This is a genomic window from Aeromonas simiae (assembly GCF_000820125.1).
In the GTDB taxonomy this organism is placed as follows: Bacteria; Pseudomonadota; Gammaproteobacteria; order Enterobacterales; family Aeromonadaceae; genus Aeromonas; species Aeromonas simiae.
Genome location: NZ_CDBY01000030.1, coordinates 1 through 54,242, shown reverse-complemented (window position 1 = coordinate 54,242; position 54,242 = coordinate 1). Strand labels below are relative to the sequence as shown.

General features: G+C 63.2%; 58 protein-coding genes (1 of these 58 running past the window's edge). 27 read left to right on the top strand and 31 right to left on the bottom strand.

Translation table 11 applies throughout. The features are described from left to right. The 7 genes in view from mlaF to murA are tightly spaced (at most 19 nt apart) and all read left to right on the top strand, a layout consistent with a single transcriptional unit that may run on beyond the window. Positions 1 to 320 carry the end of a phospholipid ABC transporter ATP-binding protein MlaF gene (mlaF, locus tag BN1134_RS04305; protein ID WP_042045424.1) on the top strand. The gene continues 481 nt to the left of window position 1, outside the view, so only the last 320 of its 801 coding nucleotides appear in the window; the start codon falls outside the window, past its left edge; it ends in the stop codon at positions 318 to 320. Further along, positions 320 to 1,099: a lipid asymmetry maintenance ABC transporter permease subunit MlaE gene (mlaE, locus tag BN1134_RS04300; protein ID WP_042045423.1), complete on the top strand. Its 780-nt coding sequence runs from the start codon at positions 320 to 322 to the stop codon at positions 1,097 to 1,099. The genes mlaF and mlaE overlap by 1 nt, the downstream gene beginning before the upstream one ends. A gap of 7 nt (positions 1,100 to 1,106) precedes the next feature. Continuing rightward, positions 1,107 to 1,595, top strand: coding sequence for an outer membrane lipid asymmetry maintenance protein MlaD (mlaD, locus tag BN1134_RS04295; protein WP_042045422.1), 489 nt, complete (start codon positions 1,107 to 1,109; stop codon positions 1,593 to 1,595). Positions 1,596 to 1,600: 5 nt separating this feature from the next. Then, a complete protein-coding gene (mlaC, locus tag BN1134_RS04290; protein ID WP_042045421.1) occupies positions 1,601 to 2,233 on the top strand; it encodes a phospholipid-binding protein MlaC in 633 nt (210 codons plus the stop codon). Next, positions 2,230 to 2,490: an STAS domain-containing protein gene (locus tag BN1134_RS04285; RefSeq protein ID WP_042045420.1), complete on the top strand. Its 261-nt coding sequence runs from the start codon at positions 2,230 to 2,232 to the stop codon at positions 2,488 to 2,490. Before mlaC ends, BN1134_RS04285 begins: the two co-directional genes overlap by 4 nt. A gap of 2 nt (positions 2,491 to 2,492) precedes the next feature. Next, positions 2,493 to 2,750 carry a BolA family iron metabolism protein IbaG gene (gene ibaG / locus BN1134_RS04280; RefSeq protein WP_042045419.1) on the top strand — a complete coding sequence of 86 codons (258 nt, stop codon included), beginning with the start codon at positions 2,493 to 2,495 and terminating at the stop codon, positions 2,748 to 2,750. Between the two features lie 19 nt (positions 2,751 to 2,769). Further along, on the top strand, positions 2,770 to 4,026 hold the full coding sequence (murA, locus tag BN1134_RS04275; RefSeq protein ID WP_042045418.1) for a UDP-N-acetylglucosamine 1-carboxyvinyltransferase: 1,257 nt from the start codon (positions 2,770 to 2,772) through the stop codon (positions 4,024 to 4,026). Between the two features lie 60 nt (positions 4,027 to 4,086). Here the strand turns inward: murA and pmbA are convergent, their stop codons facing one another. Then, positions 4,087 to 5,430: a metalloprotease PmbA gene (gene pmbA / locus BN1134_RS04270; RefSeq protein WP_042045417.1), complete on the bottom strand. Its 1,344-nt coding sequence runs from the start codon at positions 5,428 to 5,430 to the stop codon at positions 4,087 to 4,089. Between the two features lie 114 nt (positions 5,431 to 5,544). Between pmbA and yjgA the strand changes: the two genes are divergently transcribed. Continuing rightward, entirely contained in the window at positions 5,545 to 6,075 is a 531-nt protein-coding gene (gene yjgA, locus BN1134_RS04265) for a ribosome biogenesis factor YjgA (protein WP_042045416.1), read from the top strand. A 62-nt stretch (positions 6,076 to 6,137) separates the two neighbouring features. On the opposite strand, the gene BN1134_RS04260 is transcribed toward yjgA, so the two are convergent. Further along, positions 6,138 to 6,800, bottom strand: a complete 663-nt coding sequence (locus BN1134_RS04260) for a Dph6-related ATP pyrophosphatase (RefSeq protein ID WP_042045415.1) — start codon at positions 6,798 to 6,800, stop codon at positions 6,138 to 6,140. Positions 6,801 to 6,942: 142 nt separating this feature from the next. Between BN1134_RS04260 and BN1134_RS04255 the strand changes: the two genes are divergently transcribed. After that, positions 6,943 to 8,238, top strand: a complete 1,296-nt coding sequence (locus BN1134_RS04255) for an MFS transporter (protein WP_084214705.1) — start codon at positions 6,943 to 6,945, stop codon at positions 8,236 to 8,238. A 94-nt stretch (positions 8,239 to 8,332) separates the two neighbouring features. Further along, the gene (locus BN1134_RS04250; protein ID WP_042045413.1) at positions 8,333 to 8,893 is read left to right on the top strand and encodes a gamma carbonic anhydrase family protein; all 561 of its coding nucleotides are present in this window, start codon (positions 8,333 to 8,335) and stop codon (positions 8,891 to 8,893) included. A 48-nt stretch (positions 8,894 to 8,941) separates the two neighbouring features. Here BN1134_RS04250 and BN1134_RS04245 read toward each other — a convergent pair whose 3' ends face one another. The 4 genes from BN1134_RS04245 to rpsF all read right to left on the bottom strand — a co-directional run bounded on the left by BN1134_RS04245 (position 8,942) and on the right by rpsF (position 10,950). Further along, complete coding sequence (locus BN1134_RS04245; protein WP_042045412.1) at positions 8,942 to 9,685, bottom strand: ferredoxin--NADP reductase; 744 nt, start codon at positions 9,683 to 9,685, stop codon at positions 8,942 to 8,944. A 100-nt stretch (positions 9,686 to 9,785) separates the two neighbouring features. Beyond that, on the bottom strand, positions 9,786 to 10,235 hold the full coding sequence (gene rplI, locus BN1134_RS04240; RefSeq protein ID WP_042045411.1) for a 50S ribosomal protein L9: 450 nt from the start codon (positions 10,233 to 10,235) through the stop codon (positions 9,786 to 9,788). 52 nt (positions 10,236 to 10,287) lie between these two features. Then, on the bottom strand, positions 10,288 to 10,518 hold the full coding sequence (gene rpsR / locus BN1134_RS04235; RefSeq protein WP_005308890.1) for a 30S ribosomal protein S18: 231 nt from the start codon (positions 10,516 to 10,518) through the stop codon (positions 10,288 to 10,290). A gap of 30 nt (positions 10,519 to 10,548) precedes the next feature. Continuing rightward, on the bottom strand, positions 10,549 to 10,950 hold the full coding sequence (rpsF, locus tag BN1134_RS04230) for a 30S ribosomal protein S6 (protein ID WP_042045410.1): 402 nt from the start codon (positions 10,948 to 10,950) through the stop codon (positions 10,549 to 10,551). Between the two features lie 226 nt (positions 10,951 to 11,176). Here rpsF and BN1134_RS04225 point away from each other — a divergent pair, with 226 nt between their 5' ends. Then, complete coding sequence (locus BN1134_RS04225) at positions 11,177 to 12,400, top strand: Nramp family divalent metal transporter (RefSeq protein ID WP_042045409.1); 1,224 nt, start codon at positions 11,177 to 11,179, stop codon at positions 12,398 to 12,400. A gap of 86 nt (positions 12,401 to 12,486) precedes the next feature. Continuing rightward, the gene (locus BN1134_RS04220; protein ID WP_042045407.1) at positions 12,487 to 13,338 is read left to right on the top strand and encodes an alanyl-tRNA editing protein; all 852 of its coding nucleotides are present in this window, start codon (positions 12,487 to 12,489) and stop codon (positions 13,336 to 13,338) included. Between the two features lie 51 nt (positions 13,339 to 13,389). Here the strand turns inward: BN1134_RS04220 and BN1134_RS20280 are convergent, their stop codons facing one another. Further along, entirely contained in the window at positions 13,390 to 13,839 is a 450-nt protein-coding gene (locus BN1134_RS20280; protein ID WP_269746952.1) for a type I secretion C-terminal target domain-containing protein, read from the bottom strand. Further along, the gene (locus tag BN1134_RS20275; RefSeq protein WP_052449419.1) at positions 13,737 to 17,423 is read right to left on the bottom strand and encodes a retention module-containing protein; all 3,687 of its coding nucleotides are present in this window, start codon (positions 17,421 to 17,423) and stop codon (positions 13,737 to 13,739) included. Before BN1134_RS20275 ends, BN1134_RS20280 begins: the two co-directional genes overlap by 103 nt. Positions 17,424 to 17,687: 264 nt before the next feature. Between BN1134_RS20275 and BN1134_RS04210 the strand changes: the two genes are divergently transcribed. Continuing rightward, a complete protein-coding gene (locus BN1134_RS04210) occupies positions 17,688 to 17,924 on the top strand; it encodes a hypothetical protein (RefSeq protein ID WP_042045406.1) in 237 nt (78 codons plus the stop codon). Between the two features lie 28 nt (positions 17,925 to 17,952). Here BN1134_RS04210 and BN1134_RS04205 read toward each other — a convergent pair whose 3' ends face one another. The 5 genes from BN1134_RS04205 to BN1134_RS04185 form a co-directional block, all read right to left on the bottom strand. After that, entirely contained in the window at positions 17,953 to 18,402 is a 450-nt protein-coding gene (locus BN1134_RS04205; RefSeq protein WP_042045405.1) for a GNAT family N-acetyltransferase, read from the bottom strand. Between the two features lie 57 nt (positions 18,403 to 18,459). Further along, entirely contained in the window at positions 18,460 to 19,014 is a 555-nt protein-coding gene (locus BN1134_RS04200; protein WP_042045404.1) for a Crp/Fnr family transcriptional regulator, read from the bottom strand. 9 nt (positions 19,015 to 19,023) lie between these two features. Beyond that, complete coding sequence (gene rlmB / locus BN1134_RS04195; protein WP_042045403.1) at positions 19,024 to 19,773, bottom strand: 23S rRNA (guanosine(2251)-2'-O)-methyltransferase RlmB; 750 nt, start codon at positions 19,771 to 19,773, stop codon at positions 19,024 to 19,026. Positions 19,774 to 19,942: 169 nt separating this feature from the next. Beyond that, on the bottom strand, positions 19,943 to 22,315 hold the full coding sequence (gene rnr / locus BN1134_RS04190; RefSeq protein WP_042045402.1) for a ribonuclease R: 2,373 nt from the start codon (positions 22,313 to 22,315) through the stop codon (positions 19,943 to 19,945). 167 nt (positions 22,316 to 22,482) lie between these two features. Next, positions 22,483 to 23,460 (bottom strand): alpha/beta hydrolase, encoded by a 978-nt coding sequence (locus BN1134_RS04185; protein WP_042045401.1) that lies wholly within the window; start codon positions 23,458 to 23,460, stop codon positions 22,483 to 22,485. Positions 23,461 to 23,788: 328 nt separating this feature from the next. Here BN1134_RS04185 and BN1134_RS04180 point away from each other — a divergent pair, with 328 nt between their 5' ends. Continuing rightward, positions 23,789 to 24,811, top strand: a complete 1,023-nt coding sequence (locus BN1134_RS04180) for a GGDEF domain-containing protein (protein WP_042045400.1) — start codon at positions 23,789 to 23,791, stop codon at positions 24,809 to 24,811. A 56-nt stretch (positions 24,812 to 24,867) separates the two neighbouring features. Here BN1134_RS04180 and luxS read toward each other — a convergent pair whose 3' ends face one another. The 7 genes from luxS to BN1134_RS04145 all read right to left on the bottom strand — a co-directional run bounded on the left by luxS (position 24,868) and on the right by BN1134_RS04145 (position 30,422). Continuing rightward, entirely contained in the window at positions 24,868 to 25,377 is a 510-nt protein-coding gene (gene luxS / locus BN1134_RS04175; protein WP_042045399.1) for an S-ribosylhomocysteine lyase, read from the bottom strand. 20 nt (positions 25,378 to 25,397) lie between these two features. Beyond that, positions 25,398 to 25,994: a transglycosylase SLT domain-containing protein gene (locus BN1134_RS04170; protein ID WP_042045398.1), complete on the bottom strand. Its 597-nt coding sequence runs from the start codon at positions 25,992 to 25,994 to the stop codon at positions 25,398 to 25,400. Next, entirely contained in the window at positions 25,994 to 26,332 is a 339-nt protein-coding gene (glnB, locus tag BN1134_RS04165) for a nitrogen regulatory protein P-II (protein WP_042045397.1), read from the bottom strand. Before glnB ends, BN1134_RS04170 begins: the two co-directional genes overlap by 1 nt. 9 nt (positions 26,333 to 26,341) lie before the next feature. Continuing rightward, entirely contained in the window at positions 26,342 to 27,964 is a 1,623-nt protein-coding gene (locus BN1134_RS04160) for an NAD+ synthase (protein WP_042045395.1), read from the bottom strand. Between the two features lie 95 nt (positions 27,965 to 28,059). Beyond that, entirely contained in the window at positions 28,060 to 29,409 is a 1,350-nt protein-coding gene (locus tag BN1134_RS04155; protein WP_042045394.1) for an ATP-binding protein, read from the bottom strand. Further along, positions 29,406 to 30,062 (bottom strand): AHA_4052 family stress response regulator transcription factor, encoded by a 657-nt coding sequence (locus BN1134_RS04150; protein ID WP_042045393.1) that lies wholly within the window; start codon positions 30,060 to 30,062, stop codon positions 29,406 to 29,408. The genes BN1134_RS04155 and BN1134_RS04150 overlap by 4 nt, the downstream gene beginning before the upstream one ends. 21 nt (positions 30,063 to 30,083) lie before the next feature. Beyond that, positions 30,084 to 30,422: a PepSY domain-containing protein gene (locus tag BN1134_RS04145; protein ID WP_042045392.1), complete on the bottom strand. Its 339-nt coding sequence runs from the start codon at positions 30,420 to 30,422 to the stop codon at positions 30,084 to 30,086. Between the two features lie 63 nt (positions 30,423 to 30,485). Between BN1134_RS04145 and BN1134_RS19145 the strand changes: the two genes are divergently transcribed. Then, positions 30,486 to 30,803: a PepSY domain-containing protein gene (locus BN1134_RS19145; protein WP_084214703.1), complete on the top strand. Its 318-nt coding sequence runs from the start codon at positions 30,486 to 30,488 to the stop codon at positions 30,801 to 30,803. On the opposite strand, the gene BN1134_RS04135 is transcribed toward BN1134_RS19145, so the two are convergent. Then, complete coding sequence (locus tag BN1134_RS04135) at positions 30,730 to 31,335, bottom strand: protein-methionine-sulfoxide reductase heme-binding subunit MsrQ (protein WP_042045390.1); 606 nt, start codon at positions 31,333 to 31,335, stop codon at positions 30,730 to 30,732. The two genes, BN1134_RS19145 and BN1134_RS04135, sit on opposite strands and share 74 nt — an antisense overlap. Continuing rightward, on the bottom strand, positions 31,326 to 32,297 hold the full coding sequence (gene msrP, locus BN1134_RS04130; protein WP_042045389.1) for a protein-methionine-sulfoxide reductase catalytic subunit MsrP: 972 nt from the start codon (positions 32,295 to 32,297) through the stop codon (positions 31,326 to 31,328). Before msrP ends, BN1134_RS04135 begins: the two co-directional genes overlap by 10 nt. A 338-nt stretch (positions 32,298 to 32,635) precedes the next feature. Between msrP and BN1134_RS04125 the strand changes: the two genes are divergently transcribed. Continuing rightward, positions 32,636 to 33,109 carry a DUF1097 domain-containing protein gene (locus tag BN1134_RS04125; protein ID WP_042045388.1) on the top strand — a complete coding sequence of 158 codons (474 nt, stop codon included), beginning with the start codon at positions 32,636 to 32,638 and terminating at the stop codon, positions 33,107 to 33,109. A gap of 47 nt (positions 33,110 to 33,156) precedes the next feature. On the opposite strand, the gene BN1134_RS04120 is transcribed toward BN1134_RS04125, so the two are convergent. From BN1134_RS04120 to BN1134_RS04110, 3 genes are read right to left on the bottom strand one after another with little or no spacing between them, the layout of a single operon-like run. Then, positions 33,157 to 34,443, bottom strand: coding sequence for a sigma 54-interacting transcriptional regulator (locus tag BN1134_RS04120; protein ID WP_042045387.1), 1,287 nt, complete (start codon positions 34,441 to 34,443; stop codon positions 33,157 to 33,159). A gap of 10 nt (positions 34,444 to 34,453) precedes the next feature. Then, complete coding sequence (locus BN1134_RS04115) at positions 34,454 to 34,957, bottom strand: hypothetical protein (RefSeq protein ID WP_042045386.1); 504 nt, start codon at positions 34,955 to 34,957, stop codon at positions 34,454 to 34,456. 7 nt (positions 34,958 to 34,964) lie between these two features. Next, positions 34,965 to 36,380 carry a sensor histidine kinase gene (locus BN1134_RS04110; RefSeq protein ID WP_042045485.1) on the bottom strand — a complete coding sequence of 472 codons (1,416 nt, stop codon included), beginning with the start codon at positions 36,378 to 36,380 and terminating at the stop codon, positions 34,965 to 34,967. Between the two features lie 191 nt (positions 36,381 to 36,571). Between BN1134_RS04110 and BN1134_RS04105 the strand changes: the two genes are divergently transcribed. Next, the gene (locus tag BN1134_RS04105) at positions 36,572 to 37,030 is read left to right on the top strand and encodes a 2-amino-4-hydroxy-6-hydroxymethyldihydropteridine diphosphokinase (protein ID WP_042045385.1); all 459 of its coding nucleotides are present in this window, start codon (positions 36,572 to 36,574) and stop codon (positions 37,028 to 37,030) included. Positions 37,031 to 37,032: 2 nt separating this feature from the next. On the opposite strand, the gene BN1134_RS04100 is transcribed toward BN1134_RS04105, so the two are convergent. Beyond that, the gene (locus BN1134_RS04100) at positions 37,033 to 37,734 is read right to left on the bottom strand and encodes an SDR family oxidoreductase (protein WP_042045384.1); all 702 of its coding nucleotides are present in this window, start codon (positions 37,732 to 37,734) and stop codon (positions 37,033 to 37,035) included. On the opposite strand from BN1134_RS04100, the gene BN1134_RS19585 reads away from it, so the two are divergent. Continuing rightward, positions 37,733 to 37,960, top strand: a complete 228-nt coding sequence (locus BN1134_RS19585) for a hypothetical protein (RefSeq protein ID WP_156991652.1) — start codon at positions 37,733 to 37,735, stop codon at positions 37,958 to 37,960. The two genes, BN1134_RS04100 and BN1134_RS19585, sit on opposite strands and share 2 nt — an antisense overlap. 2 nt (positions 37,961 to 37,962) lie before the next feature. Here BN1134_RS19585 and BN1134_RS04095 read toward each other — a convergent pair whose 3' ends face one another. Further along, positions 37,963 to 38,253, bottom strand: a complete 291-nt coding sequence (locus BN1134_RS04095) for a hypothetical protein (RefSeq protein ID WP_042045382.1) — start codon at positions 38,251 to 38,253, stop codon at positions 37,963 to 37,965. 187 nt (positions 38,254 to 38,440) lie between these two features. Between BN1134_RS04095 and BN1134_RS04090 the strand changes: the two genes are divergently transcribed. Further along, the gene (locus BN1134_RS04090) at positions 38,441 to 40,573 is read left to right on the top strand and encodes an AsmA family protein (RefSeq protein WP_042045381.1); all 2,133 of its coding nucleotides are present in this window, start codon (positions 38,441 to 38,443) and stop codon (positions 40,571 to 40,573) included. Positions 40,574 to 40,694: 121 nt separating this feature from the next. On the opposite strand, the gene BN1134_RS04085 is transcribed toward BN1134_RS04090, so the two are convergent. Then, entirely contained in the window at positions 40,695 to 41,576 is an 882-nt protein-coding gene (locus BN1134_RS04085; protein ID WP_042045483.1) for a helix-turn-helix transcriptional regulator, read from the bottom strand. A 74-nt stretch (positions 41,577 to 41,650) separates the two neighbouring features. Here BN1134_RS04085 and BN1134_RS04080 point away from each other — a divergent pair, with 74 nt between their 5' ends. Continuing rightward, on the top strand, positions 41,651 to 42,031 hold the full coding sequence (locus BN1134_RS04080) for a VOC family protein (RefSeq protein ID WP_042045379.1): 381 nt from the start codon (positions 41,651 to 41,653) through the stop codon (positions 42,029 to 42,031). Between the two features lie 50 nt (positions 42,032 to 42,081). Here the strand turns inward: BN1134_RS04080 and BN1134_RS04075 are convergent, their stop codons facing one another. Continuing rightward, complete coding sequence (locus tag BN1134_RS04075) at positions 42,082 to 42,984, bottom strand: LysR substrate-binding domain-containing protein (protein ID WP_042045377.1); 903 nt, start codon at positions 42,982 to 42,984, stop codon at positions 42,082 to 42,084. Between the two features lie 143 nt (positions 42,985 to 43,127). On the opposite strand from BN1134_RS04075, the gene BN1134_RS04070 reads away from it, so the two are divergent. The 5 genes from BN1134_RS04070 to BN1134_RS04050 are packed head-to-tail and all read left to right on the top strand — an operon-like array spanning position 43,128 to position 48,611. Continuing rightward, positions 43,128 to 43,772, top strand: coding sequence for a hydrolase (locus BN1134_RS04070; protein WP_042045374.1), 645 nt, complete (start codon positions 43,128 to 43,130; stop codon positions 43,770 to 43,772). A gap of 50 nt (positions 43,773 to 43,822) precedes the next feature. Then, positions 43,823 to 44,371, top strand: a complete 549-nt coding sequence (locus BN1134_RS04065) for an antibiotic biosynthesis monooxygenase (protein ID WP_042045373.1) — start codon at positions 43,823 to 43,825, stop codon at positions 44,369 to 44,371. 11 nt (positions 44,372 to 44,382) lie between these two features. Continuing rightward, positions 44,383 to 46,251, top strand: a complete 1,869-nt coding sequence (locus tag BN1134_RS04060; RefSeq protein WP_042045372.1) for an amidohydrolase — start codon at positions 44,383 to 44,385, stop codon at positions 46,249 to 46,251. Between the two features lie 49 nt (positions 46,252 to 46,300). Then, the gene (locus BN1134_RS04055) at positions 46,301 to 47,053 is read left to right on the top strand and encodes a pirin family protein (RefSeq protein WP_042045371.1); all 753 of its coding nucleotides are present in this window, start codon (positions 46,301 to 46,303) and stop codon (positions 47,051 to 47,053) included. Continuing rightward, positions 47,034 to 48,611 (top strand): MFS transporter, encoded by a 1,578-nt coding sequence (locus tag BN1134_RS04050; RefSeq protein ID WP_052449418.1) that lies wholly within the window; start codon positions 47,034 to 47,036, stop codon positions 48,609 to 48,611. The genes BN1134_RS04055 and BN1134_RS04050 overlap by 20 nt, the downstream gene beginning before the upstream one ends. A gap of 64 nt (positions 48,612 to 48,675) precedes the next feature. On the opposite strand, the gene BN1134_RS04045 is transcribed toward BN1134_RS04050, so the two are convergent. Both BN1134_RS04045 and BN1134_RS04040 read right to left on the bottom strand, forming a co-directional pair. Beyond that, entirely contained in the window at positions 48,676 to 49,977 is a 1,302-nt protein-coding gene (locus BN1134_RS04045; RefSeq protein ID WP_042045369.1) for a HAMP domain-containing sensor histidine kinase, read from the bottom strand. Beyond that, positions 49,968 to 50,651 carry a response regulator transcription factor gene (locus BN1134_RS04040; RefSeq protein WP_042045368.1) on the bottom strand — a complete coding sequence of 228 codons (684 nt, stop codon included), beginning with the start codon at positions 50,649 to 50,651 and terminating at the stop codon, positions 49,968 to 49,970. Before BN1134_RS04040 ends, BN1134_RS04045 begins: the two co-directional genes overlap by 10 nt. Before the next feature lie 148 nt (positions 50,652 to 50,799). Between BN1134_RS04040 and BN1134_RS04035 the strand changes: the two genes are divergently transcribed. Together BN1134_RS04035 and BN1134_RS04030 are read left to right on the top strand one after the other, a co-directional pair. Continuing rightward, on the top strand, positions 50,800 to 51,981 hold the full coding sequence (locus BN1134_RS04035; protein WP_042045367.1) for an efflux RND transporter periplasmic adaptor subunit: 1,182 nt from the start codon (positions 50,800 to 50,802) through the stop codon (positions 51,979 to 51,981). A 1-nt stretch (position 51,982) separates the two neighbouring features. Then, a complete protein-coding gene (locus BN1134_RS04030; RefSeq protein ID WP_042045366.1) occupies positions 51,983 to 53,917 on the top strand; it encodes a MacB family efflux pump subunit in 1,935 nt (644 codons plus the stop codon). The last annotated feature ends 325 nt before the right edge of the window (positions 53,918 to 54,242 follow it).

Here is a 54,242-nt window from a genome sequence, read left to right as displayed (position 1 = left end):
CCCTCGATCCGGATCTCATCATGTATGACGAGCCGTTTGTCGGACAGGACCCCATCACCATGGGAGTGCTGGTGAAGCTCATCCGCGATCTCAACGATGCGCTCGGCATCACCTCGGTCATCGTCACCCATGACGTCACCGAAGTGATGACCATCGCCGACTACGCCTACATCATCGCCAACCGCAAGGTGGTAGCCGAAGGGACTCCCGACCAGCTGCGTCGTGAGAATAACCCCGAGGTGGCGCAGTTCCTCAACGGCCTGCCGGATGGCCCTGTGCCGTTCCACTTCCCGGCCGGCGCACTGCTACAGGATCTCTGATGCTGATTGACTTCATCGGCCAAACCGGCCAGCGCGGCGTTCGCTTCATCACCTCGGTCGGACGGGCCAGCATCATGCTGTTCCACGCCCTGGCGGGCAAGCCGGCACCGCGCAAACACTTTCCGCTGCTGATCCAGCAGCTCTACGTGGTGGGCGTGCAATCGGTCGCCATCATTTTGGTCTCTGGCCTGTTCATCGGCATGGTGCTCTCGTTGCAGGGCTATAACGTGCTCAAGGACTTCGGCGCCGAAGGCAGCCTGGGCCCGCTGGTCTCTCTCTCGCTGCTGCGTGAGCTGGGTCCCGTGGTCACCGCCCTGCTGTTTGCCGGGCGGGCGGGCTCGGCACTGACCGCCGAGATCGGCCTGATGAAGGCCACCGAGCAGCTCTCCAGCCTCGAGATGATGGCCGTCGATCCCCTGCGCCGGGTGGTTGCCCCGCGCTTCTGGGCCGGCGTCATCAGCATGCCGCTGCTCGCCTTCATGTTCAGCCTGATCGGCATCTTTGGCGGCAAGCTGGTCGGGGTCGACTGGCTCGGCGTGGACGAAGGGGGCTTCTGGTCAGCAATGCAGGCCTCGGTCGACTGGCATGAGGACATCATGCAAGGCGCCATCAAGAGCCTGATCTTCGCCATGGTGGTCACCTGGATCGCCCTGTTTAACGGTTATGACGCCAAGCCGACCTCGGCTGGCATCAGCCAAGCTACAACCCGCACCGTGGTGCATTCGTCCCTGGCCGTGCTCGGCCTGGATTTCGTACTCACTGCAGTCATGTTCGGATAAGGTCAATATGAAATTCAGCAAAATAGAATTCCTGGTCGGCGCCTTTATGCTGGCCGGCATCGCCGCCATCCTGGCCCTGGCACTTCAGATCGCGGGGATCAGCTTCAAGAGTGAAGGGGAGACCTATACGATCTACGCCCATTTCGATAATATCGGCGGCCTGAAAGTGCGCTCCCCGGTCAAGGTCGGTGGCGTGGTCGTTGGCCGGGTCACCGATATCGGTCTCGATGCCAAGAGCCAGGTGCCCCTGGTCACCATGCAGATGCAAAAATCGGCCGGTGAGTTCTCCGATACCAGCACCCTCTCCATCCTGACCTCCGGCCTGCTCGGCGAACAGTATGTCGGCCTGGTGCCGGGCTTTACCGACGCCGAGATGGGGACGCAGGAGCTCAAGGATGGCGACACGCTGGAAGACACCAAATCGGCCATCGTACTCGAAGATCTGATCGGTAAATTCCTCTACAGCAAGTCCGACGACTCAACCGCTAAGGAGTAACAACAATGATGAAGAAAATTCTGCTGGCCGTCGGCATGATGGCCACCCTGCTGTTCTCCCTGACCGCTCGAGCCAGCTATCCTGCCGATCCCTACACCCTGGTTCAGGTGGCGGCCGACAAGACCTTTGCCCGTCTCAAGTCGGATCAGCCCCAGATCAAGGCCAGCCCGGATCACCTGCGGGTCATCATCCGTGAAGAGCTGCTGCCTTACATCGACAACCGTTTCGCGGCCTACAAGGTGCTCGGCAATCAGATCAAGCAGACCACCCCGGCCCAGCGCGACGCCTTCGTCAACGCCTTTACCGAGTACATGATCAGCTCCTACGCCGATGCCCTGGCCCACTACGACAAGCAGACGGTCAAGGTAGAGCAGCCCAAGGCGCTCGACGGAAAAGAGATCACCGCCGTCAACCTGAACGTGCTGGAAGCGGGCAAGCCGGACATCAACCTTGAGTTCAAGCTGCGCAAGAACAACAAGACCGGCGAGTGGAAAGCCTTCGACATGGTGGCCGAGGGGATCAGCCTGCTCTCCGCCAAGCAGAGCGAGTTAGGTGGCCTCATCCGCCAGAACGGCATCGACGCCGTCATCAAGCAGCTTGAAGATCACAACGCCAAGCCGCTGGTACTCAAGAAATGAAACTGAGCGGTAACCTGCAAGGGGAGCAGGTCAAGCGCCTGTGGGAGATCCGCCAGCAATGGTGGCAAGACGAGAGCATGGACTTGTGTGAAGTGCTCACCCTAGACTCCGCCGGTATCGCTCTCATGGTCAAGTGGGGCAAGGCGGTGCGCGAGCGCGGCGCCATCCCCCTGCTGACCTCGGTTCCCGATGATTTCACCAAGTTGGCCACCCTCTATGGCGTGGCCGACCTGTTTTCTATCGAATCCCAAGGATGACTATGCAAGTCTCTGAAATCGAAGCGCTGCTGCTGGCCGCACTGCCCCTGACCGAGGTGCACGTGAAGGGCGACGGCAGTCACTTCCAGGTGATTGCCGTCGGCGACATGTTCGACGGCATGAGCCGAGTCAAGAAACAACAGGCCATCTATGCCCCGCTGATGGACAAGATTGCCACCAACGCGATCCACGCGCTCTCCATCAAGGCCTTCACCCCGGCCGAGTGGAGCCGCGAACGCAAATTTTTGCTGCCCTCCTGATCAGGTAAAGAAAACGTAAATGGACAAATTCAAGATCACCGGCCCCTGCACTCTCTCCGGTGAAGTGACCATCTCCGGTGCCAAGAACGCCGCCCTGCCCATCCTGTTCGCCACCTTGCTGTGTGACGAAGAGGTACAACTCTCCAACGTGCCGCGCCTCAAAGACGTGGCCACGACGGTCAAGCTCCTGGAGATGCTGGGCGCCTCCACCAAGGTCAACGGTAACGTCACCGTGCTGACCGGGGCGGTCAACAACCACGTTGCCCCTTACGAGCTGGTGAAGACCATGCGCGCCTCGATCCTGGCGCTCGGCCCCCTGGCTGCCCGCTACGGCGCGGCCGACGTCTCCCTGCCCGGCGGCTGCGCCATCGGGGCGCGTCCGGTCAACCTGCACGTGCACGGCCTGGAGCTGATGGGTGCCAAGATCACCATCGAAGAGGGTTATATCAAGGCCCGCGTCGACGGTCGTCTCAAGGGCGCCCACATCCTGATGGACATGGTCTCCGTCACCGGTACCGAAAACCTGATGATGGCGGCCGTACTGGCCGATGGTCGCACCGTGATTGAGAACGCGGCCCGCGAGCCGGAAGTGGTCGATCTGGCTCACTTCCTCAACACCCTGGGCGCCAAGATCCAGGGGGCAGGCACCGACACCCTGACCATCGACGGGGTCGAGCGTCTGCATGGCGGCAGCTACCGCGTGCAGCCGGATCGCATCGAGACCGGCACCTTCCTGGTCGGCGCCGCCGTGACCGGTGGCAAGATTGTCTGCCGCAACACCGACCCGAGCCTGCTCGAGGCGGTGCTGGTCAAGCTGGAAGAGGCCGGTGCGCTGGTCGACAAGGGCGAAGACTGGATCAGCCTGGACATGACCGGCCGCACCCTCAAGCCGGTGACCATCAAGACCGCCCCCTACCCGGCCTTCCCGACCGACATGCAGGCCCAGTTCACCGTGCTCAACACGGTGGCCAAAGGCACCGGCATGCTGACCGAGACCATCTTCGAGAACCGCTTCATGCACGTGCCGGAGCTGGTGCGGATGGGTGCCGACATCGAGCTGCAGGGCAATGTGGCCATCTGCCGCGACGCCGAGCACCTCAAGGGTGCCCAGGTGATGGCGACCGATCTGCGCGCCTCCGCCAGCCTGGTGCTGGCCGGTTTCGTGGCCGAAGGCACCACCATCGTCGATCGCATCTATCACATCGACCGTGGCTACGAGAACATCGAGCAGAAGCTGCAAGGCCTTGGCGGCTGCATCGAGCGCATCAAGGAGTAATCCTGATCGCCCATAAAAAAACGGCGCCGCAAGGCGCCGTTTTTATTTGTCAGCCCGCACTCAGTGGCCGGCCAGCTTCATGTTCTCGATGAGCACAGAGCCGGTCTTGAGGCTGGAGCGCTCGTCGGCGTCGCTGCCCACCGCCACGATGTGGCGGTACATGTCGCTCAGGTTGCCGGCGATGGTGATCTCCTCGACCGGGTAGGCTATCTCCCCATTCTCGACCCAAAAGCCGGCAGCGCCGCGGGAGTAATCGCCGTTGACGATGTTGACCCCCTGCCCCATCAGCTCGGTCACCAGCAGGCCCGTGCCCATCTCCTTGAGCAGCGCCTGAAAATCCTGACCACTGTGGGAGACCTGCCAGTTGTGGATGCCGCCGGCATGCCCCGTGGAGGTGAGCCCCAGCTTGCGCGCCGAGTAGGAGGTGAGCAGCCAGGTCATCAGGCGGCCATCGCGGATAATGTCGAGATCGCGGGTGCGTACCCCTTCACCATCGAACGGCGCGCTGGCCAGCGCCCCCTTGAGGTGCGGGTGCTCGGTGATGGAGAGCCACTCGGGCAGGATGATCTCCCCACGCTTTTCTTGCAGGAAGCTCGACTTGCGATAGAGGTTGCCACCGCTGATCCCCATCACCAGATGGCCCCACAGGCCGGAGGCGGTGTCGGGGTGAAACAGCACGGGGGCCTGGCGGGTCTCAATTTTGCGTCCGCCAAGGCGGGAGACGGTGCGCTCCACCGCCTCGTCGGCGATGCGCTGCGGGCTCCACAGCCCCTCCATGCGGCGGTGGCAGCTCCAGCCGTAGTCGCGCTGCATGTCGCCATCCTGCTCGCCGATCAGCACGCAGCTCAAGGAGTGGCGCGATGCGGCGTAGCCCTTCACAAAGCCGTGGCTGTTGCCATACACCTTGACCCCGAGATGGCTGGTAAAGCCGGCGCCATCCGAATGCTTGATGCGCGGATCGCGTCCCAGGGCCAGTCGCTCGCACTCCAGCGCCAACGCCGTGCCCTCGGCCGGATCGAGCGAGACCGGATGACAGAGCTCGAGATCCGGTGCCTCCCAGGCGAGCAGCTCGGGATCGGCCAGACCCGCCGCCTCGTCGCGCGAGGTGTGGCGGGCAATCTCGATGGCGGCCTCGACACAGGCGCGGATGGCGCTGCGGCCGAGATCCGTGGTGGAAGAGGAGCCCTTGCAACCATCCCGATAGACGGCGATCCCCAAGGCTCCATCCTTGTTGAATTCAATGCTCTCCAGCTCGCCACCGCGGGTGTTGACCGACAGCCCGGTCTGCTTGCTGATGGACACCTCGGCCAGCGAGGCACCGAGCTCCTTGGCAATATCGAGGGCCTCGGCCACCGCGGCCTCGAGCTGGGCCTGCTCCTGACGGATTTGCGCTTGCTGATCCATACATCCAGTCTGATTGAGGGAAAGGGCCTAGCATAACAGAGCCCAGCAAAGGGCGGGAGAAGCTGGTAACATATCGGCCAACCCGTGCGAATAAAATCACAGGATCCGAGACCAATGAGTCATTTCAACGACGACCAGCACGACGAGTGGGAAGACTGGGGCCCCAGCAAGAGCCAGCTCAAGCGCGACGCCGAAGCGTTGCAGACAATGGGTGAGGAGATAGTCGACCTCAAGCCGAGCGAGCTGGAGAAGATCCCCCTCGACGAAGAGCTGGCTGACGCCGTGTCCTTGGCCCACAAGCTCAAGCCCAAGAAGAACGAGGCCTACCGCCGCCACTTGCAGTTTATCGGCCGTCTGATGCGCAGCCGTGACGTGGAGCCCATCGCCGAGGCGCTCTCCATCATCAAAAACCGTCATGCCACCGCCAACGCCCGCCAGCACCGGCTGGAGCAGTGGCGCGAGCGCCTGATCGATGAAGGGGATGTCGCCATCAACGAGCTGCTCGGACAGTTCCACGAGCTCGATCGCCAGAAGCTGCGCCAGCTGCTGCGCTCGGTGCAAAAGGAGCGCGAGCACAACAAGCCGCCCGTCGCCTACCGCGAACTGTTCCAGTACCTGCGCAGCGAGATTGAAGATCTGCTGTAACCCAGGCTGGGACACACGAAAAGGGATGCCATCGGCATCCCTTTTTTTCTGGCCAGCCGCCATCACGCCGGGAGCAAGTCGGTGTAGAGAAACCCCTCCCGCTCCACCGTTTCGCCGGTGCGGCACATCACTGGGTGGAAAAACATGGGGCCATCCCAGGCGAAGGTATGAAACTCACCGTGCTCGCCACACGGGTCCACATCCTTGGGGAGCAGAGCCAGCAGATCGGCATCGAATGGGTGGCCAGCCACCTGGCGCGGCACCCGGGCCGGATCGCAGGCGCTCACGGTCGCCTTGAGACCGCCCGCCAGCATCTCGCCGACCAACACATCGGTCGGAATGCCCCACAGCGGAAAGAGCGGGGTGATGCCACACCCGGCTAGCTTCTCCTCCCGATAGCGGCGCACATCGGCGAGAAACAGATCGCCAAATGCGAAGTGATCGATCCCCATGGCATGGCAACGGGTGACGAACGCCCCCATGCGCGCCTCGTAATCGGCATTACTGCACGGCCACGGCAGCGGGATAAGGTGCAAAGGCAGCCCGATCGCCTCGGCCTGGGCATGCAGCAACGCATTGCGCACCCCGTGGATAGCCACTCGCTCGAACGCCTCGTTGGTGGTGGTAAACAGCCCCACCACCTCGATATCAGGCTGCTGACGCAGCCGGTGCAGCACCCAGGCGCTGTCTTTGCCACTGCTCCATGAGAGCAGAACCCTTCTCATCGACGACTCCTCACCCGGCCGGGAAACGCAAGACTGTGTTGCGGATTGCGCGATTTACAGCCGCTACCGGCGCATCTTACCCTCGACGCAGGGTGCCGCCCAGCACCACTCCATCAGGATGATAACCACAACAGGGACTGACATGAGCACACACACCCGCCCCCTCTCCCGGCAGGACTACAAGACGCTGGGGCTGGCCGCCCTCGGTGGCGCGCTGGAATTTTACGACTTCATCATCTTCGTCTTCTTCGCCGTGGTGATCGGTGAGCTGTTCTTCCCGCCCGATATCCCCGAGTGGCTGCGCCAGTTCCAGACCTTCGGCATCTTCGCCGCCGGCTACCTGGCGCGCCCGCTCGGCGGCATCATCATGGCCCACTTCGGTGATCTGGTCGGCCGCAAGCGGATGTTCACCTTGAGCATCATCCTGATGGCGTTGCCGACCCTGCTCATCGGCTTGCTGCCGACCCACGCCACCCTCGGCATCCTTGCCCCACTGCTGCTGCTGTTGCTGCGCATTCTGCAAGGGGCCGCCATCGGCGGCGAGGTGCCGGGCGCCTGGGTCTTCGTGGCTGAACACGTCCCCGCCAAACGGGTGGGGGTCGCCTGCGGCGTGCTGACCGGCGGCCTGACCGCCGGCATTCTGCTCGGCTCTCTGGTCGCCACCGCCATCAACAAGGGGATGAGCCCGAGCGAGGTGAGCCAATGGGGCTGGCGTCTGGCCTTCGTGCTCGGCGGGGTGTTCGGCATCTTCGCCATGTACCTGCGCCGCTGGCTGCACGAAACCCCGGTGTTTGCCGAGTTGCAGGCCAGCAAGACGCTGGCCGAGGAGCTGCCGCTGCGCACCGTGCTGCGCGAGCACAGGGGCAGTGTGGTCATCTCCATGCTGCTCACCTGGCTGCTCTCGGCCGGGATCGTGGTGGTGATCCTGATGACCCCGACCTACCTGCAAAAGGTGCATGCCATCGCCCCCGCCGATGCCCTGCAAGCCAACTCGCTGGCGATCCTGGCGCTCACCCTGGGCTGCATCGTCTATGGCCGCCTCTGCGACGCCATCGGCAGCGGCCGCACCTTCCTGCTCGGCTCGGTGCTGCTGGCCGCCACGGTCAACCTCTTCTATCGCGGTCTGCTCGGCGGTAGTGACGCCCTCTATGCCCACTACGCCCTGGCCGGCTTCGCCGTCGGACTAGTGGGGGCCGTCCCCCACGTCATGGTGCATGCCTTCCCGCCTGCGGTGCGCTTTAGCGGGCTGTCGTTCTCCTACAACGTCGCCTACGCCATTTTTGGTGGCCTCACCCCCATGTTGGTCACCCTGTGGATGAAAGAGGATGTGCTGGCCCCCTCCCACTATGTCACCGCCATCAGCGCCGTCGGCTTTGGTGTCGGTCTGCTGCTGTGGCTGCAACAGAGGAGGGCCGCCCGGATCGCGCAACCGGCCTAAGGCGTTGGCCAGACCAGTTTCGAGTTTCACCTGTTATCAAGGTGGCGTAAGCTGGCTGGCCTGCAAGGAGTGAATTTCAACCACGGGAAGCAGCATGATCCGCAAGAACCCCTCCGGCCACCTGCCGGTCATTCACGAATCCGCTTACATCGACAAGACCGCCATCATCTGCGGCAAGGTGATCATCCACGAGAACGTCTTCGTCGGCCCCTATGCGGTGATCCGTGCCGACGAGGTCGACGAACTCGGTGACATGGAGCCCATCGTCATCGGCGCCAACTCCAACATTCAGGATGGGGTGGTGATCCACTCAAAATCGGGCGCCGCCGTCACCATCGGCGAGTCCAGCTCCATCGCCCACCGCAGCATAGTGCATGGCCCCTGTAGCGTGGGGAACCGGGTCTTCATCGGTTTCAACAGCGTGCTCTTTAACTGCCACATCGGCGATGGCTGCGTGGTGCGCCACAACTCGGTGGTAGACGGCTGCGACCTGCCTCCCGAGTTCTACGTCCCTTCCACCACCCACATCAGCCAGCAGAGCGATCTCGAGCGCATTCCCAAGGTCACGGTCGATGCGACCGAGTTCTCGGAAGACGTGGTGCACGCCAATATCGATCTGGTGAAGGGCTACAAGGCGCTCTCCAACGAGTTCTGATCCTGCATTGACCCGCATTAAAGAGGGGGCCATGGGCCCCCTCTGTGTTTACCAATAGTTCTCGGCGCTGATCTGGCCTGGCTTGCGCCTGAGGTTCTTGACCAGCCCTCGCTCGAGCAGCACCCCTTGGGTGTCGCGCACCATCTCGGGGTTGCCGCAAATCATCACCTGGCTCTGGCTTGGGGTGATCCCAAGACCGACCCGCCGCTCCAGCGCACCGTTGCCGATCGCCGCCGGAATACGACCGGGCAGCGCGGTTTGCCACGGCTCGCGGCTGACCATGGGCACATAGTTGAAACGCTCCCCATAACGCTCGGCCAGTTGGCGCAGCAGCGGCTGGTAGGTCAGCTCGCGGCCAAAGCGCACCCCGTGCACCAGCACCAGGTTGTCAAAACGCATCGCCACCTCACCGTCGGCGAGGATCGAGAGAAACGGACCGATGGCGGTGCCGGTGGAGAGCATCCAGAGATCGCGTCCGGCGGGGATCTCGTCGAGGGTGAGAAAACCGGTCGGGTTGGCCGCGACCAGCACGGCATCGCCCGGTTGCAGGCTGCCGAGGCGAGGGGTCAGTTGCCCGTTTGGGATCTCGACGATATAGAACTCGTGCCAAGGCGCGCTGGGAGGATTGACGAACGAATAGGCGCGCTGCACCTTCTGCTCGCCGTCGACGAGGGCCAGCTTGGTGAATTGGCCAGCCTTGTAGGGGGGCAGGTTCGCTTGAACCCGCAATGAGAAGTGAGTATCGGTCCAGTCGGTGCGCTCAAGCACGCGGCCTTCCACCCAGTCAGCCATGGAACGCCTCCTCTGCGGTTGACGATCTCCACTCTACCCCGGCGGCAGGTAATAAAAAACCCGCGCATTGCGCGGGTTTTTTTACCAGATGAACTGTCGATTACTCGCCAGCAACAACCTGGATTTGTACGGTCGCCTTCACGTCAGCGTGCAGCTGAACGGAAACTTCGTACTCGCCGGTGGAACGCAGAACGTTGCCCATGCGAACTTCGCTCTTGGACACGGCTACGCCAGCAGCGGTGATGGCATCAGCCACGTCGCGGGTACCGATGGAGCCGAACAGCTTACCTTCGTCACCGGCCTTGGAGGCGATAACGACGGCAGCCAGTTCACCCAGCTTGGCAGCGCGCTCTTGAGCGGCAACCAGGGTGGCTTCCAGCTTGGCTTCCAGCTCGGCACGACGAGCGTCGAAAGAAGCGATGTTGGCCTTGGTCGCCATCACAGCCTTGCCTTGCGGGATCAGGAAGTTACGGGCAAAACCAGGCTTAACATTAACTTGGTCACCCAGACCGCCCAGCTTGGCGATCTTATCGAGCAGGATAACTTGCATTACCTTTCCTCTATAAATTTCGTTGAGTTAGGCGTAAGCGCCGGACCGATTCTTACTTGTTGTGCAGATCGGTGTACGGCAGCAGAGCCAGGTAACGGGCGCGCTTGATGGCGCGAGCCAGCTGACGCTGATACTTGGCACGGGTACCGGTGATACGGCTCGGTACGATCTTGCCAGATTCAGTGATGTAGTTCTTCAGGGTAACGATATCTTTGTAGTCGATCTCGGTTACGTTCTCGGCGGTGAAGCGGCAGAACTTGCGACGACGGAAATAACGTGCCATTGCCTTTATCCTCTAGTCTGTGATCCGGAATTACTCTTCTGCGGAAGCTTCAGTGGTAGCTTCGGCAGACTCTTCGCTGCGAACGTCGTCACGACGGAAAGAAGAACGCTCTTCCTTGGCCTTGGCCATCGGAGAAACTTCAGTCACGGCGTGCTTGGTGCGCATGATCATGTTGCGGATAACGGCATCGTTGAAGCGGAAGTTAGTTTCCAGTTCGTCGATAACAGCCTGCTCGGCTTCCACGTTCAGCAGAACGTAGTGCGCCTTGTGCAGCTTCTCGATCGGGTAAGCCAGTTGACGGCGGCCCCAGTCTTCCAGGCGATGAATCTTACCACCGGCAGTGGTGATGGCGCCGGTGTAGCGCTCGATCATGCCAGGAACTTGCTCGCTCTGGTCCGGATGAACCATGAAGACGATTTCGTAATGACGCATTATCAGCTCCTTACGGGTTAATCAGCCTCCGCCCGGGTGCAGCCAAACCTCGGAGGCAAGGAACGTGTGTGTGTTGACGCTGCTTTCTAGGGCGGCGTATTGTACGAAATCCCTCCGGAGGAAGCAACGGGTGTGCAGAAAATCGATGACGGCCATCCGCACAATCAATTGATAACAATTCTCAATTGCATGTATGCTCGATACATCCCGTTATGGAGGTCACATCATGCAACCCGCCTCGCTCTCCTTGCCACGCCAACGCAAGCTCAGACTGAGCCTGCTCGGGCCCGCCTTCATCGCCGCCATCGGTTACATCGATCCGGGTAACTTCGCCACCAACATCCAGGCCGGCTCCCAATTTGGCTATCAACTGCTGTGGGTGGTGGTCTGGGCCAACCTGATGGCCATGCTGGTGCAGGGGCTGTCGGCAAAGCTGGGCATCGTCACCGGCAAGAACCTGGCCGAGCATATCCGCGACCGGCTGCCAAGGCCCGCCGTCTGGGCCTACTGGGTACAGGCGGAGATCATCGCCATGGCCACCGATCTGGCCGAATTCATCGGCGCCGCGGTGGGATTTCAGCTGCTGCTTGGCGTCACCCTGCTGGAGGGCGCGGGCCTGACGGCCATCGTCAGTTGGGGCATCCTCTCACTGCAAAGCCGGGGCCAGAAGCCACTCGAGCTGGTGGTGGGCGGTTTGCTGCTGTTTGTGGCGCTGGCCTATGTGGTGGAGCTGCTGTTTTCACGTCCCCACCTGCCGAGCCTGGTCGAAGGCGTCCTGCTGCCGGGACTGCCCAACAATGAGGCCATCTATCTGGCCGCCGGGGTGCTGGGGGCCACCGTCATGCCCCATGTCATCTACCTGCACTCGGCCCTGACCCAGAGCGCCGACCCGCACCGCGGTATTCCCCAGCGACTGCGGGGCGCCCGCACCGACGTGGCGATCGCCATGACCATAGCCGGGTTCGTCAATCTGGCCATGATGGCGATGGCGGCGGCCGCCTTTCACGCTAACGGCCATCACGATGTCGCAGGCATCGAGAGTGCCCATGCCACCCTGACCCCGTTACTGGGACAGGCCGCCGCCACCCTGTTCGGCCTGTCGCTGGTGGCCTCGGGCGTCAGCTCGACCGTGGTCGGCACCCTGGCCGGCCAGGTGGTGATGCAGGGGTTTGTGCAGTTTCGCATCCCGCTCTGGTTGCGCCGGGCCATCACCATGGCGCCCGCCTTCGTGGTGATCGCCATGGGGCTCAACACCACCGAGATCCTGGTGATGAGCCAGGTGGTGCTGAGCTTTGGCATCGCACTGGCACTCATTCCACTGCTGCTGCTCACCGGGGATCGCACCCTGATGGGAGAATACCGCAACCGGCCGCTGACCCGGGCGCTCGGGCGGGTCATCGTCGCCCTGGTGATCGCCCTTAACGCCTATCTGCTGGCCTCGCTGCTTTAACACCGGGAAACGGGCGGCCCATAACGCCGATGAGCCGCCCGCCTCTTTTGCGGTATCCTCCCCTCCATCGTTCGAAGGAGGATCTCATGGAACACACCCGCGTCAGCTTCGTGCTGGGTCACCTCGAGGAGCAGGCCCGTGTCCTGCTCACCCAACCCGCAACCGACTCCACCCTGATCGTGACCGACCTCTCCCCCTTTCACCCGCAAAGCCATCTCTGGCCCGATCAGCCCGGCGACAGTGGCACCCTGCTCTGGGAGGGCGGTCAGGCCAGAGTCTCCCCCTGCTGCATGGGCGCCATCAGCCCGCAGGGAGCCCTGTTTGTCGATGCTGATATTCCCGTCAAACGCGGCGAGCCCGGCTGGGCCTTCGTGGTGGTGCATCCGCTGGCGGGCCCTTTCCCACTGACGGTAGGCTCCCCGGTGACCCTGCGGGTCGATGGTGAGGCGCGCCGGCGGCTTTCACTCGGTCACAGCGGTTGCCATCTGGCGGCGCTGGCCCTAAACCGGGCCCTCACCCCCTATTGGAAGAAGGAGGCGGCCGAGCGCGATGCCCTAGGCCAACCCGATTTCGATCGCCTCGCCATCACCCGCTCACGGGTCGAGCCGCTAGGCTCCTTCGAGCAGTACCGTATTGGCAAGAGCCTGCGCAAGAAGGGGGTGATGGGGGCCGAACTGCTGGCGGCGCTGCCCACTATCGCCGAGACCATCAACACCCAGCTCGCCACCTGGCTGGCAGCGGGGGGCAAGATAGAGCGCAGCCGCGATGGTGAGGCCATCATCGACTCGCGCTGGTGGCACTGTGAACTGGAGGGGCGCCGCATCACCATCCCCTGTGGCGGCACCCATGCCGACACGCTGGGTGAGCTGGGCCGCGTCGAGGTGACACTCGCGCCGTGCGAGGAGGGCTTCACCCTGCATACCCGGGTCACCCCATAAGCCCAACGAAAAAGGCGAGGGTCTCCCCTCGCCTTGGTGGCCTCCTGGCCATCACATCATCTCATCGACCTTGATGAGGCCGTCCGCCAGCATGCTATTGAGCAGCTCGCTGCCACTGCCGCCCCCCAAGTCGGCGAAGCTGACGCCCTCCAGCACGATCTCCTGATTGACCGCGCCGCTACCCGTCGTCTTCACCGCGATGACGGTGCTGCCGTCACGCTCCAGCAAAGAGAGGTACTGATCGATGGAGGCTCCGCTCTCTCCTTGCAGCAGCTCGCGCAGATCGAGGCAGTCCCCCTCGTGACGGTTGAAGTCGAGCACCCGGTCCACGGCGGGGCGCTCCCCCGTTCCCTCGTCGCCGGCCCGCCAGACAAAGGTGTCGGCACCACTGCCTCCGCTCAGGATGTCGTTGCCGGCGCCGCCAGCCAGCACGTCATCCCCGGCGCCGCCGACCAGAATGTCATCGCCAGCCCCGCCCACCAAGATGTCGTTGGCTCCCACCGAGAGCAGCACCTCATCCCCCTGCCCCCTTGCAGCAACGGGTTGGCTCCTCCCTTGAAAGAGACCAACTCCAACTCGCGCGCCACCTCCCCGAGCGTGTCCACCTCCATGCTCTGGATGGTCTGTAACAGCAGATCCGGGTCGGCACTGACGGCGCCGGTAAGGTGTTGCAGCTGACCGAGGAACGCCACCATCTCGGCGCCGGCGTTCACTGCCCCATCCGACATGTCGGCAGACACCAGCAGGGCGTCCCCTTGCGCTATCTCCTGCACCAGCGGCCCCTCGGCGGCCATGGCCTCTGATACCTTGACGTCCAGCTCACCCGCATGTTGCTGGATGTATCCCAGCATCATGGTCAGGGTCAGCGCCTCCACCCCTACGCCTAACCGGCCCGCGATCAGCGCTTGCAGATGGCTAAAGGCCCCCGTTGGCTCTGGCTCTGGCGCCACGAAGCGAGCCGTCACGGCAGCGCGCCCCTGAGTCTGACCCGGCTTATCGACCACAAACTCCAGCTGAGACTCCGAGCTGTCGCCATCCCCATCGGTCAGCACATAGTCAAAGGAGACGTCCTCAGTCACGGTGCCGGTCGCCACCGAGATGGCCCCTATGTTGAAGGCGGTGTTTTCACCGACCGCATAGATGACCACGCTGTTGAAGGGGGCGTCGCTGTTGATCTCCAGAATGGGTTTGTTGTCCGTCGTCCTGGTGTAGGTACCTGAGTCGATCACATGACCATCTGTATCAAATACCGCCCAACCGACCGTCTCCCCTGGCTCGAAATAGACCAGATCAAACTGGATTGCACTGGCCGCATCGGGGAAATCAACTTTGACCCCGTCGTTGGCCTCACCTTTCTTGTCTCCCTGACCATCGATCTGCGAGTTCTCCGGCCCACCACCCGCATCCCCCTTGATCCCCAGCGACCCTTTGCCACCCGGCACGTCGAATTTCAGGTCGCTGTCATACTCGATGTCATTAAAGGAGTGGTCGCTCGAGAGCACCACATTAACCGCTGTAAAGGTGTAATCCCCCAGAGTGGTCGTGTTCTTCCCGTTGACGCTCTCGGCATGCCCCCCTTGGGTATCGGTGGGATCGAAAATGGTCTGGTAAGTCGGGTTGAACTCGTAACTGCCATCCGAGTAGAGAGTCAGGGTGCCCTGCTCAGTCTCGACCACGGCGTACAGGCGGTCATCACCGGTGGCGGAGTCCTGTGGCTTGAGCTCGATATAGGTCTCGCTGCCCTCCGGCGTATGCATGCGTACGTGCGTGACCGAGGCACCATCGGCCCCCAGCGTGTCCGCATCCCCCGAGATCTGCGTCCAGTCAGCCGAGACATTAGTGGTGCCCCACTGCCCGGTAATCACGTTGCCGTAGTAGTTGCCGGTATCAGTGTCGGTGACTTGTACCCTGTCGATGGTCGCGATGGGCACGTCGTCCACCACCGTCACCGGTACCTCCAGGGTGTGCTCGTTGCCCTGCCCATCCTGGACCACCACCGTCAGCACGTCGCCTTCACGCTGATCACGCCCGGCCCCGCTGTGCGCCAGGCTCTGGTTGAGGGTGTAGACCCACTCCCCCTGCTCGTTCTGACTCAGGGTGCCGTTGACCGCCCCGCTCACGTTGATCACCGTGTAGCCATCCGGCACCGCGATGATCGCGCTCTCCGAGTTATCCTGCACCGAGGTCAGCCCCTGCTCGTCCACCAGGATGGGGGCGATCTCGGGCGCCACGCACTTCCCTATCTCAATGGTCACCGCGCCCTTGGCCACGTCGCCGTCACCGTCGGTCACCACCAGGACGATATCCTGCTTCGCCCCTTGCGGCGCATTCGGCTTGGCCGTGAAGGTAAAGGTGCCTTGCACGGGATCGAGGGTGACAAACCCGTGCGTCAGCTCCCAGCGCCCGTCGGCCTGTAACGTGGCCCCCTCCACCGTCAGGGTCGCCCCGGCCGCATCGGCCCCCAGCGCGTGGCTGAAACTACCGTCGACCGCATAGCCCTCGTTCACGCTCAGCTGCGCGTCGGTCACCGTGATGCTCGGCACGTCGTCCACCACCGTCACCGGTACCTCCAGGGTGTGCTCGTTGCCCTGCCCGTCCTGGACCACCACCGTCAGCACGTCGCCTTCACGCTGATCACGCCCGGCCCCGCTGTGCGTCAGGCTCTGGTTGAGGGTGTAGACCCACTCCCCCTGCTCGTTCTGGCTCAGGGTGCCGTTGACCGCCCCACTCACGTTGATCACCGTGTAGCCATCCGGCACCGCGATGATCGCGCTCTCCGAGTTATCCTGCTCCGAGGTCAGCCCCTGCTCGTCCACCAGGATGGGGGCGATCTCGGGCGCCACGCTCTTCCCTATCTCAATGGTCACCGCGCCCTTGGCCACGTCGCCGTCACCGTCGGTCACCACCAGGACGATATCCTGCTTCGCCCCTTGCGGCGCATTCGGCTTGGCCGTGAAGGTAAAGGTGCCCTGCACGGGATCGAGGGTGATAAACCCGTGCGTCAGCTCCCAGCGCCCGTCGGCCTGTAACGTGGCCCCCTCCACCGTCAGGGTCGCCCCGGCCGCATCGGCCCCCAGCGCGTGGCTGAAACTACCGTCGACTGCATAGCCCTCGTTCACACTCAGCTGCGCGTCGGTCACCGTGATGCTCGGCACGTCGTCGACGATGGTGACATCCAGACTGCCGCTGGCGGACTCGCCACGGCTATCGGTGACGGTCAGTGGGATAGTGTCGAGCAGGGTGTTGTTGCCCTCGCCGGGGGCGTGGCTCTGGGCTTCTTTGAGTTGGTAGGAGTAGGTGATCACGCCATCGCGAATGGCGGTGATATGCAAGATGCCGGCCCCGGTCTCGATCTGGAGCCCCCCCTCAGGCAGGGTGACATTGCCGTCGGCATCCAGGGTGAAGCGCTGATCCCGGATCTGTACCTCACCGCTCAACCCATGGAGTTCGACGCTAAACGTCCCTTGGATGACCGCTCCTTGTCCGGGTTGATGCGCACTGCCCCCCGCTAGTTCGGCCTCATAAACGGTGTGAACGGTACTGCCGATGCTGGGGGCCCCGATTTCAGGGGCCGGATCTTCCCCGGTCAGGATATCGCGCAGCCCCAGCCAGTCGGGCCTCTCTTCCTCAGTCCCCTTAGCGTAAGCCGTATCAAACCCGGCTTCTGCTAAGGTGGCTCCCCCGTCACGCGCCAATTCGACATAACCACTGTTGGAGGCGCCACCACCACCGGTGCCCTCACCAGCCCCCGCCGCCGGGGCATCGAAATTCAGGGTCGGGTCCTCACCTTGGGCAATGGCCTGCTGGAGCTCAGCTATCTCAGGGTCAAGATGCCCCAGCTCACTGGGCTCCCCCCACTCGCCGCTCGGTGCCAGCGTGACACTCTGATTGGCCGCCAACTCGACCACGTGACCGGCCCCATTTCGCGCTTGTAGCAGGCCATCCGTCCCGGTTTCAATCATGCTCCCCGCGGGGAGGCGATCGCCACTGCTCAGCGCGATTCGCTTGCCATCGAGCAGTAGGAAAACCTCGCCATGGGCCGCCGTGACGACCGCGCTCTGTAACTGAGTTACCGTATCCATCATGCTGTTTCCTTGTTGTTAGCCACACACTAACAAAAATATCAAAAACAGCATTTAACACCATGTACCTTTCCTGCCTCAGACCCAAGTAGAAACGCGATACCTTTCAACTAAATCGAAATATTAAGTATTGATTGAAAATCGATATTTTTAACTAGAGTCTCGTTCAGGTTCTGTACTGGTTACCGCCAAACGGATTCATGGCGGGCGATGAACACTATGCTCAAAGCGGGCATCCAGCCCGACCATAGGGTGACAGGAGTTGTGATGAAGAAAATCGTGAGTCTGCTGGCATGGCTACTAGCCGCCCCGGCCCTGGCATTCCACTGCCCGGCCGACATGAAGAAGATCGATGATTTGCTGGCGCAAAAACCGGCGCTGAGCCAGGCCGATCTCGCCAAGGTGCAGGCCCTGCGGGCCGAGGGGGAGAAGCTGCACAACGCCGGGGAGCATCAAGCCTCGGTCGACAAGTTGGCCGAAGCGCTCAAGTTGCTGGGGCAATAAGTCAAAAGGGGCCGCACGGCCCCTTTTCTCATCCTCGGCGCATCCCGATATGGGGGATGTCATCCTCGATATAGCCTTCCCCCTCAGCCACGAAGCCGTGCCGACCATAGAAGCCTTGCAGGTGCGCCTGGGCCCCCAGCCAGATGGAGTGATCCGGCCAGCGCGCCCGACAGTGGCGCACCGCCTCCTCCAGCAACTGATGGCCAAGGCCTGCGCCACGCCGGGCAGGCGAGGTGACGACCCGGCCGATGGCACTCCCCTGCTCGTCGCTGATGCCGGGGGCCATGAGCCTGGCATAGGCCGCCAATTTCCCCTCCTGCCACCCCAGCAGGTGCCACACCCCTTTCTGGCGATCCAGACCATCCAGATCCTGGAAGGGGCAGGTCTGCTCGACCACGAACACCTCGGCGCGCAGCGCCAGCAACTCGTACAGCTCGTCCGTGCTCAGTTCGCTCCAGGGTTTCAGGCTCCAGTTCATCAACGACTCCTTCTTAACGTGAAGGGGCCAGCATACCCGCCATGGCCCCCGGCTTCATTAACCTTGGTTAACGGTACGCAACCGCCTACGGATGCGGCTCAGACTGATAGGGGTGATGCCAAGATAGGCCGCCACCTGATGATCGGGCAGGCGGGCGTCGAGGGCGGGAAAGTGGCTGAGGAAGTGGCGATAGCGCGCCTCGGGGCCGGCGGTGAGCAGCAGCAGCTCTTTTTCCTCCTTGATGCGCAGCTGCACCTCAAGCAGGTGGCGGTACCAGCGCGGCCAGAGCGGATCGGCGGTGAGACTGGCCAGAGGAAACAGCCGCAAGGTGCAGGGCTCCAGCGCTTCCACATGGTAGCGGGCAGGCGCCCCCGAGAGCAGGTGGTGGAAGTCGAGAAACTCATCCCCCTCCCAGTAGAACTCCTTGATGTACTCGCGCCCCTCGGCCGCCGTGATGCGGGCGCGCAGCAGGCCGGCACACACCTGCACCAAGGCGGCTGGAGCGTCACCGACGCGCCACAGACTCTGGCGTGGAGACAAGGTCACGGTGCGGGAAAACGAGAGGAGGCGCGCGGCCTCCTCGTCGGTACATGCAAAGGGCGGGCGATCCACCGCAAGGCCTCAGGCGCGGCGCTGACGCACCGCCTCGAACAGGCAGACGCCAGTCGCCACCGAGACGTTGAGGCTAGAGACAGCGCCAGCCATCGGAATACTGACCAGCTCGTCGCAGTGCTCGCGAGTGAGGCGGCGCATCCCCTTGCCCTCGGCCCCCATCACCAGCGCCATGGGGCCGGTCAGCTTGGCCTGATAGAGATCGTGATCCGCCTCGCCGGCGGTGCCGACGATCCAGACGCCGCGCTCTTGCAGCTCACGCAGGGTGCGCGCCAGGTTGGTCACCTGGATGAGCGGCACCACCTCGGCGGCGCCACAGGCCACCTTGCGCACGATCGGGGTGAGGCCGGTGGCCTTGTCCTTGGGCACCACCACGGCGTGCACACCGGCGGCATCGGCGCTGCGCAGGCAGGCCCCCAGATTGTGGGGGTCGGTCACCCCGTCGAGCACCAGCAGGAAAGGGGCCTCATCCTTGCCACCTAGGGTGTCGAGCAAGCTGGCAAGATCGTGCTCGGAAAGGCGCGGCGCCTCGATCACCCTGGCCATGATCCCCTGGTGATTGTTGCCCTCGCTCTTGTCGTCGAGCGCCTTGCGCCCGACCGCCTGCACCCGGATGCCGAGGCCTTCCAGCTCGGTCAGCAGGGGCAGCAGGCGCTCATCCTCCCGTCCCTTGAGGGCCCACACCTCGATGAAACGCTCCGGCGCCCGCTCCAGCAGGGAGGCGACCGCGTGAATGCCGTAAATCAGTTCACTGCTCATTGACTGGAAATCCTATCGTGCCCGCATGCGCGCGGCGACATTGATGATGACCGCCCACCGCGGCCACGCTTGCCCGCCAGTATACCGGAACTGGCCGGTGGATTAAGGGGGCGCAATAAAACGGGGGCACGGCCCGTTGCCGAGCCGTGCCCCCTTCTTTCACTCAAGATCAGGCCTTGCTGCTACCGCGCGGCTTCTGGCTCGGGCGACGGCTGGACGAACGCTCGCCCCCCTTCGACTCCTTGCTGGCGCTGCGCTGGCCACGGCGACGCTCGGTCTTGGCTTTTTCCTTCTTGATCTGGTTGATCTTCTTCACCGCCTGCTTGGTGCCCTTGCCACTGACGTTGAGGGGCTCCTCCACCATGATGAAGTCAATCTTGCGCTCATCGAGGCTGACCGCCATCACCTTGACCCGCACCTTGTCGCCGAGGCGATAGCGGCGGCGGAAGTTCTCACCGATCAGCTGTTGGTGAATGGCATCAAACTGGTAGTAGTCGTTGGTCAGCGAGCTGACGTGCACCAGACCGTCGATGTGGATCTCGGCAAGGCGCACGAAGAAGCCAAAGCCGGTGACGCTGGCGATGACGCCATCAAACTCGTCACCCACGTGATCGAGCATGTACTCGCACTTGAGCCAGTCGGCCACGTCACGGGTGGCGTCGTCGGCACGACGCTCGGTCATGGAGCAGTGCTCGCCCATCGGATCGACTTCGTCGAGGCTGTAGTGGTAGCCGCCGCTCGGCGTCCACTTGTGGCGCACATTGCCCTGCTGCTCCTTGGCCACCAGGTACTTGATGGCGCGGTGCAAGATGAGATCCGGATAACGGCGGATCGGCGAGGTGAAGTGGGCGTAGGATTTCAGCGCCAATCCGAAGTGGCCGATGTTGTCGGCCTGATAGATGGCCTGACGCATGGAGCGCAGCAGCATGGTCGAGAGCAGCTCGGCATCCGGGCGCCCTTCAAACTTGGCCGCCAGCTCGGCGAAATCCTTCGGCTCGGGCTCGAGGCCGCCACCCAGCTCCAGACCCAGCTCGGCGAGGAACTGGCGAAAACCGGTCAGGCGCTCTTCACCCGGACGGTCGTGCACCCGGAACAGGGCCGCCGCCTCGTGCTTCTCGATGAAACGGGCCGAGGCCACGTTGGCCAGGATCATGCACTCTTCGATGATCTTGTGGGCGTCGTTACGCACCAGCGGCACGATGCGGTCGATCTTGCGCTCGGCGTTGAAGATGAAGCGGGTCTCTTCGCTTTCGAACTCCACCGCGCCGCGCTGATGACGGGAGTGCTTGAGGGTCTTGTAGAGGTTGTTGAGTTCCTCGATGTGACCGACGATCGGGGCATACTGCTCGCGCAGCTTGGGGTCCCCTTCCAGAATGGCCGCCACCTTGGTGTAGGTCATGCGGGCGTGGGAGTTCATCACCGCCTCATAGAAGGTGAAGCCGGAGAGACGGCCACTGGCGGAGATGGTCATCTGGCACACCATGCACAGACGATCGACCTGGGGGTTGAGCGAGCACAGGCCGTTGGAGAGCACCTCGGGCAGCATGGGCACCACGAACTCGGGGAAATAGACCGAGTTGCCGCGCTGGTAGGCTTCCTTGTCGAGGGCGGTGCCCGGCTTCACATAGGCCGAGACGTCGGCGATGGCCACCCACAGGCGCCAGCCGCCGCCCTTCTTCTTCTCACAGAAGACGGCGTCGTCGAAGTCGCGGGCATCTTCCCCATCGATGGTGATGAGCGGCAGGGAGCGCAGGTCAAAACGCCCCTCCTTGGCCTTCTCGGGCACCTCTTCGGTCAGATTGGCGATCTCCTTGCTGACCTCTTCCGGCCAGGTGTGCGGGATGCCGTGGTTGCGCAGGGCAATCTCGATCTCCATGCCCGGCGCCATGTTCTCGCCCAGCACCTCGATGACGGTACCGAGGGCGTTGAGGCGGCCGGTCGGACGCTGGGTCAGACGCACCACCACCACCTGGCTCTGGCGCGCCCCCTTGTTCTCCCCTTCCGGGATCAGGATGTCCTGGCCGATACGGCTGTCATCCGGCACCACGAAGCCCACCCCATTCTCGATGAAGTAGCGGCCGACTATGTCCATCTCGCGCGGCTTGAGCACCCGCACCAGACGCGCCTCCTGGCGCCCCTTGCGGTCAATCTCGGTCGGCTGCACCAGGGCATAGTCGCCGTGCATCAGGCGCTGCATCTCGCGGTTGTTGAGATAGAGATCCTGGCCACCGCCATCCGGACGCAGGAAGCCAAAACCATCGCGATGGCCAAGCACGTACCCCTTGACCAGGTTGAGACGGTCCGGCAGGGCATAGGTTTGATTGCGGGTGAATACCAGTTGGCCATCGCGCTCCATGGCACGCAGACGACGGCGCAAGGCCTCCAAATGATCCTCATCGGTCAGCTTCAGCTCGCGGGCAATCTCCTCGCGTGACATGGGACGCACATGGTCCTCAATGACCTGCAGCAGCAGTTCGCGGCTGGCGATGGGATTTTCGTATTTTTCGGCCTCGCGTTCGAGGAAGGGATCTTGATGAGACATAGGCAGGCCTTCTTGTAGGGTTCCGCCCCATTATATCCCCACAATCAACCACAATGGCAGCCTGCCTTTCCCTATCTGACCGCAACAGCGCGGGAAAATGACCGTTTTTGCCCGGTATATGACAAAAAGGGAGCGCCATGCGCTCCCCTGGGTTCCCGAATCACCCTTTACTTGAGACGATTCTTCAGCTCGCTGGCCACCTGAGAGAGCGCAGTACGCACCGCCGGCTCCTGGCTCAGGGCATTGAGCAGGCCGTAATCATGGATAAGGCCGTTATAACGGGTCACCGTGACCTTGACCCCGGCTTCATCGAGCTTGCGACCGAAGGCCTCCCCTTCGTCACGCAGCACGTCGAGCTCGGCGGTCTGGATCAGGGTCGGTGCCAGGCCGGCCAGCTGCTCGTGGCTGGCGCGCAGCGGCGAGGCGAGGATGCTGGCGCGATCCTGTTCGCTGGTGGTGTAGTTATCCCAGAACCAGCGCATCATCCCCTGGGTCAGGAAGTGGCCTTGCGCATAACGCTGGTAGGAGTCGGTGCCAAAGTCGGCATTGGTCACCGGCCAGAACATCACGTTGTAGCGGATGGCCGGCGTGCCGTGCTGCTTGGCTTGCAGCGCCACAGCGGCCACCATGTTGCCCCCCACGCTGTTGCCCACCAGCGCCAGCCGGCTGCCATCCACCCCAATCTCGGCACCGTGCTCGGCGACCCACTTGGTGGCCTCATAGGATTGAGTGATGGCGACGGGGAAGTGCGACTCGGGCGAAGGATCGTAGTTGACGAACACCGCCGCCATGCCGGACTCCACCACCAGATCCCGTACAAAGCGCTCGTGGGTCGGGAAATCCCCCAGCACCCAGCCGCCGCCATGGAAGAACATGAAGGCGGGCAGTACACCGGTGGCCCCCACCGGCTTGACGATGGTCAGGGTCAGCGGTTTGCCAAGCGCGGTGATCTGCTTCTCGCTCACGTCGGCGGGGGGCAGTTCAGCCCCTTGCTGGGCACCGATCAACACCTGACGGGCTTCTGCTGGCGTCATCTGCTCCATCGGCTTGCCACCCGCGCCATTTAGGGCGGCAAGAAACGCGGCCACCCCGGCGGTCGGTTGTGGTTGGTTGGCGATGGTGTGAGAGGTCTGCGACTTGTTCATGATGATTATCCCGTGTAGTGGTGAAGATACCGGCAGTTGCGAGGCCGGCCCGGGAGATGTTGGCAGACATCATTCAACAGACAAGCGGCAAAACAGCGATTAACGGGATAGAAAAAAAGCCAAAAACCGATAATGAATTTAATAATTATTTTTGCTTTAAGACCTATTCCTTATAAATATAACGCTCTCATACATTTTTATTTATTGAGTAAGGATCGTATTCACGATCCATTTTTCACCGAATCGCCTTCAATGCACTCCCCCTCTGCCGGTTGACGACAGCCTCTGTCATACTAGGTGCGTCCGTCAGTTATGAGACAGGGTCTCCATGAGTAAGGATTCATTCGCCCAGTCGGCCTCCTACCTGAAACAGGCAGTGCCGCTGATGATCAAATACCAGATCCCCACCACCCCTCCCCACTATGCGGTCTGGTACCACTATGTTGCCGCCACCATTCCCCCCCTCAACCACGCCATTGAAGAGACGCTGCGCCAACAGGGAACCTGCTCCCTGGTCACCAGCGAACGCCTCTACTATCAGTTCCTGGCCAGTCAGCAGGAAAAAGATCTGGAAAGCGCCAAACAGAACCTGACCAGCGTGGCCAATGAGTTCGCCCACTCGGTGCAAGATGCGCTGGCCGACACCGGCCTGTTTCAGGACATGCTGGATCGTAACTTCGGCAAGCTCGGCCAGATCGATGAAGAGGGGCTGAGCCTGGAGGAGACCATGGGCGTGCTGCGCGAACTGGTGCGGGAATCGCGCGATATCCGCATGGCCACGCTGCACTTTCGCAGCCAGATCAGCAATGCCGAGAAGGAGATCCGCGACCTGCGCCAGGCCCTCGACGAGACCCGCCGCCAGGCCAATGAGGACCCCCTCACCGGCCTGCTCAACCGCCGCGCCTTCGAGATAGAGCTGGAGGCACTGAGCCGTACCGGCAAACCATTTAGCCTGATCCTGGCCGACATCGATCGCTTCAAGGCCTTCAATGACGAGTACGGCCACCTGCTCGGGGATCAGGTGCTGCGCGCCTTCGCCCGTCGCTTGCGCGATGCCGCCAAGGAGGGGGTGCAGGTGTTTCGCTTCGGCGGCGAAGAGTTCGCCATCCTGGTGCCGGGTAAGAATTTGCAGCTCTCACGCCAGTTGGCCGAGAGCCTGCGCCGTGCCACCGAGAAGCTCTCGGTGCTGGATCGCAAGAGCGGCCGCCGGGTCGACAGCATCACCGCCTCGTTCGGGGTGGCCGAGCACAATGGCCGCGAACATGGGGACGATCTGGTCGAGCGCACCGATCAGCAGCTCTACAAGGCCAAGGAGCTCGGCCGCAACCGGGTGATGCCGATGGCCATCTGAGCGCGGCAAAACAAGAAGGGCCGGTCAGTGACCGGCCCTTCGCTTATCCGTCTGGCTTACAGCGACTGGAGCTTTTCGGGCGGCAGGGCCAGCTCGTCATTGTGATTGACGCCGATGCCACGGGTCACCACGTTGCCGGCGATGGCCTTGGCCTCATCGAGGGAGTGCATGGCATAGGTGCCGCACTGGTACTCGTTCAGTTCGGGGATCTGCTTTTGATCCTGCACCTTGAGCACATCCTCCATCGCCGCCTGCCAGGCCGCAGCGACGCGCGCCTCGCTCGGGGCACCGATCAGGCTCATGTAGAAACCAGTACGGCAACCCATGGGGGAGATGTCGATGATCTCGACATCCGTGCCGTTGAGGTGATCGCGCATGAAACCGGCGAACAGGTGCTCGAGGGTATGGATGCCGCGCTCGGAGAGGATCTCCTTGTTCGGCTGGCAGAAACGCAGGTCGAACACGGTGATGGTGTCCTTGTGCGGGGTCTGCATGGTCTTGGCGACCCGCACAGCCGGAGCCTCCATGCGGGTGTGATCAACGGTAAAACTGTCCAAAAGCGGCATGTATGACTCCTGAGTGATGACTAGAACCAGCTTCCGGTGGAGAGCTGGCCCTTGCATTGTCGATATTGGGCGCCGTAACGCTGGGCACGGGCCTCTACCTTGCGGGCGGCCTGCATCAGCCACCCCTTGCTGCGGTAGGTACCGCGCCGGTAGCCGCCCATCCCCTCATGATAATTGAGGTACTGGCCATAGGCATTCCATTTGGAGGTGCCATTGACCCGCTGCGCCTTGTGGGTGTACCAGCCCATGAAATCGATGGCGTCGGCAAAGTCGTCGCGGCTGCTCCAGCCATTGCCGGTCTCGCGCTGGTAGTCGTCCCAGGTCTCGTCCTTCACCTGGGCATAACCGTAGGCCGAGCTGGCCCGCCCGGTCGGGATGAACAGGAAGTACTGCATCGGCGGCCTGGCGTCATGCACGAAGGAGGACTCCTGATACATCATCGCCATCACCACCTGCACCGGAGTGCCCCAGCGCTCATTCATCTTGAGCGCCGCCTCGTGCCACTTCGGCTTCTCGCGAAAGATCTGGCACAGGTTCTCCGGCTGGGCCGGTGGCGTGGTACTACAGGCGGTGAGGCCAAACAACAGGCCGCCGGCCAGGGCGAAGCGGGCTCTCATCAGATGGCGTCTTCGTTCTCTTCTCCGGTGCGGATGCGGATCACCCGCTCCACCTCACAGACGAAGATCTTACCGTCACCGATCTTGCCGGTGCGGGCGGTGTTCTCGATAGCCTCGATGCAGGCGTCGAGATCCTCGTCCTGCACTACCAGCTCCACCTTCACCTTGGGCAGAAAGTCGACCATGTACTCGGCACCGCGATAGAGCTCGGTGTGTCCCTTCTGGCGACCAAACCCCTTGACCTCGGAAACGGTCATGCCGTTGATGCCGATGTCGGCGAGCGCCTCGCGCACGTCATCGAGCTTGAAGGGTTTGATGATGGCTTCGATCTTCTTCATGACTTCTCCTTACCAGTTCTGTCTGCCAAACCCGGAGGTGATGGGGTAGCGGCGATCCTTACCAAAGTTGCGCGCCGAGATGCGCGGCCCGACGGCCGCCTGACGACGCTTGTACTCGTTGATGTCGACCAGACGGATGACCTTGCGCACCACCGCCTCTTCAAACCCTTCGGCCACCATGTCGGCCACCGAGGCATCCTGCTCCACATAGCGCTGCAAGATGGCATCGAGGATGTCGTAGGGGGGCAGGCTGTCCTGATCCAGTTGATCTGGCGCCAATTCTGCCGAAGGGGGACGATCAATGACCCGCTGCGGGATCACGTATTCCACCGAATTGCGGTACTCGCACAGCTGGAACACCAGCGTCTTGGGCACATCCTTGAGCACGTCGAAGCCACCGGCCATGTCGCCATAGAGGGTGGCATAACCCACCGCCATCTCGCTCTTGTTGCCGGTAGTGAGCACGATGCGCCGGCGCTTGTTGGAGAGCGCCATCAAGATCACGCCACGGCAGCGCGCTTGCAGGTTCTCTTCCGTGGTATCGCGAGCGGTGCCCTCGAACATGGGGGTGAGCTGGCCCATGAAGGCCTCGTACATGGGCTCGATAGAGACGATGTCAAACTCGACCCCCATCCGCTCGGCCTGCTCTTTGGCGTCTTCCACGCTCATCTGGGCGGTGTAGCGAAACGGCATCATCACCGCCTGTACCCGCTCCTTGCCGAGGGCATCGCCGGCAATGGCCAGGGTCAGCGCCGAGTCGATGCCACCGGAGAGGCCAAGCACCGCCCCTTGGAAACCGTTCTTGTTGACGTAGTCGCGCACCGCCAGCACCAGCGCCTGATACACCTCGCCAAGGGGGGGCAGGCTCTGCTCTGCATCCCCTTTCGCTTGCGGCTCGGCATCGACAAAGCGCACCAGCGCCTCCTCCTCGGCAAAGGCCGCCAGCCGCTGGGTCAGCGCGCCCGCCCCGTTGAACACCTTGGAGCAGCCGTCGAACACCAGCTCATCCTGACCACCGACCTGATTGAGGTAGACCAGCGGCAAGCCGGTCGCCGCGCAGCGCTCGCTAAACAGCTCGCGGCGCAGCCAGGGCTTGTGCATGTCATAAGGAGAGGCGTTGATGGTCACCAGGATCTCAGCCCCCGCCATCTTGGCGGCCAGGGCCGGGCCCGGTTGCCACAGATCCTCGCAGATGAGCAGGCCAAGCAGGTGGCCGCGAAAGGGCACCACGCAGGAGTCATCACCGGCGCCGAAATAGCGCTTCTCGTCGAACACCCCGTAATTGGGCAGCTCGCGCTTGTAGTAGCGGGCCAGCAGCTGGCCGTTCTCGTAGAGGGAGGCGGCGTTATAGAGCGTCTCCCCCTCGCGCCAAGGGTGGCCGACCAGAATACCGGCCTTGCCACCCCAGGCGGCGAGGCGGTTCAGCGCGGCCTCGACCCGGGTCATCAGATCCGGGCGCAGCAGCAGATCCTCGGGCGGATAGCCGGTGATGGCCAGCTCGGAGCAGACCAGCAGATCGGCACCCAGCTCGTCGCTGCGGCGGGCCGCCGCGATGATCCGGTCACAGTTGTCTTCAATCGCGCCTACCGTCAGATTCAACTGGGCAAGCTGCATAGAGAGGGCTCGAGCCATGGCGATGCGTCTTCAAAGCAAAATGATGGGGAATGATAAAGAAAAGGGGCGCCCTGTACCAGCCGGCAGGGCGCCCCTTCGATGCAGGCGCAGGATCAGCGGTCGACCCTGGCCACCTTGGGCAGGGAGAGGGAGGCCGCCAGCCCCCCCAGTTCGGAACGCCCCATGATGAGATTGCCACGATAAGCCCCCACCAGATCCGAGACGATGTTGAGCCCCAGCCCGGAGCCCGGCACCTTCTCATCGAGGCGCACCCCGCGCTCGATGGCGCAGCGCATCTCATCCTCGCTCATGCCGGGGCCGTCGTCTTCGATGCGAAGGCTGATCCAGTCGCCCAGCTCGGCGGTCGAGACGCGGATGTACTGACTCGACCACTTGTAGGCGTTCTCCAGCAGGTTGCCCACCATCTCGTCGAAATCCTGCTCCTCGACCCCGACCGCCAGACTGGCCGGGACGTCGATGATGAGCTCCTTGCCGTGATAGAGGCGGGAGAAGGCCCTTCCTATGTACTCGATGCGCGCCTTGAGCGGGGTCGAGACCCCGAGCACCTTGGCCGCACCGGTCACCCGCGCCTTGCCGAGGTGGTAATCGATATGGCGCTGGATCTGGTCTAGCTGCTCGGTCACCCCGGGCCGCTCCGGCTCCGGCAGCAGATCGACTTGGTTACGCAGGATGGAGAGCGGCGTCTTGAGGGCGTGGGCCAGGTTGCCGGTATGGGCGCGAGCCCTTGAGAGCAGCTCACCGTAGTGGTGCAGCAGGCGGTTGATGTCTTCGACCAGCGGCTGCACCTCGAGCGGGTAGTGCAGCTCGAACTTCTCCTGATTTCCCTTGTGGATGCGCACCAGCTCGCGGCGCAGCAACATCAGCGGGCGCAATCCGTAGAGGATCTGGAACAGGAAACCGAGGATGAGACCGGTGGCGGCAAAGCCCAACCCGAGGAAGAGGCTGATGCGGGTCTTTTGCAGGGTCTGGTTCAGCACTGTGCTGTCTTTGGCGATCACCAGCCGGAAGGTCTGATCCGAGCCCGGTAGCAGCACGCTGCGGGTCATCAGCAGCAGCGGCTCATCACCCGGCCCCTTGCCAAGAAACAGATCCTTGTCGCCAAAGGCGGGTTTGAGCCGATGGCTCACCAGCTGGGTATCCCACAAGGAGCGCGACTTGATCATCACCACGTCCTGCGCCTCAAGCTGCCAGTAAAACCCCGAGTAGGGCTGGCGAAAACGGGGATCGGACATGGGCTCGCTCAACAGTGGCAGGCCATCTTCACCCAGTTCGAGACGCGAGAGGAGATCAAACAGTTGCAGGCGCAGGCCATCGGCCTCCGCCTCCTGCCAGTAGTTGCGCAGCATCAGTTGCAGACTGAACCCGGTGGCGGAGAGAAACAGGCCGCACCAGATGAGCGCGATCACCAGCAGGCGACCGCGCAGGGTGCGCACGACCCTCATTCGTTGATCCGGTAGCCGAGGCCGCGCACCGTCTCGATAAGGTCAGCGTGGGTCTTCTTGCGGATGCGGCCGATGAACACCTCGACCGTGTTGGAGTCGCGGTCAAAATCCTGGGCATAGATGTGATCGATGAGTTCGCTGCGCGACACCACCTTGCCCCTGTGCTGCATCAGATAGGCCAGCACCCGGAACTCGTGGGCGGTGAGCTTGATGGGAGTGCCTTCGTACCACACCTGGGAGGCGGAGAGATCCAGGCGCACCCCCTTCATCTCCAGCACCGAGCTGGCATTGCCGGCGGCGCGGCGCACCAGGGCGTGGATCCGGGCCACCAGCTCGGCCATCTGGAACGGCTTGGTGAGATAGTCGTCGGCCCCGGCGTTGAGCCCCTCTATCTTCTCGTGCAGCTGGTTGCGGGCGGTGAGGATCAAGACGGGGCAGTCGACCCCCTGGCTACGCCACTCCTTGAGCACACTCAGGCCATCGCGGCCGGGCAGGCCGAGATCGAGGATGATGGCGTCATAGGGCTCGGTGGCACCGAGGAAGGCCGCATCGCTGCCGTCATGGCAGAGATCGGCGACAAAGCCGGCCTGGCGCAGCTGTTCTGCCAGCTGGCCGGCCAGGGTCTGTTCATCTTCAACAATCAGAATTCGCATAGTTCAGGCCATCGCAAAAGATTAGGGAGTGTCGGGCTGAGCCGGCGTATCAAACAGGTACTCGAGGTGGTGACCCCTGAGGTAGATCATCCGCAGCGTGTCGGCCCGGTAACCCACCTTGATGACATTCTGGGTTCGATCCAGCATCTTGAGCTCGTAGATCCATCGTCCCTGATCCTCTTGCAGATCCACCCGCAGCAGTTCGCCTGGCAGCGTCCGCGCCTGCTTCATCACCTCATTGAACGGCCGTACCGCCCCCTCGCGAATGGCGCGTTGCAGCTCCTGATCGCTCGGCGTTCTGAGCTCGGCCATGGCCAGACAGGGGAGCAGACAGGTCAGCAGGGAGAGAGCCCTGTTCATGGGTGATTAATCTCCGGGTTCATAACATAATGCCGGTTATAGTGTGCCAGCCATGAATCAGCCATGAATATGATCTCTCGCATTTTTTTACCCCTTTGCGGCCTACTGCCCGGACTCGCACTCGGCAATCAGCAGATTCTCGAGATTGAGGCGGTGATCCAGTTGCTGCTCAAGCAGGGTTACCACGACATCCGCGAGATCGAGCTGGAAGGGGGCCGCTATGAGGTACAGGCACTCAATGCCGACGACCGTAAGGTGACCATCTACCTCGACTCCGACAGCGGCGAGCACCTGGAAGAGGTTCCCGCTAGCGCCGCCAGTAGCGCAGCAGCCGCGCCCGCCGCGTCCCCAGCAACAACAGCGCCAGCAGCAGATAGATAAACGGCTCGCGCCAGCCGCTCTTGACCGACCACCAGTAGTGGACAGGCACCAGCAGTGCCACCAGATAGACCCAGTTGTGCAGCTGCTGCCAGCGCCGCCCCATGCGGCGAACCAGCGCAGGCAGCGAGGTGATACCAAGCACCAGCAGAACGAAGAGCGCCACCATCCCCACCACGATATAGTTCCGCTTCACCAGCTCGGCCCCGATGAGGCGCCACTCCAGTTGCAGATCGAGCAGCATCCAGCTCCCCAGATGCAGGCAGGCCAAGGCCAGTGCCCACAGGCCGAGCGGACGACGCAGCCGCATCATGGCGCCCGCCTTGAGGAGTCTGGCCAAAGGTGAGACACACAGGCAGAGCAGCAGCAGGTTGAGCGCCCCCTTGCCCAGCCAGTGAATGATGCCGGGCACAGGATCCCCCCCGAGGAGCCCCTGCGGGATGGCCCAGATCAGCCACAACAGACCGGCCATGGCCCCCATATGCACCAGCAGGTGCAGGGCGCGGGGCACCCAGCCCGGCAACCTCAGAACCATTGGCGCAGATCCATGCCCTGATAGAGCGAGGCCACCTCGTCGGCGTAGCCATTGAACGGCAGGGTGGGCTGGCGCTTGGCATCGAAGGCTCCGCCCGCCCCGATGAAGCGCTCGCTCCCCTGACTCCAGCGCGGGTGATCCACCGCCGGGTTGACGTTGGCGTAGAAGCCATATTCATCCGGTGCCAGCCGGTTCCAGGTGGTGGGCGGCATGGATTCCACCAAGCGGATGCTCACTATGCTCTTGATGCTCTTGAAGCCGTACTTCCAGGGCACCACCAGCCGGATCGGCGCCCCGTTTTGCGGCGGCAGCGTCTTGCCGTAAAGCCCCACCGCCAGCATGGCCAGCGGATGCATCGCCTCGTCGATGCGCAGCCCCTCCACATAAGGCAGCGCGATGCCACTTGCCGCGGCATCCGGCATCTGCTGCGGATCGTAGAGGGTCTCGAAGGCCACAAACCTGGCGCGGCTGGTGGGCGCCGCCTCACGCAGCAGATCGCCAAGGCCAAATCCGAGCCAAGGGATCACCATGGACCAGGCCTCGACACAGCGGAAGCGGTAGATGCGCTCCTCTAGCGGGCGGCGCTGGATCAGCGCCCAGACGTCGATGGTACGCGGTTTTTCCACTTCGCCTTCGATACGCAATGTCCATGGCTCGGTGCGCAGGGTAGTGGCATTGCGGGCCGGATCGCTCTTGTCGGTGCCAAATTCGTAGTAGTTGTTGTAACTGATGATCTTGCTCTCAGGAGTCGGCACCAGGGCACTGGCCGGGGCGGGAGTGGCCTTGAGCGGCTTGCCGGGGTTTGCTATCTCGCGCGGGGAGAGCAGATCGAGCAGACCGGCGCGGGCGGGCAGCGCCAGCGCGGCGGCCCCCAGACCGAGGCCCATGAGAATGCGGCGGCGATCGCGATAGACAGACTCAGGGGTGACCTGCTGCTCGGTGAGGCGCGGTGTGCGTGACATGCATTCATCCTCCGGTGGCGTACACCTCAGATTATCGCACCCAGGGCGCCCGCGTCAGCCGCCCTCAGGGGGTAACCAGCGCCGCAGAGACAAACAGGATCGCTAGGATCAACAGAGGGGGCAGGATCAGGCTCTTGAGCATGAGGTTCACTCCTCGTGGGTTGGGCTGCTAACTATGGTCAACAGCCTCGCACTCTTCCATGAAACTTTTTCGCGAGCGCAAGCGTATTCCATGGCGAGCAAACGTGATCCAGATCACGCAAAGTTTTTTCTGCGATTGCACCCCATGGCGGGGGGAGTAGGCTTGCCGCCTTTCGTGCACCGGACGGAGTCATACCATGTCACCGCTTATCACGATCGCCCTCACCACAGGCCTGCTCTCGGCCGTATGGGGCTGGTTGGCCACCCTGCTCGGCCTCATCGCCTGGGTCGGCTTTCTCGGCTGCACCAGCTATTTCGCCTCGGAAGGGGGCTATCGAGCCCTGATCAAGACCCTGCTGTGCAATAGCAGCGGCATGTTGTGGGCGCTGCTGCTGATCCACGGCGACGCCTGGTGGGGCCACGGCGCTGCCGGCTACCTGATGACCGGGGTGGTGGCCACCCTGATGTGCGTGCAGGGGCGCCAGCAGTGGCTCTCCTACATCCCCGGCACCTTTGCCGGCTGCTGCGCCACCTTCGGCGCGGCCGGTGACTGGCACCTCATCCTTCCCTCCCTGGTGCTGGGCGCCCTGTTCGGCTGGGCCATGAAGGCCTCCGGCCTGTGGCTGCACCAGCGAACCCAGCCGCGCGAGGCACTGCCCGACGCCGCCTGAGCCAGAGACAAGAAGGGGTGACCATGGTCACCCCTTCTCCATTGCCCCTACCCCTTCAGCTTGAAGTGGGCCGCCTCGATGTCGTGGCGGCTGAGCAGCTTGTAAAAATCGGTGCGATTACGCCCTGCCATGCTGGCTGCCAGGGTGACGTTCCCCTCCGTGATACGCAGCAGGCGGATCAGATACTCCTTTTCAAACTCGGCCCGGGCCTCGTTAAACGAGGGCACCGCCACCTCCACCCCGGAGAGCGCCGACTCCACCATGGCGGCCCCAATCACCGGGCTCGGGCAAAGCGCTGCGAGTCGCTCCACCAGATTAAACAGCTGGCGAATATTGCCAGGCCAGGAGGCCTTGGCCAGCATGGCCAGCGCCTCAGGGGCAAACCCCACGGCGGCGCAGCCGTGGCGCAGCTTCACATCGTCGAGGGCATGGCGCGCCAGCATGGGGATATCTTCACTACGCTCCTGCAGGGCCGGCAGGGTGATGTTGGCGACGTTGAGGCGATAGTAGAGATCCTCACGAAATGTCCCCTCCTCCATGGCGGCCACCAGATCCCTGTGGGTGGTGCTGATGACCCGCACCGGCGCCGCATCCTGGCCTGGCGAGAGCTCCTCCATCACTTTGAGCAGCTTGGCTTGCAGTGACGCGGAAATATCGCCGATCTCATCAAGAAACAGGATGCCGCCACGCGCCTGCTCAAACAGGCCGGGCTGCTCCTTGCTGCCGAGCAATTGCTTTTCCAGCTCGGCAAACGGAGTGGCGGCGCAATTGACCACCACGAAGGGGTGATCGCGCCGTGGGCTGGAGTGGTGCAACGCCGCTGCCAGCCGGCTCTTGCCTGAGCCCGAAGGGCCGCGGATCAGGACGTTGACCTCCATCGCCGCCACACTGCGCGCCTGTTGCAAGGTCTGCTGCAGGCGCGGGCTGCGGGTCGGAAATTTGGCCTCCAGCTCGTCGAGCATGGCAGGTCGGGTCAGATGCAATGCCTGCTCCAGGGTCTGCAGCAGTGTGGTCTTGTCAATCGGTTTGGTGAGGAAGCTGAACACCCCGGAGCGGGTGGCTTCGATGGCATCGGGTATGGTGCCATGCGCCGTCATGATGATGACCGGCATGCCGAGCCACTCCCCCTGAATCCGTTCAAACAGGTTAAGCCCGTCCATGCCGTCCATACGCAGGTCAGTCAACACCAGATCCGGCCGCTGCTGGCGCAGGCGGGCCAGCGCCACCTCGCCGCTGTCGGCCGTGTCGACCTCATACCCTTCGCTGCGCAGCCGCATGGTTAGCAGCTTGAGCAGGCTCTGATCATCATCGACCAGCAGGATTCTTCCCTTCATGAGCCCTCCATCAGGGTGAGGTCAGCTTGCGCTGGTTGATCTGTTCATCGATGACCGAGAGTTGCTCGATCTTGGCCTCCAGTGTCTTCACCCTCGCCTTGAGGCGGGTTACCTCGCCGCTCTGGCTCGGAGGACGCTTGAGATGGGCCCTGCCCAGCGCGATCCAGGTGCGCAGATAGGCCTGTTCATCGAGCCCGACCTCGGGCAGCAGTTGCTCCAGTTCATCCAGGGCGGCGACGCGACGCTCCCTGGCTTCATCCGGATGGCTGTTGACCATGGCCAGGTTGATCTTATTCGCCACATCACTCTGTCCCCGCAAGCGTTGCCGCTCCTGCTCGCGCTGCTGTTCGCGACTGTCGAGCAACCAGTTGCTGTATTGCATACGCAGTTGCAACTGGTGCATGGCATCCACCTGACGCTGCTCCATCACGGCGGGGGTGGGCGTCGTATCGATGGTCGGCAGCAGAGCACAGCCCCCCAGCAGGAGACCGGCCCCCAAGATTGCATACTTCATTATCACGTCAGGCATCCAAAATCAGACGAAAACAGACATCTGCATGGGTATCGTCCGCCCATGTCAGCTCCCCGCCCAGGCTACGCGCCGATTCACGGGCAATCGAGAGGCCAATGCCAGACCCCTTGAGCAATCCTTGGCGCCGGCTGCTTCCCTGCTCGAACGGCTCGAAGATGCGCTCCCGATCGGCTGCAGGGATCGGCGTCCCTTCATTGGCAACTTCGACGATGACCCGAGCCCCCTGCCGGCGGCAACGCAGCCAGATGGTGCCCTGCTCGGCCCCATAGCTCACCGCATTGGAGAAGAGGTTGTCGAGAATAAGCCCCAGACGATAGGGCTCTCCTTGCACCAGTAGATCCTCTGTGGGCAGCTCGACCCGCATCCCCTTGGCATCGAGATGCAGGCGATAGGTCTCGAGCAATGTCGTGAACTGCTGCAACAACGACTGCGGGGTACGCTCGAAGCTCTCCTGCTGACTCAACCGGTTGAAGTCAAGCAGGCGCTCAATCAGGCTCTGCAAGCGCCGGCTGTTGTCGGTCAGCATACCGCAGATCTCGTATTGATCCGATGTCAGGGGGCCGGCGACCCGCTCACTGAGCAGATCGGCCCCCTCCCTCAGACAGGCGAGGGGGGTCTTGAGTTCATGAGAGACGTGACGCAAGAAGCGGTATTTCTGCTGCTCCAACTCCTGCAACCGGTCGTGCAGCCAACTCAGCCGCTCACCCAGCTCCACCAGTTCGGCCGGCCCGTCCACCGGTTCACGCTCCGGCTCGATGCCCGCCCCCAGGCTCAAAATACGGCTCTCTATCTGGCGGATCGGGCGCACCGTCAGATAGATAAAGAGCAAGGAGAACAGGGTGGTCGAGATCCCGACCACCCCCGACATCCACCACAATTCGTGCTGCAAGGTGTTAATGCGCACCTTGGCGCCGGAGACCAGGGTGTCCACCCAGGCGTTGGTCGCCTCTTCCAACTGCTGGTGGTGTTCGTTCAGCGAGGCAAAGTGGTCACTGTCCGCCCGCGCCTTGGCGCCCTTGAGATCCTGCGTCCCCTCCAGCCAGCTGAGATCCTGCTCAATGGCGTGGTAGAGCCCGGTCACCGGCACCGAATTACGGTGCAGCACCAGCAGCTCCCGGTAGCTGGCCAACTGCTGATGAAAACGGGTGAGCAAGGTGGCATCCTCTAGCACGGCATAGCGGCGCAGGGTACGCTCCAGCTCTTCGCTTAAGTTGGTCAGCTGGATCGCACGGCGGGTATCCTCAACCACCTTGGTCGACCCCTCCTCCACCATGTTGCTGAAACGACTGAGGGTGGAGTAGTCATGCCAGATGAGCAGCAGCAACGGCAGCAGCGCCAGCAGATAGCCAGTCGCCACCAGAGTCAGCAATGAGCGGGGATGGAGCTTGCGACCCACCTTCAGCATGGTCATTCACCTCTTGCGATAGGCCGCCCAGCATAGCGGGCGGCGTCATGAAAGCAAGCCCGGATGGGGTCTCGTGCGCATCTAGCATTGAGGTGAGCGCTCCATCACAGACCCCTGGCGACCCCTGATATAGGCTGTCGCCAAATCCGGACGAAAAGAGGCGTTCCGGGTACATGTTTCAAGGAGGAGGCATGTATTACCTGTGCAGCATCGGCTCCAATATCGAGCCGCTCCACCACGTCAATCGCGTCATCGGCGAACTGCTCGAGCAGTTCGGGCGGCTCAGTCTGAGTTCGGCCATCCGCACTCAGCCCGTCGGCATGGTGTCGCAAAACGAGTTCATCAACTGCCTGTTCGTCATTCATAGCCCGCACCCCAGAGAGGAGCTCAAGCGCCGCTTCATCCAGCTTGAGCTGGCCCACGGCCGCGATCGTGGGGACCCGGCCTGCAAGATCCGGGATCGGCCGCTCGACATCGACATCCTGGCCTGTGACGAGGCAGGCCACTTCCTGCATGTCGAGGTCGACGAGTACCTGCGGGATCTGTTGGCCGAGCTGCATGGCATGCCGGTCGAGATAGCGGGCAAAATAGCGCTGAGCCCACAGGGGCGGCGACTCGATACCCGTCCCCAGATGCTGGAGCGTGCCTAGCCTCAGAAGGTGGCCAGGGCGCGGCCGCCATCGACACGCAGGCTGGCGCCGGTCATGTAGTCGTTCTCCATCAACAGCTGTACGGCCTGCCAGATGGGGGCCAACCCACCTTCTCGTCCCAGTGGGGTGCGGGCCAGCACCTGCTGGCGCCATGCCTCACCATGCTCGTCGAGAAACAGGATGGGGCCAGGCTCAATCGTATTGACCCGCACTCGTGGCGCTAGCTCACGCGCCGCACTCATGGCCAGGCTGTGCAGCCCGGCCTTGGTGGCCACGTAGGCGGCCAGCTCAGGGGGTGGGGCGTGAATATAGATGTCGGTAAGATGGATGATGCTGCCACGACCGCTCGCGGCCAGCCGCTCGGCCAGCAGGCGATTGAGCAGGAAGGGGGCCTGCATGTGCACCCGGAAGAAGCGCTCAAACTGGGCCAGCTCCCCCGCCAGGGTCGGGGCTCCCGGCTCGAAGGCCGAGGCATTGTGGATCAGCAGATCGAGCGGCCCTGCGGCCACCTGACCGGCCAGGGCACGCACCTCCTCTTCCCGTTCGAAGTCAGCCTGGATCAGGGTGGCCCCCGCCGCCCTCAGGCTTGCCAAGCCTTCGTGTTCACGGCGATATTGCCCCACCACCTGCCAGCCCAGCGCCAGTAACTGCTGGCACAGGTAAAATCCAAGGCGCCTGCCGGCACCGGTTACCAGAGCTCTCATGATTGCACCTCCCTTTACCGGCGAAGCCCTCGCCTCATCAGATTTCTTTCAGCCCAAAACAATCGCTCGGGTCACAACCGTCGCCCCCCGCTTCGGATATGCTGGGCACTATGTGATCCCGCAACCGAAGGAGCGTCTCATGAGTACTGAAATGAAACTGGCCATCCTGACCGTGACCGGCGCCTTGCTGCTCATCGCCGTCATCTGCGCCCTGATCATGCTCTGAGATCAGCGCTCCAGCTGATCCAGAGCCGCCTCCAGACACTGCTGTTCCAGCTCGTTGTCCCTGTGTTGTGTCTCCAGCCACGCCCGCTCGTCCTCATCGGCGAAGCGGGCCACCAGCTCGGCGTGCTCTTTGATGAGCGCCTCTTGTTGCTGCGCCGATAGGGGGGCCTGTTGACTGGCCGGCAGGCGCTGCTGCACGCAGATCTCCAACATCCTGGCCAGGTCAGCTTCCCGATCCGGCCCTGGGGTACATCCGGCCAACAGGCCAACCATCACCATCATGCCGATGCGCATCACCGTCTCTCCTTTCCGAATGTCGCGTTTACAACCGCCGCCAGCGTAGCACGCCGCCACACCGAGATCAGCGTCCCTTCACGTCGCCTTGCGCCAGCTGCTAGCGTAGCTCGACATGCGATAAGCCTTTGACGCAACAGGCCATGCTATAGTCTTGCCCGATCCTTTATTCCGCACGGAGCGAATCATGAAGAAGCTGCTCTTGATTGCCTGCGGCCTGATAGTGGCCGTCATGCTCGGGATCGCCACCCTGATCCTCACCATCGATCCCAACCAGTTCAAACCCTTGCTGGCCAGCCAGGTACACAAAAGTACCGGCCGCGAGCTCGTCATCGAAGGGCCCATCGGTTGGACACTCTGGCCCCGTTTTGGCCTCACCCTCGAACGTGCCGCCCTGCGCAACCTCCCCGGCTTTGCCGAGCCGGATCTGCTGCGTGTTGAGGGGGCCACCGCCTCGGTTGCGGTTCTCCCTCTGCTCTCCCACCGCCTTGAGGTGGGTGAGGTGCGCCTGAGCGGGGCCCACTTGCTGCTGCAAACCCGGCAGGATGGCAGCAGTAACCTCGACGCCCTCGGCAGCACATCGGCGCCGCCACACACACAGAGCGATACCCCAGCCGCGACCACGGCATCGCCCAAGCCAGAGAGCGCCAACTGGCAGATCGATATCGAAGGGATCACCCTGGAGCAGGCCAGCGCCCTGCTGCTCGACGAGCGCAGCGGGCAACGCCTCGAGATAGAGAGCCTCAACCTCGAGATTGGGGCGCTGGCCCCCCACAGCTGGTTACCCATCACGCTTGAGCTGTCAGGCCGTGACGACGCGCAGCGCTTCACCTTGCAGGGCAGCGCCGAGCTGCTGCCCGCCGCCGAGCCACTGGCCAGCCAGTTGCGCAACCTGGAGCTGGGGGGCTCGCTGCACAGCCCGGCACTGCGTCTCGACGCCTTCCGTCTCAAGGCCGCCGCCTTCGCCCTCGACAAGGCGTCATCACTGACCCTGAATGCCAAGGGCCAGCAGGCCGAGCGCACCTTCGACCTGCAACTTGCCACCACCGTCACCTTGGGGCGGGCACTGGCGGGGGTCACCCTCCAACAGAGCGATCTCAAAGGCACCCTGAGTGGCCAAGGCGTACCGCGCACACCGCTTGAACTGGGAGCCATGGGCGATCTGCAGATCGCGTTCACGCCATTTAAGCTCGATGCCGAGCGCCTGACATTGCAGGCCGCAGATCTGGCGCTGAGCGGCCGCGCAGATGTCACGCTTGGCACAGTTCCGCACCTTCGCTTCGATCTGCAAGGTAAGACGCTCAATCTCGATAGCTGGCTTGGTAGCGCCGGTGCCGCACCGGCCAAGACCACAGCCCCCCCCATCCAGAACCCTGCCCCTGTCGCCGCCGCAGGCAAACCGGCGACCAGCCAAGGGAGTGGGGAGCCGGATCTCTCGGCCCTCAAGGGACTCGAACTGGCCGGAAACCTCAAACTCGAGCGCCTCGAGCATGGCACTCTGGTGCTGAGCCGCCCCGCACTCACGCTCGCGCTCAAGGGGGGCGTCCTTGACGTACAGCACTTCAGCGCAGGTGTTGAGCAGGGCACCTTGCAAGGTAGCGGCCGTCTCGATGCCAACCCGGCTCAGGCCACTTACCAACTGAACGGCAAAGCAAACGGCCTGCAAGTGCTGCCACTGCTGCAACGCTTCGCAAAGACCGATCTGCTGTCAGGACGCGCCAATCTGGATCTGGCCGTCACTGGTCGCGGCCTCTCGGCCCAAGCCCTTCGCAGTGCGATTGAGGGTAAGGCGGCGCTGAAGATCGAAGATGGCGCCCTCCACGGCGTCAACCTGCCGGAGATGGTGCGTGAGGCGCGCGCCACCCTCAAAGGCCAGCGCGCCGACTATGTCAAAGAGAGTCGCAAGACCGACTTCAGTGCCCTCACCGCCGATTTCACCCTGGGAGGGGGCAAGGCCCGCAGCCAGAATATCCAACTGTTCGCCCCGGCGCTGCGAGTGCATGGCAGCGGCGAGACCCAGCTGATCAGCGAGCAGCTCGATTTTCTGTTCAACACCTCGGTGGTCGGCACCAGCAAGGGCCAGGGTGGCCGTGACATCGATGCCCTCAAAGACGTGACCATTCCGGTACGCATCGGCGGCAACTGGAGCCAACCCACCTATGCGCTCGACATCAAGGCGCTATTGCAGGGTAACAAGGTGCTTGAGGATAAGGCCCGCAAGGAGGCCGAGCGCGGGCTCAACAAGCTGCTCGGCGATAAGGCCGACGATCCCGCCCTCAAGGGGGCGGCCGACAAGCTGCTCAAAGGACTGTTCAGGTGATCCCTACCGCCGGCCTCGCCGGCGGTACTTTTTTATGCCGCCCGATAACCACAACGCGCCCCGAGGGGGAACAGCAATGCGCTGTTCACCTCATCACTCAGAAGGCGGGCTCAGGGGGCACTCAAGGGCTGATCGAGCTTTCGCGCCAGGCCGGATGCTGCCGCTGCCGATAGTGGCTCGGCGCCAATCCGTAGCGGCGCTTGAAGGCGGTAGAGAAGTGGTATTCATTGGCAAAGCCGCAGCGGGCCGCCACCACCTTGAGTGGCAGCCGGGTGGAGGCAAGCAGCAGCGCCGCCTCGCGCAGGCGTAACTGACCGAGTAGCCCCATCGGCGTCGTCTTTCCCTGCTCACGGCACAGGCGATGCAACTGGCGCGCCGAGAGGTGCAGAATCTGCGCCATTTGCGCCACATTCCAGGCTCGGCCCACTTCGGCGCGCAGGGCCGCGGCCAATGTCTGCCACTGAAGCTCGCCGGGACGGGCTCGTTCCCCCTTGTCGATAAGGCGATGCAGATAGAGACCAAACTGCTGCACCAGCAGGGAGGAGAGCGCCGGATCGGCAAAACGCTCCTGCTCGGCAAAGAGGTTTTCGAAGGTGTGCAGCAACTGCGGATGCTGCGAAGTGCAGCCATGACGCCAGCCATGGGCCGCGCCATCCCAGGCCGGGCCGGAGTGCATCAACACCCAGAGCAGCCGCCAGCGGGGGGAATCCGATGGCAGATAATAATGGAGTGAATGGCCGGCAGGGATAAGCGCCCACTTGCCTGAAGACAAGGTCACGGCCCCTTCTTGGCCAAAGACCACCCCCTCCCCTTCCAGGGTCAGCAAGAGGGTATGCACCCGCGCAAAGCGGCGCTCTATCCAGTAATGACCGGCCAATTCTGAGCAGCCAACCAGCCAAAGCCCCCCCTCGCCAAGGGCCGGTAACAGGGCATCGCAGCAGATCCTTTCACGGCACTGCTCGTCGACTTCGATGCGCTCAACAACGGCAGTTTCAGACATCATATTGGCGGCGTGGTTCATGGTGGCAACAGAATTGCGAGCATAACATGAAGCCATCGACAGCCAAGGAGAGAGTCATGCACATTACCCACGTAGCCATCTGGGCCCGCGATCTCGAGGCGCTGGCGCGCTTTTACTGCGACACCTTTGCCGCCCGCGCCGGTGAGCCCTACCACAACCCGGCCAAGCAGTTCAGTTCTCGCTTCATCTATTTCGAGCAAGGCGCCACGCTGGAGCTGATGCACCGACCCGGCCAGGTCGAGCCGACCACGGCTTCCGCCTACGGGCTGGCACACCTTGCCTTTGCCCTCGGCTCGGAAGCGGCGGTCAATACCATGACGCAGCGCCTCAAGGGGATGGGGTTGCCCCATCTGGACGGGCCGCGTCACACCGGCGACGGCTACTACGAGAGCGCCTTTCTCGATCCGGAAGGAAATACCATAGAGCTAACGATTTAACGCCTAGGAGAGAAAAAGAGTCCACCCATCGGGCCCTTTTTCTCTCCTGCTCACGCATAAACCTCGCGCAATCCTGCCAGATGCTCCAGCTCCCCCAGCCACCAGAGAATGGGCTCACAGCCGTGCTCACTGTTCCACCCCAGATAGGCGGTCTCGCTAACATGGCGCCCCTCGATCTCCCGACTCACCAGCTCTCCCCGCTCGATAAAGGGCTGGGCCAGATGGCGCGGCAGATAGCCACACCCCACCCCGGAGAGCAGCAGTTGCAGCTTGGCATCGAAGTTATGCACCGTGATGGTCTCCTGGCCCGACAGCAGGAACAGCCCGCGCCGAACCTGATTCTTGGCACTGTCGGAGACCACCACGGCCCGGTGATGCTTGACCTGGCGTGAGGTAAGTTTTCCGCTCGTTGCCGCCAGCGGGTGGGTCGATGCATGCACGAACAGATGTTCGAGCTGGCCCAAGGCCCGACAGGCAAATTGGGCCTGGGTCGGCGGCATACTGACGGCCCCCAGCACCATGTCGGTACGCCCTTCCACCAGCCCCTCCCAGGCCCCGCCAAGCACCTCATGGGTGAAGCTGAGCCGCACGTGGGGAAACTGCTGGTAGAAGCGCTCGAGCAGTGGCATCAACAGCGGAAAGGGAAAGGCGCTGTCGACCCCTATCGCCAGCGACAATTTGGCAGCACCGCCAAAACTACCTGATTGCAGTTCCAGATCTCGCGCGGCATGCAGAATTTCGCGTCCCTTCTCAAGCAACATTCGACCCGCCTGGGTGAAGGCGATCTTGTGACCGGAGCGATCGAGCAGGGTGATAGCCAGATCGCTTTCCAACTTTTGCACCATGTAACTCAGTGCCGAAGGGGTCTTGTAAAGCTTGGCAGCGGCGGCCGAGAGGCTGCCATGTTGTTCAATGGCATCAAGAATGGCCAGGACTTCCAGGTTCAACTTCATCGCTGCTTAGTTCCCTTTTTAAAAAATTCCGAAAGAGTCGCAAAAATTATTGTGATATCAGTTAAAAGAACTCTCGCATAGGATTTTCCTCGAACAAAGAGTTGTTCACACCCATCAAATTCCGGTACTCAAGAGGCAAAAATATGTCTATTCGTGAGCTGATTAACCCGCAAAACTCTGTCCTCATCTTCATCGATCACCAGCCGCAGATGGCCTTTGGTGTTGCCAACATCGATCGCCAGCAACTGAAGAACAACACCGTTGCACTGGCCAAGGCCGGTAAGATCTTTAAGGTGCCGACTATCTACACCTCTGTCGAGACCGAAAGCTTCAGCGGCTACATCTGGCCCGAGCTGCTTGGCGTCAACCCTGACCTCAAGCCCATCGAGCGCACCTCCATGAACTCCTGGGAAGACGAAGCCTTCGTAGCCGCAGTTAAGGCCACCGGCCGTAAGAAACTGATCATCTCCGCCCTGTGGACCGAAGTGTGCCTCACCTTCCCGGCCCTGATGGCGCTTGATGCCGGCTACGAAGTCTACGTGGTCACCGACACCTCAGGTGGTACCAGTGTTGACGCTCACGAGCGCTCCATCGATCGCATGGTGCAAGCCGGCGCCGTTCCTGTGACCTGGCAGCAAGTTCTGCTCGAGTACCAGCGTGACTGGTCGCGCAAGGAGACCTACGACGACGTCATGAGCCTGGTGCGCGAGCACAGCGGTGCCTACGGTATGGGCGTCGACTATGCCTATACCATGGTGCACAAAGCTCCCCAGCGCGAAGTTAAGTAAGCTCTGGCTGGCGGCATCCATCGGATGCCGCCAGCACATGAGGATAAACCATGGAAAATGCTGCCACTCTGGTGATCCGCCACCGCATAGCCCCGAGCGATCGCAGTCGCTATGAAGCTTGGTTGAATCGTATCGTTCCTGCTGCCGCCGAATTTGAAGGGCATCAGGGGGTCAATGTGATACGGCCAGCAGACGGGGAGGATATCTACACCATTTCCCTCCATTTCAGTAACCTCGAACACCTTTATGGCTGGAGCCGTTCCCGTCAGCGTCAGGATCTGGTGGACGAGATCCGCCCCCTGCTCGCCGACAACGAACAACTCGAGGTGCACCAAGGAAGCCAGTTCTGGTTTACACCGAGCACCACAGGCGCCGCGCAGCCTCCGGCTTGGAAACAGTTTATCGTCACCCTGGCGGTCATCTTCCCCAGCACCAATCTGGTGCCCTGGATATGGCATCAACTGCTGCCCTCTTTGGATGGCACCTTGCTCGGACATTTCCTGACGGATGCTACCGTCGTCGCCTTAGTGGTCTATCTTTGGATGCCACTGATCACTCGCGCCCTCGCCGGCTGGTTGGCGCCTGCCGACCGACACTGAGAGAATCAATCATGTCTAATCACGCAAGCCTGATCCTGATGAATGGTGATCTGCATACAGTGGATCCCGCCAAACCCCTGGCCACCGCCGTCGCCATCCGCGATGGCAAGTTTGTCGCCGTTGGCAGTGATGCCGAGGTGATGACCCACGCCGGCCCCGAGACCCGTGTTGTCGATCTCAAGGGACACACCGTCATCCCCGGCCTCAATGACTCCCACCTGCACCTGATCCGTGGCGGGCTGAACTACAACCTCGAACTGCGCTGGGAAGGGGTGCCTTCTGTGGCCGAGGCGCTGCGCATGCTCAAGGTTCAGGCCGAACGCACTCCGCACCCCCAATGGGTTCGGGTCGTGGGCGGCTGGTCCGAATTCCAGTTTGCCGAACGCCGCATGCCGACGCTGGAAGAGCTCAACCAAGCCGCACCGGACACCCCGGTGTTCGTGCTGCACCTCTATGATCGCGCCCTGCTCAACCGCGCCGCGCTGCGCGCCGTGGGCTACACCCGCGATACCCCGAATCCGCCGGGTGGTGAAATCCAGCGTGATGCTCAGGGCAACCCGACCGGCATGCTGATTGCCCGTCCCAACGCCATGATCCTCTACGCGACCCTGGCCAAGGGCCCCAAGCTGCCCTACGAAGCTCAAGTCAACTCGACCCGCCGCTTCATGCGTGAACTCAACCGCCTTGGCGTCACCAGCGCCATCGACGCCGGCGGCGGCTTCCAGAACTACCCTGAGGATTACCAGATCATCGAGGAGCTGGAAAAAGAGAATCAACTCACCATCCGCATCGCTTACAACCTCTTCACCCAGCGTCCCAAGCAGGAGCTGGAAGACTTCCAGCGTTGGACCGACATGCTGGAGCCGGGCAGCGGCAGTGACTTCTACCGCCACAACGGGGCTGGCGAGATGCTGGTCTTCTCCGCCGCCGACTTCGAGGACTTCCTCGAGCCGCGCCCGGATCTCCCCCCCGGCATGGAAGACGAGCTGGAGCGGGTGGTGCGCCATCTGGTCGAGCATCGCTGGCCGTTCCGCCTGCATGCCACCTATGACGAGTCCATCTCGCGCATGCTCGATGTGTTTGAGAAGGTCAACCGCGACATCCCCTTCAACGGGCTGCACTGGATGTTCGACCACGCCGAGACCATCAGCGAGCGCAACATCGAGCGGGTTAAGGCGCTCGGTGGCGGCCTCGCCATCCAGCACCGCATGGCCTTCCAGGGCGAGTACTTCGCCGAGCGCTACGGTCAGGAGGCGCTCTCGCACACGCCGCCCGTCGCCCGCATGCTGGAAGCCGGCGTGCCGGTCGGCCTCGGCACCGACGCCACCCGTGTTGCCAGCTACAACCCCTGGACCGCGCTCTACTGGCTGGTCTCCGGCCGTACCGTCGGTGGTCTGCAAATGTATGACGAGCGCAACCGCCTGCCGCGCGAGACCGCTCTCTCTTTGTGGACCAACGGCAGTGCCTGGTTCTCCAGCGAGCAGGGCAAGAAGGGGATGATCAAGGTCGGTCAACTCGCCGATCTGGCGGTGCTCTCCGAAGACTTCTTCCAGGTCCCGGAAGAGTCCATCAAGGGGATCGAGTCCGTGCTGACCCTGGTCGGCGGCAAGATTGTGTTCGCCCAGGGCACCTTCGGCCCGCTGGCTCCGCCCGAGCTGCCGATCCTGCCCGACTGGTCGCCGACCAAGTTGGTGCCCGGCCACTACCGCCCGGCCTCAGCGCAACAGGCTATGGTCGGCACCCAACCCCAGGCCCACCAGTGCTGCGGCCCCTGTGGCGTGCACCAGCACCAGCATGAGAAGGCCCGCAACTCCTTCATGCCGGTCTCCGATGACCGCGCCTTCTGGGGTGCTCTCGGCTGCTCCTGCTTCGCCTTCTAACCCTCACCCGGGCGCCGCACTGGCGGCGCCCTCTTAACCGGAGCATTACATGACTCAATTCATCAAGCGCCCGGCCGACCAGCTTCACTATTTGCCGGCCAGTGAGTATCACCCTGCCAACACCTACTTCCACTTCTCGTTTGCCAACTACTACGACCCGGAAAACATCCACTACGGTGCGCTGCGGGTGGTCAACGACGATGACGTACAGCCACACAGCGGCTTCGACCAGCACCCGCACCGTGACATGGAGATCGTCAGCTACCTGCTGCACGGCAAGCTGACCCATTGGGACAGCGTCACCGACGAAGAAGAGGTGCTTGAGCGTGGCCATATCCAGGCCATCACCGCCGGTACCGGCTTGACCCACTCCGAGCTCAACAAGCACGATGAGTGGACCCGTTTCATGCAGATCTGGATCCTGCCGCCGGCCCAGGGGCTGGAGATCCGCTACGGCAGCGCCAAGCCTGCCGCCAGCGAGCGGGAGAACCGTCTGCTGCACCTGGTCAGCCCGCTGCACGGCGGCCTGGATACCCCGCTGCACCTCAACCAGGACGTCAACTTCCATGTCACCGAGCTGACCCGCAACGATGCCGAGGTGGTGTTCGAGCTGGCCGAAGGGCGTCAGGCCTATGTCAGTTGCATGGAGGGAGGCGTGGAGCTGGAAGGGATGACCTCCCTGGCTGAACGCGACTCGCTGGAGGTGACCGGCCCGGCCACCCTGCGCATGAAGGCGCCCAGTGGTCATGGCCACGTCATCATCATCGAGATGCAACGCATGGATGAACGCTACCGTGGCTAACCAGACCGTCTCTCCCTGGTCGCCGTTTCGGCAGCGCGCCTTTCTGGTGCTCTGGCTAGCGACCCTGTTCTCCAATGTCGGCACCTGGATGCACGACGTGGGTGCCGGCTGGCTGATGACCAGCCTGGACCCCAATCCGGGTATGATCGCCGCCGTGCAGGCCATGACCACCCTACCGGTGTTCCTGCTGGCTCTGCCGGCCGGCGCCATGGCCGACATCCTCGACCGACGCCGCCTGCTGCTGGTGGTGAACGCCATGATGCTGCTGGCGGCGGCCTTCCTGGCCTTCCAGGTACAAAGCGGTAATGCCAGCAGCCACGGCCTGCTGCTCATCACCTTCCTGCTCGGTTGCGGTGCCGCCTTCCTGGCGCCGGCCTGGCAAGCGATTGTGCCAAGCCTGCTGGAGCGTAAAGAGCTGCAAGCCGGTATCGCCCTCAACAGCATGGGGATCAACATCAGCCGTGCCATCGGCCCGGCGTTGGCCGGCCTGCTGATCGCCCAGATCGGCATGGCGATGCCCTTCCTGCTCAATGCGGTCAGCTTCCTGGCCATTCTGGCCGCCCTTTGGTGGTGGCGGGGTGAAAGTGGTACGAGCAATCGGCTACCGGCCGAACGGGTGCTGCCCGCCGTGGTGGCGGGGCTGCGCTATGCCCGCCGTAGCCCGGCGCTGATCGGCGTGCTGCTGCGTTCCGCCGCCTTCTTCCTGTTTGCCAGCGCCTACTGGGCCATGCTGCCGTTGGTGGCTCGCCTGCAACTCAACGGGGATGCCACCCTCTATGGCGCCCTGACCGCCAGCGTCGGTATCGGCGCCGTGCTCGGTGCCCTGTTGCTGCCCCGCCTGCGTCGCCACCTCTCGGGTCACTACATAGTGATGCTGGGCTCCATCGGTACTGCCCTGGTTCTGCTGGTACTGGCGACCTCCAAATCCGCACCACTGGCCCTGTTGGCCGGGTTGGTGGCCGGTGCCAGCTGGATTGCCACCCTGTCGAGCCTGATGATCGCCGCCCAGGGCGCACTGCCTGACTGGGTGCGCGCCCGCGGTCTCTCGCTCTACCTGACGGTCTTCTCCGGTGCCATGGCGCTGGGCTCCCTCAGCTGGGGTCAGGTGGCCAGCCATTTTGGCGTGACCACCGCCCTGCTGGCGGCGGCCGTCGGCATGCTGCTGCTGATCCCCTTCACCACCCGGATACATCTGGATGCAGGCGAACGCTCATTGCAGCCAAGCCACCACTGGCCCGAGCCGGCAGAGGTGGACCCGGCTCACCAGCAGGATGGCCCCGTGATGATCCAAGTGCGCTATCAGGTCATGAGCGATCAGGAGGAGGCCTTTCGCAAGCTGATGCATCAGCTCGGCGAAACCCGTCGCCGTGATGGGGGCCGTGAGTGGCATCTGTTCCGCGATCAGGAGAGCCGGGATTTCATCGAAACCTTCGTGCTCCCCTCCTGGCTCGATCACCTGCGCCAGCATGAGCGAGTCACCGACGAAGAGGCACAGTTGCAGGCGCAGATCCGCGCCCTGTGCCACGACAGCCGGGTAGAGCACTATCTCTCCAGCTAAACGAGAAATATAAAGAGGGCCCGCACTGCGGGCCCTCTTTTTTGGCACGGACGAAGGGGGCGCCTCAGCGGCAAGGCAGGCTCAAGGTCACCATCAATCCCCCCTGCGCCCGGTTCTCGGCCTTGATCTGCCCCCCCTGGCAAATCAAGGCGCGCCGGGCAATCGCCAGCCCCAGGCCATAACCCTTGCCGACGGCGCCGATGCGCACGAAGGGATCGAACATGCTGGCGAGCTTCTCCTCCTCGATCCCCGGCCCCTCGTCACAGACGCAGATCAGCGCCTGCCCCTCGGCTTCGGCCAGGCTGAGGGTGACGCTTTGGCCGGCCCGGCTGAAGCGCAGGGCATTGCGCACCACGTTCTCCAGCGCCCTTCGCACCAGCTCGGCGTTACCGCTGAGGGTGCGGCGGCACTCCCCTTCCAGCCGCACCGCGACCTGGGCGCGCTCCCCCTCGAAACGGGCGTCGGCCACCACGGCCTCGACCAGCCCCTGCAAGTCAAAATACCCCAGCTCGGGGGCGTGCCCTTGTTCGGCGCGGGCCAGCTCGAGCAGCTCGCCGATCAGCCGATCCATCCGCTCGGTCTCCTGCTCGATGCGTTGCAATGAGGCCGGCACCTTGTCGGCGCTCTGCTCGGCCAGCCCCAGCGCCAGGCGCACCCGCGCCAGCGGCGAGCGCAGCTCGTGGGAGACATCGTGCAGCAACTGTTCCCGGCCGTGCACCAGTTGCTGGAGCCGCTCCACCATCAGATCGAAATCGTGGGCCAGGGCGCTCAGCTCATCGTGGCGGTGGCGCAGTTGCGGCAGCAGACGCACCGCGAGATCCCCCTGGGCCACCTGGCCGCACCCCTGACGCAGCAGGCGCACCGGCCTAGTCAGGTGCCAGGCGAAAAAGATACTGAACAGCAGTCCCCCCAGCCCGCCAATCCACAACATGGGGGGCGGGATCTTGAGCCACTGCAACGGGCGCGAGGGGGGCGTCATCCGCTCACGCAGAGCGCCGACGTGATAGACAAGTTGATAAGTTTGCCCCTGTGGCGACACAACCTGACGGGTCAGCACGGGGGCCGGTGGCCGTGCCCCATCCGGTTTCAGTGATGCGGTGACACTCGGGGTGGCGATAAGCCGTAGCAGATCGCGCTCATCGATGGGCCAGCTTGCCAACCAGCGTGTCAACGCCGCTTCCCCGCCCACCTCGAACAGGCTCACGGCGGCGGCCAACTGCTGGCTGGCGACATGGCGGGCCATCCGCTCTTCCGGGGGCTCCCTGTCATACAGGCTAAAACCAATCCATAGCAGCTGGCTCACCACTATGATGGCGAGCCAGAAGCCGAGCAGGATCTTCCAGAACAGGCGGCTGGTCAGCAGCATACGAGCTTGTACCCTATGCTGCGGATGGTCTCGATGGAGAGGCTGTCACCGGCCCGCAGATGCAGCTTCTGGCGCAGGTTGCAGATGTGCACGTCGACACTGCGGTCATACGCCTCACGCGGGCGGCCGATGCCCTGCAACGAGAGCACATCCTTGGTCACCACCTGCTCGGGCGCGCGCAGCAGCAGCTCGAGCATGTTGAACTCGGTGGCAGTCAGATCGAGCGGCAGGGCGCGCCAGGCGCAGGTGCGGTTGGCCGGGCTCAGCATCAGGCCCCCTAAGGTCAGCACCTCGGGGCGATGGCCCTGAGACTCCTCCCCCACCCGGCGCAGCACGGCGCGCAGCCGGGCCACCAGCTCGCGCGGATAGCAGGGCTTAGGCATGTAGTCATCGGCCCCCATCTCGAGCCCCACCACCCGGTCGATGTTGTCCCCCTTGGCGGTCAACATGATGATGGGCAGCCGGCTCTGACGGCGCACCTCGCGCAGCACCTCGGTGCCGCTCAGATCGGGCAGCATGACGTCGAGCACCAGCGCCGCGTAGCGGCCCGAGAGCGCCGCCTCGACCCCTTCCCGGCCGGTGGCCACATGGGTAGTGGCAAACCCCTCTGCACGCAGGTACTCCCCCAGCATGGCGCCCAGTTCGAGATCATCGTCGACCAGCAGAATCTTCATCTTTCCTCCTCTTCGGCGAGGGCGCATTGTCTCCACTTCCCCTTGCCGTCACAGCTGCCTTTACGCAATCCTTACGCTTCTGGAAGAGAGCCTTAACCGGTAAATGGGATAGAGTCCCACCCTGTCTAGCAAGAGGATACCCGAGCTCATGCCCCGTCTGCACCCACGTCTGCTGTGGTGGCTGTTGCCACTGTTTGCCCTGTTCATCTGGTTCGCGTTTGGCCGCCAAGGCGACGCCGGAAGCGGCGCCCAGTACATCACCGCCAGCGCCGAGCGCCGCGATCTGGAGCAGTCGGTGCTGGCCGACGGCACCTTAGAAGCGCGCAAGCAGGTGTCGGTCGGTGCCCAGGTCTCGGGCCAGATCAAGGCCCTCCATGTCGCCCTCGGCGACAAGGTCAAGGCCGGTGATCTGCTGGCCGAGATCGACGATCTGACCCAGCAGAACAGCCTCAAGGACGCCGAAGCCCAGCGCACCAATCTGGATGCCCAGATCGCCGCCAAGCAGGCGGCACTGCGCAATGCCGAGCTGACCTTCACCCGCCAGCAGAACCTGCTGGCCCGCCGGCTGGTGAGCCAGGCCGACTATGACACGGCCAAGGCCAGCTTGGATCAGACCCGCGCCGAGATCCGCGCCCTGCAAGCGCAGCGGGTACAGGCCGAGATCGCCCTCGACACCGCCCGGGTCAACCTCGGCTACACCCAGATCCGGGCGCCGCTCGACGGCACCGTGGTCGCCATTCCGGTCGAAGTGGGGCAGACCGTCAACGCGGTGCAAAGCGCCCCGACCCTGATGAAGCTCGCCCAGCTCGACACCATGACGGTGGAGGCCCAGATCTCCGAGGCCGACGTGATCAAGGCCAAGGTCGGCATGCCGGTCTATTTCACCATCCTCGGCGCCCCCGAGACCCGCTATGAGGCCACCCTGCGCGCCATCGAGCCGGCCCCCGACAGCATCAACAGCGACACCAGCTCGAGCTCGACGAGCAGCACCAGCACCAGCAGCAGCGCCATCTATTACAACGGCCTGTTCGACGTGCCCAACCCCGACGGCGTGCTGCGCATCAGCATGACGGCCCAGGTCTATCTGGTGCTCGACCGCGTCAGCCAGGCCCTGGTGATCCCGGCGCCGGCGCTGCAAGGGGATCAGGTGCAAGTGGTCGACGAGCAGGGGCGCGTCAGCGTGCGCCGGGTCAAGGTGGGGCTCAACAACAAGGTGCATGCCCAGATCCTGGAGGGGCTCAAGGAGGGGGAAAAGGTGATCGTCAGCACCACGGGCGAAGGGGCCAGCAGCGCCAACCGTCCGCGCATGCGCGGCCCGATGGGGCTCTGATATGAGCGTGCTCCTGCAACTGAGCGGCATCGGCCGCACCTTCGGTGAGGGCGAGCAGGCCGCCACCGTGCTCCACGACATCAACCTCTCCATCGAGAAGGGGGAGATGGTGGCCATCGTCGGGGCCTCGGGCTCGGGCAAGTCGACCCTGATGAACCTGCTCGGCTGCCTGGATCGGCCCAGCACGGGTCACTACCGCATCGCCGGTCAGGATACCGCCGACCTCGATGGCGACCAGCTCGCCGCCCTGCGCCGCGAACGCTTCGGTTTCATCTTCCAGCGCTACCACCTGCTCTCTCACCTCAATGCCCGTGGCAACGTCGAGGTGCCGGCCCTCTACGCCGGCATTGCCACAACCGAGCGCCACCACCGCGCCGATGCCCTGCTGACCCGGCTCGGGCTCGGCGACAAGCTCGAGCACAGGCCGAGCCAGCTCTCCGGCGGCCAGCAGCAGCGGGTCAGTATCGCGCGCGCCCTCATCAACGGCGGCGAGGTGATCCTGGCCGACGAGCCGACCGGCGCCCTCGACAGCCACAGCGGCGCCGAGGTGCTGGCGATCCTCAAGGAGCTGCATGCTCAGGGCCACACCATCATCATCGTCACCCACGACATGGGGATCGCCGAGCACGCCGAGCGGATCATCGAGCTCAAAGATGGCCGAGTGGTCGACGACCGTCGCCGCGCCCCTTCCACTCCAACGGAGGGCAAGGTGGCCCCAAAGCGCAGCCAGGCACGCCCCTGGGCCGGTTTTGGCGATGCCCTGCACATGGCCTGGCTCTCCATGGTGACCCAGCGGCTGCGCACCTTCCTCACCATGCTCGGCATCATCATCGGCATCGCCTCTGTGGTGACCACGGTGGCGCTCGGCCAGGGATCGCAGCAGAAGGTGCTGGAGAACATCAACGCCATGGGCACCAGCACCTTGGAGGTGTTTCCCGGACGCGGCTTTGGCGACATGCGCTCGACCGCCATCCAGACCCTGCGCAGCGGCGATGCCGATGCGCTGGCCCAGCTCCCCTACATCCACAGCGTCACCCCCAGCCTCTCCACCAGTACCACCTTGCGCCTTGGCAACGTCTCGGTCAGCGGCAGCGTCAACGGGGTGGGCGAGCAGTTCTTCACGGTGCGCGGCTATCGCTTGATCGCCGGCATGAGCTTCGATGCCGCCAGCGTGACTAGCCTGGCCCAGGAGGTGGTGATCGACGAGAACACCCGCAGCAAGCTGTTTGGCGAAGGGGTCGACCCGCTTGGCCAGGTGATCCTGCTCGGCCCGCTGCCGTGCCGGGTGATCGGCATCGCCGCCAAGAATCAGAGCGGCTTTGGCAGCGATGAGAACCTCAACGTCTGGATCCCCTACACCACCGCCATGAAGCGGATGCTCGGCCAGACCTATCTGCGCAGCATCAGCGTGCGGGTGGCCGATGCGGTGCCGCTGGCCGCCGCCGAGGAGGGGATCACCCGGCTGCTCGACAGCCGCCACGGCACCCGCGACTTCTTCGTGCTCAACACCGACAGCATCCGCCAGACCATCACCCAGACCAGCGCCACCCTGACCCTGCTGATCGCCATGATCGCCCTCATCTCGCTGCTGGTGGGGGGGATAGGGGTGATGAACATCATGCTGGTGTCGGTGACCGAGCGCACCCGCGAAATTGGCCTGCGCATGGCGGTGGGGGCGCGCACCCGCGATATCTTGCAGCAGTTTCTCATCGAGGCGGTGCTGGTCTGCCTGCTCGGCGGGGTGCTCGGCATCCTGCTCTCCCTGCTGGCAGGGCAGCTGTTTGACTACTTCAGCAGCGATTTTCGGATGATCTACTCCCTGCCGGCCATGGGGGCCGCCTGCCTCTGCTCGACCCTGATCGGCCTGCTGTTTGGCTTCGCTCCGGCGCGCCGCGCCGCACGCATGGACCCCATCCACGCGCTGGAGCGGGAGTAACCCCAGTCCATCGCGTCGGAGGGACCCGGCGCGAGCGACGACCGGCCCACCCCCACCTGGGCCGGTGCCTGAATGCCCGTGCCATGCGGGATTTTCAACCGGGCCACTGGCCCGGTTTTTTTATGCGCCGCGTCTGTGTAAAGGGAGTGCAAAAGGGGCGTAAAGTCGATTGAGGAGAGACAGAGGCAGGGCTCTAATGGCCGCGAACCGACCCATTTCGAGGAGAATTGTCATGATCCGAGCCCCCCTGCTGCTGACCCTGCTGATCGCCCCCCTGAGCCAGGCCATGGAGCCCATGCCCAAGGGGCCACACGGCCAGCCGCCC

Bases quoted from the DNA above. Each gene is read 5' to 3' on its own strand.
- BN1134_RS04220 (WP_042045407.1), top strand. From the start codon at position 12,487: ATGGAACACACCCGCGTCAGCTTCGTGCTGGGTCACCTCGAGGAGCAG.
- mlaE (WP_042045423.1), top strand. From the start codon at position 320: ATGCTGATTGACTTCATCGGCCAAACCGGCCAGCGCGGCGTTCGCTTC.
- BN1134_RS04125 (WP_042045388.1), top strand. From the start codon at position 32,636: ATGTCACCGCTTATCACGATCGCCCTCACCACAGGCCTGCTCTCGGCC.
- BN1134_RS04135 (WP_042045390.1), bottom strand. From the start codon at position 31,335: ATGGTTCTGAGGTTGCCGGGCTGGGTGCCCCGCGCCCTGCACCTGCTG.
- BN1134_RS04095 (WP_042045382.1), bottom strand. From the start codon at position 38,253: ATGCGCATCGGCATGATGGTGATGGTTGGCCTGTTGGCCGGATGTACC.
- BN1134_RS04160 (WP_042045395.1), bottom strand. From the start codon at position 27,964: ATGGCTCGAGCCCTCTCTATGCAGCTTGCCCAGTTGAATCTGACGGTA.
- BN1134_RS20275 (WP_052449419.1), bottom strand. From the start codon at position 17,423: ATGATGGATACGGTAACTCAGTTACAGAGCGCGGTCGTCACGGCGGCC.
- BN1134_RS04255 (WP_084214705.1), top strand. From the start codon at position 6,943: ATGAGCACACACACCCGCCCCCTCTCCCGGCAGGACTACAAGACGCTG.
- BN1134_RS04105 (WP_042045385.1), top strand. From the start codon at position 36,572: ATGTATTACCTGTGCAGCATCGGCTCCAATATCGAGCCGCTCCACCAC.
- BN1134_RS04285 (WP_042045420.1), top strand. From the start codon at position 2,230: ATGAAACTGAGCGGTAACCTGCAAGGGGAGCAGGTCAAGCGCCTGTGG.
- rpsR (WP_005308890.1), bottom strand. From the start codon at position 10,518: ATGGCACGTTATTTCCGTCGTCGCAAGTTCTGCCGCTTCACCGCCGAG.
- BN1134_RS04205 (WP_042045405.1), bottom strand. From the start codon at position 18,402: ATGAACTGGAGCCTGAAACCCTGGAGCGAACTGAGCACGGACGAGCTG.
- BN1134_RS04260 (WP_042045415.1), bottom strand. From the start codon at position 6,800: ATGAGAAGGGTTCTGCTCTCATGGAGCAGTGGCAAAGACAGCGCCTGG.
- BN1134_RS04055 (WP_042045371.1), top strand. From the start codon at position 46,301: ATGACTCAATTCATCAAGCGCCCGGCCGACCAGCTTCACTATTTGCCG.
- BN1134_RS04185 (WP_042045401.1), bottom strand. From the start codon at position 23,460: ATGAACAAGTCGCAGACCTCTCACACCATCGCCAACCAACCACAACCG.
- murA (WP_042045418.1), top strand. From the start codon at position 2,770: ATGGACAAATTCAAGATCACCGGCCCCTGCACTCTCTCCGGTGAAGTG.
- BN1134_RS04035 (WP_042045367.1), top strand. From the start codon at position 50,800: ATGCCCCGTCTGCACCCACGTCTGCTGTGGTGGCTGTTGCCACTGTTT.
- mlaC (WP_042045421.1), top strand. From the start codon at position 1,601: ATGATGAAGAAAATTCTGCTGGCCGTCGGCATGATGGCCACCCTGCTG.
- rnr (WP_042045402.1), bottom strand. From the start codon at position 22,315: ATGTCTCATCAAGATCCCTTCCTCGAACGCGAGGCCGAAAAATACGAA.
- BN1134_RS04250 (WP_042045413.1), top strand. From the start codon at position 8,333: ATGATCCGCAAGAACCCCTCCGGCCACCTGCCGGTCATTCACGAATCC.
- glnB (WP_042045397.1), bottom strand. From the start codon at position 26,332: ATGAAGAAGATCGAAGCCATCATCAAACCCTTCAAGCTCGATGACGTG.
- BN1134_RS04085 (WP_042045483.1), bottom strand. From the start codon at position 41,576: ATGATGTCTGAAACTGCCGTTGTTGAGCGCATCGAAGTCGACGAGCAG.
- msrP (WP_042045389.1), bottom strand. From the start codon at position 32,297: ATGTCACGCACACCGCGCCTCACCGAGCAGCAGGTCACCCCTGAGTCT.
- BN1134_RS04245 (WP_042045412.1), bottom strand. From the start codon at position 9,685: ATGGCTGACTGGGTGGAAGGCCGCGTGCTTGAGCGCACCGACTGGACC.
- BN1134_RS04120 (WP_042045387.1), bottom strand. From the start codon at position 34,443: ATGAAGGGAAGAATCCTGCTGGTCGATGATGATCAGAGCCTGCTCAAG.
- BN1134_RS19585 (WP_156991652.1), top strand. From the start codon at position 37,733: ATGATTGCACCTCCCTTTACCGGCGAAGCCCTCGCCTCATCAGATTTC.
- ibaG (WP_042045419.1), top strand. From the start codon at position 2,493: ATGCAAGTCTCTGAAATCGAAGCGCTGCTGCTGGCCGCACTGCCCCTG.
- BN1134_RS04090 (WP_042045381.1), top strand. From the start codon at position 38,441: ATGAAGAAGCTGCTCTTGATTGCCTGCGGCCTGATAGTGGCCGTCATG.
- BN1134_RS19145 (WP_084214703.1), top strand. From the start codon at position 30,486: ATGAATATGATCTCTCGCATTTTTTTACCCCTTTGCGGCCTACTGCCC.
- BN1134_RS04210 (WP_042045406.1), top strand. From the start codon at position 17,688: ATGAAGAAAATCGTGAGTCTGCTGGCATGGCTACTAGCCGCCCCGGCC.
- BN1134_RS04180 (WP_042045400.1), top strand. From the start codon at position 23,789: ATGAGTAAGGATTCATTCGCCCAGTCGGCCTCCTACCTGAAACAGGCA.
- BN1134_RS04060 (WP_042045372.1), top strand. From the start codon at position 44,383: ATGTCTAATCACGCAAGCCTGATCCTGATGAATGGTGATCTGCATACA.
- BN1134_RS04145 (WP_042045392.1), bottom strand. From the start codon at position 30,422: ATGAACAGGGCTCTCTCCCTGCTGACCTGTCTGCTCCCCTGTCTGGCC.
- BN1134_RS04150 (WP_042045393.1), bottom strand. From the start codon at position 30,062: ATGCGAATTCTGATTGTTGAAGATGAACAGACCCTGGCCGGCCAGCTG.
- BN1134_RS04075 (WP_042045377.1), bottom strand. From the start codon at position 42,984: ATGAAGTTGAACCTGGAAGTCCTGGCCATTCTTGATGCCATTGAACAA.
- BN1134_RS04110 (WP_042045485.1), bottom strand. From the start codon at position 36,380: ATGCTGAAGGTGGGTCGCAAGCTCCATCCCCGCTCATTGCTGACTCTG.
- BN1134_RS04080 (WP_042045379.1), top strand. From the start codon at position 41,651: ATGCACATTACCCACGTAGCCATCTGGGCCCGCGATCTCGAGGCGCTG.
- BN1134_RS04070 (WP_042045374.1), top strand. From the start codon at position 43,128: ATGTCTATTCGTGAGCTGATTAACCCGCAAAACTCTGTCCTCATCTTC.
- BN1134_RS04155 (WP_042045394.1), bottom strand. From the start codon at position 29,409: ATGAGGGTCGTGCGCACCCTGCGCGGTCGCCTGCTGGTGATCGCGCTC.
- BN1134_RS04050 (WP_052449418.1), top strand. From the start codon at position 47,034: ATGAACGCTACCGTGGCTAACCAGACCGTCTCTCCCTGGTCGCCGTTT.
- rplI (WP_042045411.1), bottom strand. From the start codon at position 10,235: ATGCAAGTTATCCTGCTCGATAAGATCGCCAAGCTGGGCGGTCTGGGT.
- luxS (WP_042045399.1), bottom strand. From the start codon at position 25,377: ATGCCGCTTTTGGACAGTTTTACCGTTGATCACACCCGCATGGAGGCT.
- yjgA (WP_042045416.1), top strand. From the start codon at position 5,545: ATGAGTCATTTCAACGACGACCAGCACGACGAGTGGGAAGACTGGGGC.
- BN1134_RS04045 (WP_042045369.1), bottom strand. From the start codon at position 49,977: ATGCTGCTGACCAGCCGCCTGTTCTGGAAGATCCTGCTCGGCTTCTGG.
- BN1134_RS04225 (WP_042045409.1), top strand. From the start codon at position 11,177: ATGCAACCCGCCTCGCTCTCCTTGCCACGCCAACGCAAGCTCAGACTG.
- BN1134_RS04040 (WP_042045368.1), bottom strand. From the start codon at position 50,651: ATGAAGATTCTGCTGGTCGACGATGATCTCGAACTGGGCGCCATGCTG.
- rlmB (WP_042045403.1), bottom strand. From the start codon at position 19,773: ATGAGCAGTGAACTGATTTACGGCATTCACGCGGTCGCCTCCCTGCTG.
- rpsF (WP_042045410.1), bottom strand. From the start codon at position 10,950: ATGCGTCATTACGAAATCGTCTTCATGGTTCATCCGGACCAGAGCGAG.
- pmbA (WP_042045417.1), bottom strand. From the start codon at position 5,430: ATGGATCAGCAAGCGCAAATCCGTCAGGAGCAGGCCCAGCTCGAGGCC.
- BN1134_RS04030 (WP_042045366.1), top strand. From the start codon at position 51,983: ATGAGCGTGCTCCTGCAACTGAGCGGCATCGGCCGCACCTTCGGTGAG.
- mlaD (WP_042045422.1), top strand. From the start codon at position 1,107: ATGAAATTCAGCAAAATAGAATTCCTGGTCGGCGCCTTTATGCTGGCC.
- BN1134_RS04065 (WP_042045373.1), top strand. From the start codon at position 43,823: ATGGAAAATGCTGCCACTCTGGTGATCCGCCACCGCATAGCCCCGAGC.
- BN1134_RS04100 (WP_042045384.1), bottom strand. From the start codon at position 37,734: ATGAGAGCTCTGGTAACCGGTGCCGGCAGGCGCCTTGGATTTTACCTG.
- BN1134_RS04115 (WP_042045386.1), bottom strand. From the start codon at position 34,957: ATGAAGTATGCAATCTTGGGGGCCGGTCTCCTGCTGGGGGGCTGTGCT.
- BN1134_RS04170 (WP_042045398.1), bottom strand. From the start codon at position 25,994: ATGAGAGCCCGCTTCGCCCTGGCCGGCGGCCTGTTGTTTGGCCTCACC.